Raw genomic sequence first — 56,524 nt, forward strand, 5'->3', positions numbered from 1 at the left:
TCCAATGCCCACTGCGCATACTTCGTGTGCGTGGTGATCACGGAGGCTCCAGTGCGCGAATACTCGGGGAACGTAGCATCAAAAACTTGCTTGATAAGCTCCGCGTGACGTTGAGTCCGAGCGAAGATGATGGTCTTTCCCAATTGGTCACCGCCCACGCGGATCCCGTTCTCCACCACGGTTTTCAACACCTTGCGGATGGTGTCCTTGTTGAACAGGTAGCGGTTAATCTCCGCCGAAGAAACCTGACCCGGCGGATCTAAGCGCCCGCCGTCCTCATCGGTACCCCAGTCGGACGTGTCCCATGCCAGCTGTTCTTCCGGGGAAAGTTCGTCATAGGCCATGCCGCGCCGCAGGAAGAGCGAGTCCTGCCGAGCCGTCTTGAAGGGCACGAGGTTGCCGTCTGCTACGGCCTCATCAAGTCCGTACTCAAAGGACGGAGTCTTATCCTCCATCTCAAAGAGTGCATAGGTGTCATGGTCAATCTCGCTCTTCGGCGTCGCCGTCAGCCCGACCACGTAAGCGTCGAAGTACTGCAAAATACGCTTGAAGCGGTTGTACACGGAGCGGTGAGCCTCGTCGACGATGATGAGGTCGAAGGCGAAAGGCCCGAACTTTGCTGGCTTGTCACCGTCGTCCCCGATGAGATTCATCATCGTGTTGTAGGTGGTGACATACACGTCACCCACCTGCTCAGGATTCTTGATGAGGTTCACGGGTGTGGACTCCGCGTACATGCTCACAAAAGCCTTGTGCGCCTGGTTGACCAGGGCAGTGCGGTCCGCCAGAAACAGCACCTTGCCCACCCAGCCGGCCTGGCGCAGCAGCTTAGCGGTGGCCACGGCCACACGGGTCTTACCAGTTCCTGTCGCCATGACCAGCAATGCTTGGCGACGCCTCCGCGCCTCCAACGTCTCCGTCACCGCGCGAATGGCCTCAAGCTGGTATGTGCGGGCACCGCCGCCAGCAATGTCGGTGTCTACCGGCGTTTCGCTCAACAGGGCGCGCATGGTGCGCCGACCAATCATGCGGCGCAATTGCTGCGCAGTGGGGAAGCCCTCTACCTCACGGGCGGGGTAGCCCGCACCAGAACCAGGAAGGTTGGCCGCATCATCGATGAGGTCGATGTGATAGCCGTTGGTACACACCATGACGGGTCGTGTTCCATACTCGCGCTCAATGCAGTCCGCGTACAGCTTCACTTGCTGGGCACCCACGGTCATGGATTCCATGGACTTCTTCGCCTCGATGACGGCCAGCGGTGTGCGGTCATCATCCCACAGGACGTAGTCCGCATAACCAACGCCAGACGTATTAGGCATGCCGTGCAGCTCAAGCTCCCGAGTGACGGAGTCACCACTAAAACCGGCCACGACCAGCATCGGGTCGATGAGCTGTCGGCGAGTCTCGGCTTCACCAATCGCCAGTGGCGCGTCAGGCTGTGCTCCCGCCCCGGCGCGCTCGGCTGCGGCTGCTTCCTGCTCGGCTAGCTTCGCCTCGAGGGCCTTAATCTTGGCAGCAAGCTTCTCTTCCACCTGCTGTGCAGCCGCACGCTCTGCTTCCGCTTGCTCCTGCGCGTCGGCCAGATCCGCCTTCGCGCGAACCTCCGCGCTCCGCCGCTTAAGCTCGAACTGGGCTGCCTCACGAAGACGCTTCTCCTCCGCTTCACGGGCGGCTTCCTTGGCCTCATCGAGCAGCAGCCGGCTTTTCTTTAGCTCCTCATCCTGCTGCGCCAGCTTCTTGAGGTAGGCGGCGGTCTGCGCTTGGGAGCGCCCAGCAACGTGGATTCCTGAGGCATCAGCTGCGCTCTGGCCCAGCAGGCGAGTATCAAAAGCTGCTTTTGGGCCCGGCGCGTTCTCCGGCTTAGCCGAGTGGTACCGCACTGCCCACACCATGAGGTCATACAAGTGCGCTACAACTGCCCGCGCCTTCTGCGGGGTGGCCGGCGCTTGTTTGCCCTCCATGTCGTCGGCGTGTGCGGCGTCATTGCCGCTCTTACGCAAGATGGTCATCTTGCGCAGCATGGTCTCGTTCTTCACGCACTGAAGGAAACCACGGTCCCTGGTCATATCCGCCAAGCTGAGGTAGCCAGTATCGCCCAAGCTACGGAATGCCCAGATGTGGTTCACCACCCGCTCCAGCACCTTGCGCGCATAGAAGCAGGAAATCACCGGATCCGCGTCCACGAAGCGCTCTACCTTCAGACACTCCTCATACGCCGTGGGCCAGACGTAGCGCACAAAGCCGAAATTGCTGCGGATTGGCCCACCCGGCACAGCGTTGCGCCCGGCAGTCGGGGGAGTAGGGGGAGTAGGGGTCACCATAGAGTTCTCCAGGGACATGATTTCACATCGGATACGTCTTGATTCCAGTAATTCTAAGTTACGACTCCTGGCCTAGCTACCGCCATCACTCCGGTCCCTGGACAAACGCTCCGATTCCCCCTTGTTCTTTCCTCACACGCCACTAAGATCAGCACTATCCCGTTGTTCTACAGCTGGCTTTTCTAGGGGTCACCAATCAATAAATAAGGACACACATCACCCGCCCAATGGACATTCAGGCAAGGCGGTTAAAGCGATGGCCAGTATTTCTTTGAATGAATTCACTCAGTGTTCTGAGCATATAGTGCGCACAGCAGCTTCTGCCGGAAAGACTGTGACCATCACCGACCACAATCAACCCATTGCTCAGGTTGTTCCCATTTCATCCATAGATATTCCCGTGCAACAACTAGTGACCGCCGGAATCCTACTTTGCTGGCCAGGTATATTAGCCGGACACGTTTATTAAACCTAAACGTTGACCTTAACGCCGCGTCATGGTTCATACTTATGGACATGACAGTTTCAATGATCAACAGCGCCACGGGAATGCGCACAATGTTGGATAGCCCTCCAGGACAGTGGCAGGAGGCCGCTCGTAAATTATGGGAGCCTATGGCTGGTATGTATTTCTTCATTCCAGGTGATCTCGATATGGCTGCCGTGCACAGTCAGAACTTCGGATTCGATCCGGATTCCTCACGTCAGCAAGTAGCTGATGCGCTCTGCAAATTGGAAGAGGCCAACGCTTGGGATCGAGTTGAGCAAGCTCTCACTAAAGGGGTTCAACACTTAGCGATTGCCAATCCAGGACTCATGATTCCTGACCTCACTGTGCTTCTAGTGTTAGGTGACCCTTCTAACGAGCACTTCATGGACGAAATTCGAGGCCTGTCGGCCTTCGGTGGGATCAGTGGCTACATTGCCATCACCATCTGGCCGACCGAAGAGGTTCTCCATCGGCTAGAGGCAATTGCCCTGCACGAGTTGCACCACAACGTCCGCTATTCGCCTGACGGCATCGTATGGAACCCGCAAACGGTGACCGTCAGTGAGCACATCGTGGCCGAGGGACTAGCCGACCTGTTTGCTGCCCAGTTCTACGGCCAGCGTGGATATACGCACTTCGTCACCGACCAAACCAGATCGAGAGAAGATGTACTAAAACGGGTCGTCGAGGGCTTGAATGTGACAGGCATGCAGGACTTCGCCGCATGGGTGCTTGGAGATTCGAGCGCCCGCCTAATGGGATCGAAACCGGTCGGGCTACCCACCGGAGCTGGTTACGCCGCAGGTGCTCGTATCGCCCAAGCCTACATGGATAAGACAGGTCGGACGGCCGCCGAATGCGTCACCACACCTGCCGCTGAGATCTTAAACGTTGCCTTGCCACAATTAGGCCTGACGCGACACGATAGCTGACAAGAGACACCTGATGAAGAAATGAATCATTCACGAACTTGCAAACAGGTTCGCGATCAACCACACTGGCCCTGTGGACAACCCGCACAGGGCCAGTGTGGCTATCCACAGAAAACCAGGCTGGCCGCAGTGTTCGATAGCGTTTAGGCCACAGCCCAGAGTCCTACTCACTGCCAGCCACCACAGCTCCACAGCCAAACAAAACGGACCCTATGCTGCCTAGAAGAGATGTTGTCTCCCTGTTGGATAGAGAAGACCGTTTGTGATGTTCTAAATCCGAAACTTCGGTGCTAGCGAAATTGATCTTCCCCGAGGGAGAAAAGCTCCAAAGCTGCCGCCCAGTCTGAGGGTTTTACTGTCCTTCCTTCCGGGCACCTTTAAGGGCTTGCACAAGGTCTTCTACATCAACCGTATCCACGTCATAAGCACCAGCCGCTTGGGCTTCAGACGCCAGCTCTCGCAGCGCTTTACGACGTTCAGTCCGCTGCCCGTCCCGGTACTGCAGTAAATCGACGAGTCGAACTCTCCTATGCTTTCCTCCTGAGGTTCGTTCGAACGTTATCGACCCGTCCTCGAGCTTTTTCACCAGCGTTGGCCTACTAATACCAAGGAAATCTGCTGCTTCCTGCGTTGTGAGCAACTGGTCCACAGGTGCAACAGTAATGGCCTTTCCCTGCCGCATCTCACGAACAACATCTGACAACACCCTAAGCACCTCGCCGGGCAGATTTACCGCTTGCCCGTCAAAGCTCACGAGCGCAGCAGGCCCCTCCAACCGCTCCAAGAACCTACTCACATCGAGCATTGCCTCTGGGTCTTGCGAGGGGAGAATTGTGTAAGGGCGATTCCGTTCTTCATTCACGCTGCCATTCTAAAACAATTCGAAATATTCGAAAGGTCAGCATGGGGCCAATGAACCTAACTACTCAAAGTAATCCTCATCCACCTCAACCAGCGCTACAGTCCGCTTAACCTGCACGCCCACGCCGTAGCGGATCATCAGTTCCGCCAGCCTGTCCCCGTCGATCAATACAACGCGTGAGGCCACCGCATCCGCGTACTCCTGAGCTCTATCGGAGAATTTCGCCGTGGTTAGGAACACCCCACGGTCCGCCTGTGCGCCCTGCAGCGCGCCCACGAACGCCTGAATATCCGGACGGCCAATACTCTTGTCCAGTCCATACCGCTTGGCTTGCACGTAAATACGGGATAGACCCAGCGCATCCTGGTCAATGATCCCGTCAATTCCACCGTCATTGGATAGCTGCGTGCGTGTGGCCTTACCTTGTGTTCCGCCATATCCCATGGCCATGAGCAGGTCCAGCACTGCCTGCTCAAAGAACGCCGGCTCATTCTCATGCAGCCGAGTAAGCAGCTCACCAGCCACAAACTCATTGTTGCGCGATACACCGGTTTCCACCTGCTCTACTGGGTCGAGCTCGCTCTCGGATTCTGGAAGACCGCTGTGCTTATCGACGCCCACCTCGTCCCCAGCCTTACTTCCCCGATTCCGGCCCCGCCAAGTTAATGCCGCTTCCGTCCCCGCAATCTCTCCCAACAGCTGCTTTTCCGTCATCCCTTCCGGGTAGCGTGCCAACAGGTCACGGCCAAAGTCTGTAATTTGAAAGCGCGCCCGCGCAGGCGAGGTTATGGCATTCGCCTTCTTGAGGAATGTCAACGCCCACCCAATTCGGTTTTCAAAACGCGACTGCCCCGATGCAATGGTCTCAAGCCGTTCTTCGTCAGTAATGCCCGCATACGACGCAGTTATCTCGATGATCTCCCTACGTCGGAGCTCATCTCCATTTGCGTTAAGAGCCTCCAACACCGATACCAAGTAGGCTTCCCATCTTTCGACAGCCATTAGAGCTCTCCTTGGAATGCGCGGACGGATAGGGATACTTGTAGTTCTTGCAGAAGTTCTCTCTGGCGTTTCATCTGAGATTCAACGTCTTCGATTCGCGAAGTTGATGATGCGAACTCTTGTTGCTCGTCCAATGATGCTTTAGGAATTGGCAACCTCTTCAACTCATTGGCGTTGATATTCGCCATTCCCACAATTGCTTTTGCGGTGTTTCGCAGAATCTTCTTGCCAAGCACCGAGTTTAGGAAACCCGATACGTACTCAGGAACAGCCTTATCGTTTACTCGACATCTGATCAGATAGCCCGCAAAAGTGTGTTCGCCCTCCAAAGCTGGGACGACCGCGGTTTTTCCCACCAAATCCTTGCTATTCGTCCTATTGAAAAGCAAATCTCCGGCCTTCAAAGAATACTTCTCTCGCTCCTTGGCCCCCAGCTCGACATATTTTAGATCCGAAAGATCGATTTCGCCGTTGTAGGAAACATTCCCCATTCTCAGTATCGGAATGCCGAAGTTCTCGTTAGCCTTGTCGCTCGTTCCGTACTGAGTGGATTCAAGATACTCACCAACTGTTATCGATTCGCGCTGACCTTCTAGAAAGGAGGCCGTAAACAATTCCTGTTTGAGTTGAAGTAAGCCTGCCAAGGACTGATCAACCCTAACCTGTGCGCTATGCACCTCATCCAAAACCGCCGCGATGCAGCGCTGCGATTCGAGGGGAGGGAGGGGGATTCGGATGTCCGCAGCCCTTGATTTGGAGAGCTCCTTGAATGTCGCACCTGTCCCAAGCGATTGAAGGACATCTTTCTGCGAAAGCAAATGATAGGCAAGGTAACGTGCGTCTACTTCAGGCGAGGGAATGAAGCTCTTGCAGCCCTGATTCGTAGCCAGCGGCACTTGTGCGATTGCGACATACCCAATTGGCGCACGGCTCGAAAGCACAACACTTCCTGCTGGAAGAAGCACGGCAGAGCTGTTATCAACACCTCTTTGAGTAATCGCTCGTGCTCCAGCAGCTACTTCGAGCCCCTTTAGCTTGCTCAGATCGGCCGGAGTTACCCATGGGATCTCGCCGTCCCAATACTCCGCAACGCTCGTCTTCGGTGTACCACCAGAAACAACCTCACACACATCCCCCAACCGCACCATCGGCCAGTCATGCTTCGCAGTGCTCGCCATGTTATTTCCCCTCGCTAAGCATGGACTTGAGGTTGCCAAGGCCTTGGGTGATGTCGCGGTCGAGTTCTTCGATTTCGGCGATGATGTCCATGGGGTCGCGGGTTTCTTCTACTTCGAGGACTATCTCCTTGTAGCGGTTCATGGAAAGGTCATAGTCGGCTTGGGCAATTTCGTCTTTCGGCACCGTGAAGGAGTAGTCGGTACGGGCGCGCTCACGCTCGTCGGTGGTGCGGGCGTGCCAGCGGGCAACAACGTCCGGAAGGTTGTTGAGCTTGAGTTGTTCGTCGGTGAGGGTGACGGGCGTGGGGTCGTCGGCAAGCGCGGGATCGCTCAGGTCCTGGATGTGTGAGGCGGGGGAGGGGCCGAGCAAGGGACGCTCGAGAAGCGGAGTGCGCTTGTCATCCAGGGAGTAGCCATCCGCAGTGACGTCATAGAACCACACCTCATCGGTGCCGCCGGAGTCCGTGCGGGTAAAGCACAACACTGCGGTGGATACGCCCGAGTAGGGCTTGAATGCGCCGGAGGGCAGTTTGATGACAGCGTCCAGGCGCTGATCCTCAACCAAGGTTTTGCGAAGAGCCTTGTGTGCCTTGGTGGAGCCGAAGAGGACGCCTTCCGGGACAATCACCGCGGCCCGGCCGCCCGGCTTGAGTAGCTGCAGGAAGCGGTGGACAAAAAGAATCTCCGTCTTCTTGGCCGTCGTCACCGACTTGAGCTTGGGATCGACGGCATCCTTATCCAGGCTGCCCGCAAAAGGCGGGTTGGCCAGGACAAGGTCGAAGGCCTCATCGAACGTTGTGGGCAGCTGTTGCAGCGAATCACGGTAAGAAATGTTGGGTTCTTCAAAGCCGTGCATGAACACGTTCATCGCCGCGATGCGCACCATGGTTTTGTCAAAGTCGAAGCCCGTCAGGCCCTCATTGGTAAACGTTGTGCGCGTGTCCTTGTTAAACAGGTCTGCGCGGTGATGGTGGGCAATCCAATCATTGGCAGCCACCAGGAACCCGGCAGTGCCACACGCTGGGTCGATGATGCGCTGCTGTGGTGTGGGCTCCATGAGCGCGACGAGGAGCTCGATAATGTGGCTGGTCGTGCGGAACTGGCCGTTCGTACCCGAGGTGGACAGCTTGTCCAGCATGTACTCGTACAAGTCGCCCTTCATGTCCTTGTTGGAAAAGCGCAGCTGGTCAATGAGCTCCATGACGCGTGAGAGCGTGGCTTCAGATTCGATATCGAAGGAGGCGTTGGCCATGTGCTCCTGGAAGCCCTTGCCACCCATCGCTTTGATGAAGGGGAAGACCTTGTTGATGATGGTGGCCTTGCGGCGGGCGATATCGCGGTCCTCGATGAGGTTGCGCCACCGCAAGTCCTGCTGGCTGGCATCAAAGATGTCTTCCGTTGCAGAGGGATCACCCAAAGCGCGGCGCTTATCAATCTGGACCTGGCGATCATCCAGGTCCTTAATGAAGAGCAGATAGGTGAACTGCTCAATGACGGAGACTGGGTTGGAAATGCCGCCGGACCAGAAGGTGTCCCAGATGCGGTCGACGTTGTTTTTGAGGGCGCCGGTAATCATGTAGTTCAGCGTATCTGCTGAGGCGGACATCCTGGCGATGAGGTCGTGGTGACGGTGACACTGGCGACGCTGGCAAGCGCATTGCTCTCTGAATTCATAAGAATGATATTGCGCTCAAGCTTTTGATTGATACGGGGGAGGGGTATAGCCTAAAAGAGCCCCCAATCGGATTTATTTGAAAGCACTATGAAACGCCTCATCTCTCTCACTGCCGCCTGTGCCGCAGCTATCTCTCTGTCCGCCTGTTCCACCGAGAGCCCCGTCGCGAGCGAAGCCTCCTCCGACAGTGAGGTTCAGCAGGTCTCAGCCGACGACATCCTGGCCAAGTTCAACCTCTCCGGCAAGGACGGCACCCAGATCATCGAGGAACTCGAGCAAACCCCCAAGGACCAGCGCGACAAGGATCTACACGCGTCCATTCTCCCGGACGAGCTGATCCTCACCGCCGGCGAGCAGCAGGCTTCCCTGCCACTTCCGGAGGACAAGTTCTACGTCTCCATCGCGCCGTACCTGACCCAAACCCACGACTGCTTCAACCACTCCCTGACCACCTGCACCGGCGAGCTCAGCCAGGAGGACATCCACGTCACCATCACTGATGACTCCGGTGAGGAGCTGGTTAACGAGGACACCACCACGCACGACAACGGCTTCATCGGCTACTGGCTGCCGGCGGATAAGCACGGCACCATCACCGTTACGAAGGACGGCAAGTCCGGCGAGGTCCCCCTAGACACCACCGACGAGGGCGCTACCTGCGTCACCACGCTGCAGATGGCGTAGCGCCGTTGGGCACTGCTTGGCGACGCCTCCCCGGCCAATACCCCAAGCATTATCGTTATGTTTCCCGGATGTAACTTTGACGTCGCCTCGCGTACATCCACCCTCAGTACTTTCTCCAGAGGATTCAGAAGGAACCCGCAGGCTCTAAGAACCGCAATAACTACACCGAGATCGCTGAAGAGATGGTCGGCTCGGACCTCTCCGTCATCATGGGTGCCGGCCACCCGGAGTTCGACAACAACGCTCAGAAGGCTGATCAGCCGGACTACCACTACATCTCCGAAGAGTCCTTCACCTCCCTGCGTGATGGCTCCGCCGGCTGGGAGTTCGCCGAGAACACCGCCGACTTTGAGAAGTGGGCCGAAGGCAACGTTGAGGCTGACAAGAAGTACTTCGGCCTCGCACCGGTTGCTTCCACCCTGCAGCAGGGCCGTGACGGTAACCCGGACGCTGCCGAGCCGGGTACTGACCCGAAGAACGACGTCGTTGACCTGCCGACCATGACCAAGGGCGCCCTGAACGTCCTGGGCCAGAACGACAAGGGCTTCTCCGTCATGATCGAGGGCGGCGCCATCGACTGGTCCGGCCACGCCAACCAGACCGGCCGTGACATCGAGGAGACCCAGGACTTCAACAAGTCCGTCCAGGCCGCCATCGACTGGGTTGAAAAGAACTCCAGCTGGGACGAGACCCTGCTTATCGTCACCGCTGACCACGAGACCGGCTACCTCTCCGGCCAGGAGGAGACCGAGTCCTGGAACCCGCAGACCGGTGAGGAAGGCAAGGCCCCGCAGCACCAGTGGTACTCCGGCGAGCACACCAACCAGGTTGTTCCGTTCTTCTTCAAGGGCGCTGGCTCTGAGGACATCAAGGCCAAGGCCACCGGCACCGACCCGGTTCGCGGCAAGTACATCGACAACACCGACGTTGCCAACCTGATCATCCAGGACTGGTGGTTCGGCTCTGACGACGGTAATGGCGACGCAGACAACGGCGGCGCTAAGGACGACGACGGCTCCAGCAAGACTGCTTCCTCTGTCGGCTCTGGCCTCCTGGGCGCAGGCCTCGCTACCGCAGTTCTGGCAGCAATCGCCGCCTTCCTGCAGAACATGGGCATCGTGAAGGTCGACTTCTCCGCACTCCGCAAGCTGATCGGCTAATACACCTCGCCTTCTTTAAATCCTCCGCTGTGTGCGGGGGATTTTTGCGTCTTCGTCGTTGTTGTCGACGTCGTTGTTTTCGACGGTGGGTTAGAAGGGGATGTCGTCGCTGGTGTCGGTGCCGGCTTCCCCGTCGGCTTCCTTTTCGGTGTTGGCTTGTTCTTCGGCTTGTCGTTCGGCGTGGTAGTCATCGAGTTGCTGTTTGAGGTACTGGGCTTGCTCGCGGGCAAATTTACGGTAGGCGTCTATGTGCTGGCCTACTGTTTGCACCCACCTTTTCATCCCGTCAGACAGCGGGCCTTCCGGACAGGTGGTAGCCCACGTACTGTCATCGAAAAGCCAGACAATATCCCCGGTATCCGGGTCCATGACATAGCCCAGCCGCCCGTCGGTCTTCATGTTGTGGTGGTGCTGACACAAGCACGCCATATTCGACGGATGCGTCTTTCCACCCTCGGCATAGTTATGCCGATGATCCAACTGCGAATACATCGCCGGCCTGTCACACCCACTCAACCGGCAGGTCTCATCACGACCCTCAACAACGCTACGAATCATTCCCGATGGTTGGTAAGAATCAGATTCTTTCACCGGTGTAGTTAAGTCCCGTTTCTTGGTGTGTGGGATAGGCGCACTGCGCCACCCATAGCCGTTGATGTAGGTCGGGGCATTGTCCACATCACAAGCCTGGTAGGTGTGCAGCACAATGGTTGCTGGTGGTTCGATAGCCCCGGTAAGAAGCTTCTTTATCGCATCCGTCAGCGAAAGATCTTGCTTTGTAGCGGTTTCCCGGATGAAGGCATCGATAGCAATGCCGGTTGCTTCATCCACGCCGAGCTCTAGCCAGGCTTTCGTGCCGTTGGAAGAGAAGGTGTAGGTGTCTTTAGGCCTGGTATCGCGAAAAGCAATGCTCGGGTCCAGGGTTTTGGCCAGATCGCGCACCCGGCGGCGGATTTTGGCGGTGGTGGGAAAAACCTGATTCGGCTGGGTAGGGGTGAAGTAGGACACCAGGGTGGCATCGATGAGCGCGAGCGTTGCGTCATCGAGCCCGGCAAGGGCAGACAGGGGTTTGTCGATGGCGATAAGCCCCTGGATGTCCAGCAGGCAGTGGGTGTCTTGGAGGGCTTTAAGCCCGGGCAGGGTATCGAGGCGGAAAAGGGCGCGCAGGCCGGCGGTGATCAGTCCTTCGCCGAGGCCCCAGGTGTTGACTAGGGATAAGGCGGTGGTGTCGATGTCGGCGTCTAGGTGTGGTTGGGCTGCGCGCCAGCAGGCAAAGTCCGCGCGGCGGACGTTGTGGCGGGCTTTAGCTAGTGGGTTAGTGGGGTTGGCGTGGGCGAAGAAGGCGGTTGGTGGTGTGGTGGTTGTGGTTGTCATTGTGCCCCCGAGGCAACTATAGAATAGGTGTTCTACCCACAACTATACCGACACTCCACCTATATGGCTATGGCCAGCGGGATTATTCTTTTCCGGTTGCCTATTCGGGGGTATTGAGGATTAGTTTAGGGTTTGTGTTCGAGCCGAATCGAACAGGCACTTTCATCCACACCCCACCCAACCACCACGGGGGTAACGCGCGGCTCAGCACGTGCAGCACATGGCCTCACAGCCTCCTACCAGGCACATGGCACGAGACCCCTGCGGTGTCCTAAGATGAAGCAAATGAGTGCGGAGATTTATTCACTTCCTACGACGCCCCTGGTGACCACCGATCTTGTCGAGCAAGGCCCGCGACTTTCCCTGCGCCGCGGCAGCAACATCCTCATGCTCCAGCTGCCTGCCACCGACCCTGAAGCTGACGTAGAAGATCCGCGTTGGGTGGTCGAATCTCACTTCATCGATCGCCCCCATACGCTGCGTGAATTCTCCACGGAGGAGCCGATCAACGTCGGCATTCCCGGCCCCTTCACCCGCATCGAGGTCACTCTGCGCGATGGCGATGAGGACCTCATCGAAACCATCACCTTCACCGGTATCACTGATGACGCACCGTTCATCGTCTATGACCGCACCACGCTTATCGCGCCGCAGGGCACCCTGGAGGAGGCCACCCCGCTCGGCATCTGGGCCGGCTGGGAAGTGGGCCCGCTGCTAGATCAGGTGAGGGTACCGCAGAGGGAACCGGTAGACGTCGCCAAGCACGGCGATTTCGAGTGGGACTTTGACGTAGCCACCCTGCCCAACGCCCGGGGCCTCGATAACGAGCCGGTATTCACTAAATCCCCGCGCGTGCACCTCATCGCGGAAGGGGAGTGGCGCATCGATCTCACCTACGCTCCCCTCGGCGGCGAGCAAGAGGAGATTTCGGAGCAGACGTTCGAGGCGGGCACCGCCGAGCCCTTCCCCAGCGACCTCTACGAAGACCCCTGGGTGGGGCGGTACAAGGTGACGCTGTGGCATAACGCAGAGCTTGCCGACGTCCGCTTTATCTCCCTCGCCGAGGGCCTTCACATGCGCTCGACGAACGAAGGCCCGCGCGGCATCGATTTCCGCATCATCGACGCCCTCGGCGCGCATTCGGCGTTTAGCTACACCCTGGCCTCGCCGCCCAAGAAGCCCATCGCGCTGGAGAAGGGGCTGCGCACGTTCGAGGACACCGAGGTATCCCGCCGTGAGGTCGTGGCCAGCGACGCCGGCTACGAGCTCGAATTCGACGTGTGGCCGGAGGCCCTGTTCAGCCGCGTAAAGCGCATTGGTCTCGAACCCACGGAGCACTCCAATAAGCCGGTCATCCTCGCAGGCCAGCTCGACCAGGATGACATGTTCACCGTCCATTCGCCGCGCCCGCTGCCGCTAGCGAAGTTTGTGACCATCGACGGCCGCCAGAAGATCAAGGAGCTGGCCCGCACGTCCAAGACCACGCAGGCCGTCACCAGCCTGTCCGTGCCGAATGCCGCGCTGGCCAATGCCGTGCGCAAGCAGCCGTCGGCCGAGCTCTTCCTCATGTGGTCCACCCTGTCGTACGAGGACTACCTGGAGTCCCTGCCGGACAAGGAGCGCGCGGCGCACGAGGCCCGCAGCCTGGACCGCCGCGTGGTGGAGTACGAAGCCTCCGCGTCTACGAGCCTGATTTACGCCGCGCTGGCCACCGTGCGCAAGTCCCCGCTCGTGGGCAGAGGGCTTCTCACGGAGAACGAGATTTCCGTGGAGCAGAACGTAGATCCCCAGGTAGATTTGCTGGGGTGGACCTGGCCATTGGCCAACCCCACCGTAGAGCCCACCCAGCTTGAGCCTACGGAGGCCGGTTTCGCGCTGCCTGCGGAGGTCGCCGCGCAGGGGCCGATGCTTGTCGACGTCCGCGAGCTCACCACCTCCGCTAACCTCGCCGCGCCGAAGCGCCCGTCGAGTGCCTCCATCGTGGTCTCGCCGGAGGGCGCCGAGCCGGCTTTGGCCTCGAGCGAGTGGACCCCGGAGGAGCTCTGGAAGGCCTTCCGCGCGCTCCACGTGCTGTCACAGCGCAGCCCGAACCCGAAGCTGCAGGCCATGTTCGACAGCATCATCGACGGCCTGCGCGCCGACCCGTCCGCGGCCATCCACGCCCTGGCGCACACCGGGGTCAGCGTGAACCAGCAGGCCCGCTCCCTCGCGCGCACGCGCCTCTTCCACGCCCCGTTGGACCCGGTGGAGGCGGGCAGCGACAACTACCTGGATCTGCTCCTCAACCCCTCGGCCAGCGACAATGCGGAGCTCGCCGCCGTTCGCGAGTCCGGCGCCGACGGCCTCACCCGTCCCATGCTTCTCGCGGCTGCGACCGTCCATAGCCCGACCCCCAGCGTCGACGACGTGATGGGGGAGGCCGCGCGCGTGGCGGCACTGCGCGAATGCTTTGCCAACAACGGCGCCCTGGACGCCCTGGGCACCATTGAGCAGCTGCGCAAGGATGCCACGGCGCTTGCCTCGGTGGTCCAGAATGCCGGCGTGGATATGTCCATCAGCCACACCCTGGTGGCGCTTGGCGCATTCGGCAGCGGAAATACCGCCGACGAGCTCAACGCCGCGGCCTGGATGCCCTATATCTCCTACGCTTTCGCGCTGGCCGCCCGCGGCGCCGCCAACGACGTCATCATGGAGAGCCCGCTGCTCAAGGAGGACATGCCCATGCTTGCCGACGTCCTCCCGCTCGCCCCCCGCCTCTTCTTCTACGACCTCGTGACCGCCGAAGCGCTCTTCCGCGATCACGATATGTAAGCCCGTGAGGTGTGCCACAATAGGTGAGCATGAAGGTTATCTCCACGAACGTCGCTGTCCGCCGCCCCGAGCCGCACGGGCAGCACGAGTACACGGGCATCGATAAGCAGCCACGCCCCTTCCTGGATCTGGAAATACCCGGGCCCAACTATGGTGACGGCTCTGGCGTGGTGGGGGATTCCATCGGTGACCACGCCCACCACGGCGGCGCCGAGAAGGCCGTGTATGCCGTGGCCCGTGAGGAGCTCGATTACTGGGAGGGCACGCTCAACCGTGTGCTGCGTGATGGCTACTTCGGGGAGAACCTCACCACCGAAGGGATTTCCTGGCCGAATATGCTGATCAACCAGCAGATTCAGGTGGGGGAGTGCGTGCTTGAAGTGTCTATCCCGCGCACGCCCTGTGCCACCTTCTCCGGCCGGATGGACGAGCCCGGTTGGCTCAAGTCCTTCACGGAGCGCGGCGATTGCGGTTCCTACCTGCGCATCATCGAGCCTGGCCGCATCACTCCTGGCGATGAAATCACGCTCATCGGCCGCCCCGACCATGACATCACCATGGGCATGGCCTTTGCCGCCAAGATGGGGGACAAGGAGCTAGCCCGGCGCGTCGTCGACGCCGGCTGCCTTGCCGCAGTCCACCACGAGCAGCTGGTTAAGCGCCTGCAGCCCCGCGGTTAGCTAGCCATTCATAGGTTGTCGCTTGTGAACCGCGCGTGCCATCCATACGCACGAATCGTGCCTTCACCAGTGACTTCAGCGCATATCGGACCTGCGCTCGAGTAAGGTTTGTGGCTGTTTCTATTTCGCCGATAGACAGCGGTTGTGCCGCCGTACGCAGCGCCTCCGCTACGCGCGGGGCGTTAACACCCAGGCGTTCCAAGGTCACTGGTGCATCCACTCGTCGTTCCGGGCCGGTGCCTGATTCCTCCTTGCGTAGTGGCTCCCAGATACGGGCCTCTCCACGAGTGTCCGGCCGCCACATCTTCACCGTAAATTGCACGCCAGAATCTATCAGGTCAGGCTCCGGTAGTCCTTGCTCTCGCGCGGCATCCAGCATGAGCTGCACGCCGCCGCCTTCGCCCTCAATAACAAAAGAGCCATCGTCTGCTTTGAGATATCGGCACAGTCTATAGAGCCGCTGGTTAATCTCCTGGCGCGCCAGATCTCTCGACTTGATCTGTTCAACCGTCAGATCCCGTAGGCCTCCTGGACTGGAGATAACCATCTTGTCCGGTAATAGGCGGACATCAATCGATTTACCCGCACCCAACGTATTTGGCCCAAGATCACGGTGCACCAATGCATTAGCCACGGCCTCTCGAATGGCCGGAAGGGGAAGTTCAGGAACTTCCACCATTGATCCGTCCTCTCGATATCGCCGTACGGCGGCTAAACGTTGCCTTACCCATCCCATTACCGAGTTCAACAGCACCGGAACGGGCCCCTCAAAGGTCTCCAACCCCAACACTCGCCCGTGCTTCGAACCATTTGGTAGCCTTTGCGCCACCGTTACTGCTAAGGAGGGAAAATGCCCTTGGGGATAGAAACCCAGCGCATACAGGCCAGCAAGCGTCAGCTCTCCAGTCGCGGTCGTCACCGCTAGCGCCCGTAAGACGTCCTCATCTTGAGTAAGTCCCGATAGTCGCCGATTCTTTTTCCGCGCCTGAACCAAGAAATCTTGCACCACGTCGCTATCTAGGTCTGCAAGGCTCGTGCCTTCCACAATCGTCGTGTCATAGGACACTGCCTCTTCGGCATGCAGCTTTGCCACGTCCATCATGCGCAGCTCCGAGGCACTCATACGGTAGTCCCCATCAGCCATTCGAAGATACGCTTCTCCCCTGTAGATAGCAGGCTTATCAATAATCGGAAGACCCGTAACCTCCGCAATCACGACATGCGTGCCATCTATTGCCACACTGTCGGTATGCACTGTGACTGGAGGGGTGATGGCATGACGCGCCTGCGAGGCCAGAGCAGCCTCCATCTCAGAAGGATTCTCAATGCCAGTGACAATGAATCCTTCCTTCTCATTGACACCGAGAATGATAAGGCCGCCACTCGGCATGTTTGCGAACGCGCATAATGTCTGCGGTAGAGAGTCCGGAATGCCCCCTTGAGCGGTTTTGACCTCGACTGTTGTTGAATCACCGCCGCGCAACTCAAGCTCAGCCAATAGCTCTCTCAGCTGATTCTCGGACCAATTGTTCACGATGAATACCCGCCCTCAATGTTAACAATGACGGCTCAATGCTAACTTCATTCCTCTTCAATGACAAGAGTTCTCATTGATCTTCCCATTGAGGTGTCATTGACATTCTCATTGAGGCCAAATTATGGCCCTGAAACCCCGTATGTTTAAGCTTTATCTAGCGCATAAACCGCAATGAGTGGTTGGATAAGAGTTATCCAACCACTCATTTGCTGTTTGACGAATGGATAGCCTCTACAAGCCTCACTACGTTACCGAGAGCTGGATCCCCGAATCAGGCTCCGGCATTCCCCGGCGTGATAAGGCCGGAGGCCCTTTTTAGGTCTATGTCCCTGACCATCTTGTAAGTAAGGCATGGAGTTTTCCCCAGAGCTCACCAGCCGGGCAGCACGTATCGAGCGAGAGATCTTGGATCTCAACCGTCATGCTGCTTCTGGCCAGTTGGAGTCTGTGGCCTGCTTACTCATGCGTTCTGAGGCGATTTCTTCCTCACGCATTGAAGGTATTGCGCCCAACGTCGACAAGGTTGTCCTCGCGGAACTCGCCCAAAAGGAGGAAGTCCGCGGCTTTAAGGAAAGCGCGGAAGAGGTTGCGCGTAACCTCACCGTTCTGTGTTCCATTGAGAAGAGCTTTGCCACCGAACCAACATCTCCATCGGCCTTCTTGAAAAGCTCCAAAGAGAGTTGATGGGGGAGAAGGGCTCTATCCCCACTGGTCTTCGCACTATTCAAAACTGGATTGGTGGAAGTAACCACACACCCATTGGGGCCGAGTTCATCCCAGCGCCCCCACGTCTAGTCCATGACCTCGTGGACGACTTGTGTCTTTATCTCGATGGCGCTTCGCACGGTACTCTCATCCAGGCCGCGATTGCTCACGCTCAATTCGAAACGATTCACCCATTTGCAGATGGCAACGGCCGTGTGGGCCGTGCTCTCATTCATGGGATTCTTCTGCGTCGCGGACTTACTGAATACACCATTCTGCCGGTATGCCTCGTCCTCGGTACGTGGTCCAAATCGAAAGCTACCTGCCTTTTCGCACCATCAAGCGTGGGAAAATCCTCACCATGAAGCGCACGTATAAGTGGGAGCATGTCGAGATTCCCCTCATCCGGAACTAGGCCGCAGTTCATTTTTTAAGAGCCGGTTTGACCGCTTCCGGAGTGCAATACGGCGATGGATACGAGGCCACGTGGGAGCTGCGCGCCGCGGAGAACTGGGTGACTGAACGTGTGTCGGTGAACGTTGAAGGCGACGGATGGGGGCGAAGCCTCGAGCTGTTTAGGTCCGAGCAAGGCGTGTGGTCGGTGGAAACCAATGAAGAGGGCGCCCAGCTTGAAGATCTGCCCTCCCCCGGTATCGTCCAGTCAGCCGACCTGAAAGCCGCACTCGATTGCGATCTCGGTCTGTGCCCTCTCACCAACACAATGCCTATTCGTCGCTTGACGCTGCTTGAGACTCAGGTTCCGAAAACGCAGCTGATCATGGCTTGGATTGATATACCGTCCCTCCAGGTGATCGCATCAGACCAGTACTACAGCTCCGTCGATGCTGAAACTGTCCGATACGAAAGCGGAACACGGGGAGTCGACGTCGAGTTGGAGGTCGACGGTGGCGGCGTGGTCGTACACTACCCTGATCTCGCACGGCGGGTCTGATCCGGAAACAACTCTATCTAAGCTGGGCGGTATAAACGACCTGACCATCGCGCCTGGCCCAGGGATCCCCGGGGGTCTGGTCATCGTCGCCGCCGACCTGACGGAGCAGTTCGCGAAGTCGTCGGGACCAGGTGGCCAAGGCGTCAATACTACGGACAGCAAAGTGCAGCTTTCCGTCGATATCGCTACGTGCTCATCGCTTTCCGACGCCCAACGCCGCCGCGCCCTCCACAACCTCGAACACCGCCTGGACGGCACAGTGCTCACCGTGAGCGCGTCGACGCAGCGCTCGCAGGTCCGTAACCGCGCCGAGGCGCGAGAGCGCATGGCCGCCCTCTTGCGTGAGGCGCTCGCTCCGCCCCCTCCCCCGCGGCGAAAAACGAAGCCGACGCGCGGCTCGGTGCGGCGCCGTCTCGAAGCTAAAAAGCGGCGCTCGGAACTCAAGTCCACGCGACGGCGGCCCCAAATTCCCTAGTTCGAACCATCCGCATACATATCCTCACGCTGACGGCCCTGGTTCGGGTAACCGCTACGCCGAGACAGCGTGAACCGGTTGAATCCGCTCGATTTCCGAGAGGATCTTGTCTTCCGCCACGTCCAAGTCATATTGAGCCTGTAACCCGAGCCAGAACTGGGGGCTCATCTCGAAAAACTTCGCTAGACGAAGGGCCGTGTCAGCGGTTACAGCGCGCTTACCGTGAACATTCTCGTTGATCCGGCGGGGTGGAACGCCGATGGAGACGGCGAGCTTTTGCTGGGTGATCCCCATTCCTTTGAGGAAGTCCTCCATGAGGATCTCACCGGGGTGAACCGGAGGGAGCTTGTCAGTGGTAGTCAGCGATCTCAACCTCCTCTGACCCCGCGACGGACCATCGAAAACAGATCCGCCACTGGTCGTTGATTCGAATGCTGAACTGACCCCGCCGATCACCTTTCAACGCCTCGAGCCGGTTTCCCGGGGAATCCGCTCTCGATTCCACAGACGCTCAGTGTCCTTGTCAGCGAACGACTGGATCTGCTTCACCCTATCCCCCATAACGCGAAGCGTCAATAACGCTACACGTTAAATTTGAACTCCACAGTATGTAGTTGCAAAGTTACTTTCTCGTTAGCCTACAACAATCAGAAAACTGTAATTACGTCAGCACACAGAGAACATATGGGCGCATGGAAACACGTAAAGGTTTTGCGGGATGGCGTGGACGTCAACGTGAAGATTCTGGAGAACCTCGCCGCCCACGTCGCTCCCGCGTTGGGTGGCAGCCGAACCACAACGGATCAGTCATTTGCTATCCCATCGACTAATTCCTGCAGGTCGCAGGACCTACGCGTAACCGTCAGTTCAGTGCATTTTGAATAGTTCAGCACACGTTGTATTGTTCAGCACATGCTGACTATTGCTTCGCGCCTCGACGTCATGAACCGGCTCGGCCGGGCCATGGCTGATCCGACGCGTTCCCGAATCCTGATGACCCTACTCGACGGTCCGGGCTACCCGGCCGAGATTTCGCAAAGCTTGGATCTGACCCGCTCGAACGTCTCGAACCACCTGTCCTGCCTACGCGATTGCGGCATCGTCGTCGCTGAGCCGGAGGGCCGCAAGACCCGCTACGAAATTGCCGATCCGCACCTCGCGGCGGCGCTCGAAGCGCTGGTCAACGCGACGCTGGCCGTCGACGAGAATGCCCCCTGCATCGACACTGAGTGCTCGGTGCCCGGCTGCGGCGAGAAAGGAACGGACGCATGAGTTCAGCATGTGGATGCGAACACGAACCCGCCACGGAGATCGAAGAGCTCGATCGGCCATGGTGGAAGGACCCCGAGCTACTGCTACCGATCTTCTCCGGCGTAGCCCTCATTACAGGACTGGCGCTGGACTGGTCCGACTTGGAGACGCCCGCAACGGTACTGTATTGGCTTGGCCTGCTGTTGGGCGCTTACACGTTCGCACCTGGAGCGATCCGGAACCTTGTCACGAAGCGCAAGCTCGGCATTGGCTTGCTTATGACGATCAGCGCGGTCGGCGCGGTGATCCTTGGTTTCGTCGGAGAGGCCGCGGCGCTGGCGTTCCTGTACTCGATCGCCGAGGCGCTTGAAGATAAGGCGATGGACCGGGCCCAAGGCGGACTGCGGGCACTGTTGAAGCTGGTACCGCAAACCGCGACCGTGCTGCGCGACGGTACGACGGCCGAGGTCGCTGCGAAGGACCTTGAGGTTGGCGAGCTAATGGTCGTACGCCCCGGGGAGCGGATCGCCACGGACGGCATCATTCGGTCCGGACGCTCCAGCCTTGACACCTCAGCGATCACCGGAGAATCCATTCCGGAGGAGGTTGCGCCCGGCGACGAGGTACCCGCGGGAGCGATCAACTCCGCCGGTGTGCTTGAGGTCGAGACGACCGCAGCTGGAACGGACAACTCGCTGACCACACTCGTCGACCTCGTCGAGCAGGCGCAGGCGGAGAAGGGTGACCGCGCCCGGATCGCCGACCGGATTGCCCGACCCCTCGTGCCCGGGGTGATGATCCTGGCGGTGCTGGTCGGCGTGATCGGCTCGCTGTTGGGCGACCCCGAGACGTGGATCACCCGTGCGCTGGTGGTCCTGGTCGCAGCGTCGCCGTGCGCGCTGGCAATCTCCGTGCCGCTGACGGTCGTGGCCGCGATCGGCGCGGCCAGCCAGTTCGGAGTAGTCATCAAGTCCGGCGCGGCGTTCGAGCGACTCGGCGGCATCCGTCACCTGGCGGTAGACAAGACCGGAACCCTTACCCGCAACCAGCCCGAGGTTACCGGAGTGGTCCCGGCAGACGGATTCGATCGGGCGCAGGTGCTTTCCTTCGCGGCGGCGGTTGAGCAGCAATCGACGCACCCCCTCGCCGCGGCGATCGTGTCAGCGGAGCCCGAAGCGCCCACCGCCTTGGATATCAGCGAGGAAGCCGGTCATGGCATCGGCGGCACCGTCGAAGGCCGACGGGTGCTGGTGGGCAGCCCCCGATGGATCGACGCCGGGCCACTGAAGGCGGACGTTGAGCGCATGGAGTCCGAAGGCCAGACCTGCGTCCTAGTCACCGTCGATGACGCTCTCGCCGGGGCGATCGGGGTGCGCGACGAGTTGCGGCCCGAGGTGCCCGATGCCGTGCAGTCCCTGCACGACAACGACGTGGAAGTGAGCATGCTCACCGGCGATAACACTCGCACCGCCCGGGCGCTGGCTGGAATCGCCGGAATCGACGACGTGCGCGCCGAGCTGCGACCGGAGGACAAGGCAAGCATCGTCGCCGAACTCTCCTCCAAGACGCCGACGGCGATGATCGGCGACGGCATCAACGACGCGCCGGCACTGGCGGGCGCAACGGTGGGCATTGCGATGGGAGCAACCGGCTCTGACGCCGCGATCGAGTCCGCTGACGTCGCCTTCACTGGCCACGACCTCCGGCTGATCCCGCAGGCGCTGCAGCACGCCCGCCGAGGCAGCAGGATCATCAACCAAAACATCGTGCTGTCTCTGGCCATCATCATCGTGTTGATGCCACTGGCGATCAGCGGTGTACTGGGCCTGGCCGCCGTCGTCTTGGTACACGAAGTAGCCGAAGTCATCGTGATCTTGAACGGCCTGCGGGCTGCACGAGCGAAACGCTGAGGCTGTGACCGGCAAGTCTTATAAGGGTTAAACCACGCGCCGAGCGCACACACACGTTGGACCAGGCGAGTCATTCGAGTTCACCACCTGGTCCTTCTCGATGCGTGCAGGCACGGGAACTGTGGGTGAACCTAAGATTTCAACGGGCACAGCCTTAAAGTTTGCGGATACGCTCTGCATCCGCCACGAGGTTCTGCGTGAGCTTCTCCGCTTCAAGGCCGCTCAAGTCACAGCTGTCGAAGCGGGCCAGCCAATCAGCGCGAATGGCGGGGGAGTCGAACCAGGTTGCGCGCTCAGCCTCAATATCCTCGATGCCGCTCAAAGTGCGGCCATCGCGGCTGCGGATCTCGAGGTCGTCGACAAGCGGGGCAATCGCTTGAAGCCCTGGGACGATGGCTTTAAAGCCCGACGTGTGGGAAACTTCATTTGTCCAGCGCGGATAGCGACTCACGCGCTGCGCCTCCAGGTAGCGCTGGACGACACCGAGCCTGGAGACCTCCTGCGCCACCGCCAAGCCCACGACCCTCACGCGGAAACCCGCGGAGCGAAACTTGGCTATCTCACCCGCGATGAATTCCGGGTTGGACAGCGTGTTCTCAATGATGAGGGAGTGCCCGTGCTGCCGACCATACTCAATGAGCGAAGACATCCAAAAGGGGACCGGTCCATTGGTGAGCACGTCCATGCGCAGGGGGTCGCGGTCCATGATCTCATCGAGGGCGGGGTGCAGCTTCCGAACCTCATCGGAATCAAGGACCGCGTGACCATTCTTTACAGATTCAATAGCCGTTGATTTGCCTGACGCTGGCTGCCCCGCCACATAAATGACCTCTGGAACAGCCGGACCATGAGCATTCGACCGACCAAAATAGCTAGTTTGCAGAGTCTTTAGCCGTTGCTCCATGACCTGCGGATCAACGGGGAAGTCAGCGGCGGAAAGCATAGGCTATGCCGCTTTGTGCTCGGAGGAGAGGGCTTCAAGCCGCTGCGCAAAGAGAGCCGCAGCGGCGCGGACGGCTTCAATGTCGGTTGAATCAACACCACTGACTATGTCCTCTACCAGCCAATTCTGACGAATCCACCATTGTGATTCAACATCGTTGCCTGCTTCAGCGGCCCGAGTGAGGTAGGCAGCTTTCAGCGAGGACGCAACCTCCTTCATGGCGTCGAAGGCTGCGTACTCGATCTCCGGGACTTTGGCGGTGCTCATGGCGCTAAGAATAGCAGCGCCATGGCGGTTTTAGCCGTTGATGATCTGCGGGTAAGCCAAGCCCTTGAGGCCCTCGGTACCGAACTCCACGCCGTAGCCGGAGGACTTGATGCCGCCGAAAGGCACGCGCGGATCCACAGCACCGTGGGCGTTGATCCAGGTAGTACCGGCCTCCAAACGGGAGGCCACCTCAAGGGCACGCTCACGGTTGGACGACCACACGGAAGAACCCAGTCCCACGTCGAGCTTGTTGGCCTGCTCGATGGCCCACTCCAGGTCCGTGTACTTGATAATCGGCAGCGCGGGGCCGAACTGCTCCTCGACGGCCAGCGGGTTATCCGGGTCAATATCCGCCACCAGAGTGGTGGGGTAGAAGTAGCCCGGCGCGTCGTAGTCTGGGTCGCCGCCCAGCAGTACGCGGGCGCCGGAATCCTTGGCAGCCTTGACAAGCTTGTCCACGATGTCGAACTGCTGCTTGTTCTGCAGCGGGCCGAGCACGTTTTCTTCTTCCAAGCCCACGCCCATCGGGGAGGCCTTGGCCACCTCGACGAGGGCCTCGCAGACAGCGTCGTACAGCGACTCCGGCACGTACACGCGCTTCATCGCAGCACAGGTCTGGCCGGTGTTGATGAAGGCACCCCAGAAGAGATCACCGGCGATTTCCTTCGGGTCGGCATCATCCAGCACGATGCCGGCGTCGTTGCCGCCGAGCTCCAGGGTGAGGCGGGTGAGGTTATCGGCGCTGGCCTCCACGATCTTCTTACCGGTGGCGGTGGAACCGGTGAACATGATCTTCTCGATGCCCTCATGCGTAGTCAGCGCGGCACCGACCTCGCCATCACCGCTGACAACCTGGAGGACACCCTCCGGCAGCACGGAGTTGACTACCTTGAGCAGACCCAGCACGGACAGCGGGGTGTACTCGGAAGGCTTGACGACGACCGCGTTGCCCATACGCAGCGCCGGCGCAATCTGCCAGATGGTGATCATCATCGGCCAGTTCCACGGACCAATCGCACCGACAACGCCGAGCGGGCGGTAGTTGACGGTGGCGGTGATGTCATCATCGACGGCAGTGTAGTTCGGGTGCTCGAAGGATGCCGTGGCGTTGAGCCACCCGGAGCATGCGCCCACCTCGAAGCGGGCGTTCGGCCCGTTGAGCGGCTTGCCCTGTTCGCGGGAAAGCAGCTCCACGAGTGCCTCTGCATTGGCGTCGATGGCGGCTGCAGCCTTGGTGAGTAGCTCGCAACGCTCTGCGTCGCTCAGCTTGGCAAAGTCCTTCTGTGCTGCACGTGCCTTCTCAACTGCAGCGTTAAGGTCCTCCACGGTGTTTTGCGGAGCGCGGCCTACGACCTCACCGGTCGCAGGGTTGAGAATCTCACGTCCGTTTTCATCCGTGATGGCATTGAGTAGATCAGCGTAGCTGGCGAACTGAGTCATCGGGTTCTCCTAGACAGTCTAGTGGAGTCGTTTTGGACATGTTACCCAAGACACAGTCACTGTGGTTCCAGTCAGTGTGGCTCCAACGACAAAGCCAGCGGTCACCACTTCATCGAGATGGTGCCCGCCGGCTTCACAGGGAGACTTAGGTATTTGCGTACGGATCACGCATAGCGATGTACTGCAGCGACGTGTATTCTGCAATACCCTCGGCGCCGCCCTCGCGGCCCATGCCGGACTGCTTGACGCCGCCGAACGGGGCAGCGGCGTTAGAGATAACACCGGCGTTGAAGCCCATGAGGCCGAATTCAAGGCCATCACCCAAGCGCCACATACGGTCGGAGTCCTCGGTGAAGACGTAGGAGGCTAGGCCGTACTCCGTGTCATTAGCAATGTCGATAGCTTCCTTTTCGTCAGAGAAGGTCAGAATTGGAGCAATCGGGCCGAAGATCTCTTCCTGCGCCACGCGAGCATCACGGGAAACATTCGTCAGAACGGTCGGGGAATAGAAGTAGCCCTTTCCCTCGCCTGGCTTGCCTCCGACGATGGCCTTGGCGCCCTTCTCTACGGCGTCGTCAACCAGCGCGGTGATGTTGTCGAGCGCCTTCTGCTCGACCAGCGGACCACAGGTAACGCCCTCATCGAGGCCATTGCCCACCTTGAGCTCACCAATGCGCTTGGCAAACTTCTCTGCGAACTCTTCGGCCACAGACTCGTGGACGATGAAACGGTTTGCTGCAGTGCAGGCCTCACCGATGTTGCGCATCTTGGCGCCCATAGCGCCTTCCACGGCCTGGTCAATGTCAGCGTCCTCAAAGACAATGAACGGAGCGTTGCCGCCCAGCTCCATCGAGGTGCGCAGGACGTTGTCTGCAGCGGCCTTAAGTAGGGTCTTGCCCACCGGGGTAGAGCCGGTGAAGGAGATCTTGCGGAGACGGGAATCGGCCATAATTGGCTCGGAGATAGCGGAAGCGGACTTACCGGAGACCACGTTAACCACACCAGCCGGAACGCCGGCATCAATCATGGTCTGTGCGAAGTACTGGGTGGTCAGCGGCGTGAGCTTGGCAGGCTTCACCACCATAGTGCAGCCAGCGGCGATGGCCGGCGCGATCTTGCGAGTAGCCATGGCCAGTGGGAAGTTCCACGGAGTGATGAGAAGGCACGGGCCCACCGGCTTGCGGCGGGTTATCATGCGCAGGGTGCCCTCCGGCGCGGGCAGGGTGCGGCCGTAGTCGCGGACAGCCTCCTCACTGAACCAGCGCAGGTACTCAGAGCCATAGGTAACTTCACCATAAGACTCAGCCAATGGCTTGCCCATTTCCAAGGTCATGAGAGTGGCAAACTCGTCCTTACGTTCCTGAACCAGTTCAAATGCGCGGCGCAGCAACTCAGACCGCTCGCGAGTAGAGGTGCGCGCCCACTCATCCTGGACTGCACATGCAGCATCCATAGCCTTCTTGGCATCTTCAGACGTTGCAGAAGCGAGGGTCGCGATGACCTCTCCAGTGGCTGGATTCTCCACATCAAAGGTGGAGCCATCAGAGGCATCGACCCATTCACCGTTAATCAGCAGTCCAGTCGGAACCTTGGCCAGCAATTCATCAACTTTGACATTTGTGTTATCACTCATGAGTCTTTTCTACCCTCCTCGAGTGAATTTGTCTGCCAGTTGAGTGACTACTCCCCAAGCAGTGCGAATCGACCATTTAAACTGCACGAACAGTGGAACTTTCCACATTCGCGCTACACCCTAAAGGGCTACCCCCGCGGGGATAATTCGGAGAACTCGCCAATTCACAGTGTGTGTTTCTACACCACGTTTCACGTGAAACTTTTTCGGCCCCCTAACACGGTTCGCTTTAGACTGATCACATGACCAGCCCACGCACCGCCTTTATCCTCGAATCCTGTGCCATCGTCACCGGCGACGCCGTCGGTACCGTCCTTTAGAACCACCCCATAGGCGTCGACAAGCAAGGCTCCATTGTTTATGTCGGGCCTGCCGACGAAGCCCCGCATCTCCCCGGTGCGCGCCGCATCAACCTCGACGGCAAGTTCGTCCTGCCCGGCCTTATCAACGCGCATGCCCACCTGTTCTCCGACGGAAAGCCACTTCACCCAGCGCTGACCTCCGACCGCGGCGGGGCCATTGCAGCCAAAGTCTTCAACACTCTGTTCGGTCGCGCTCTCATGCGCAAGCGCACCAAGGCCAACATTCTCACCCAGCTCAACTCCGGTGTCACCGGGCTGCGCAGTCTCGGGGATCCCGGTTACGAGGTCGCGGAAGCCCGCGAGGCTATTGAGGCAGCGGAGTACGTTGGTCCCCGGATCCTGGCTTCCGGCCCGCTCCTCGCGGCAATCGGCGGACACGGTGTACCGCAGATTGCGTTGGTCAATGATTCCCCGTGGGAAGGACGCCGTAATGTTCGCCAGAGCCTCCGCAACGGCGCAAACTGCATCAAGATTGCCGCGACGGGCGGCGTGACCGACGCGCGTTCACTAGGGGAGGCGGGACGCCCACAGCTTACTGAGGAAGAGATGGCAGCTATCTGCGACGAGGCACACGAAGCCGGAGTCATCGTCGCCGCGCATGCGCAAGGCGAAATTGGAGTGACGGAGGCGCAAAAGGCGGGTGTCGACACCATCGAGCACGGCTGCCCGCTCACCCCAGAGATGGTGGAGCTCTTCAAGAACAACCCGCGCTCCCTTCGCAGATACTCCGCGCTCGTGCCCACCCTTATCCCCGCACTGCCGCTGTCAACGCTAGACACGGAAGTAACCAAGGTCAATGATGTGGTGAAGCCGAACGGCATTGCCATTTTTGAGAACATGCTGGATGGCCTTCGCACGGCCGTGGCCGAGGGTGTAGTCATCGGCACGGGTACCGATTCCGCCTGCACGTACGTGACGCACTACAGCTTCTGGCGCGAGTTGGACTATCTCGTGCGCTTTGCCCCGCTCAGGCGCTCCACGCGGCAACACAGACTAATGCCGAAATCCTCGGCTGGGGAGAAGTCACCGGAAGGGTAGAGGAAGGTTTCGCAGCCGACCTCGTCGTCGTGGACGACAACCCCCTCGAGTCCTTCCGCAACCTCAGCGCTCCCCGTATGGTCATCGCGCGAGATCGCCTCATCGAGGACCCAGCCTTCGAGACGCTCGATGAACTCAATGCCATCCTCGACGGGATTCGATCCCTCTGTGTTTCACGTGAAACACAGGCTTACTGTGGGGGTTCTAGCGGAGGTTGCGCCCTTGATCCTGGCGATCTCCGCCATGGGGTTGTGAAATACGCATCCGACTTTCTTTCCGCAGCAACGCCCTGGGAAGGATGCCGGACCAGTTGGTTGCAGGGCCGCCGAGCAGCGGCTGTAGGAACTTGCTCGGCATTCGGGGGCACCCGTGAATCTATTTACCTGTATGGCAGAAGGTATTGCGGTAACGTCAGTGACGTGAAGAACACATTTAACCTTTGGTGGTGGCGCGCGTAACCCGCGGGCCTCGTTGTTCTCCCATCTCAGGCCCGCAGCTGCGGGCTTTTCGGCGTTTTAGGTTTCTTCCACGAAGCTCGCGGCAGCACACACATCATTAATGAAAGACACAGTATGCCGTTTACAGCCCAACGCGAGGTCGCGTACACACCAGACGCCGCCGCGCTCTTTTATGCCCTCGCCACACCGCAGGATTCGATGCTCTTAGAGTCCGCGGACATCGAGACCAAGAAGAACCTCACCTGCATCGCCATCACCAAGGCAGCGCTCAAGGTGGTCTGCCGCGGTCAAGAGGTCACGGCGACCGCGCTGACGCAATCTGGCCGAATTCTCATCGATGACCTCCGACAGGACTTCCACTCCCGAATCATTCACAGCACGGAGTACAGCATCACCTTGAGATTTGAGCTCTCCTCCGAGCACGATGAGCGCGCCCGTCTGCGTTCCACGTCCACCGCGGACGTCCTGCGCACGCTGCAGTTCAGCTGCCTCTACTCCGGGGAGATGTTGCCCTTCCTAGGCGGCGGCTTCGCCTTCGATTATCTGGAGACTTTCGAGCAGCTCCCGCCGGTCCCGGATGGGCCGAATGAGTATCCGGATTATGAGTTTTTCGTGGCCGAGCACGTCCTCACCGTGGACCACCTGACGGAGACGGCAAAGATTGAGGGGTGGGGTGTCGACAAGCACGTGCTCGAGGAAGAACTCGACCGCGCCGCACATACCGACCCCGTCACCCCGGCACCCCCGGCACCGCTAGCAACCGTCACCGCCCGGGCCAGCATCGACGACGCTGCTTTCCGACACCACGTGGAACGCCTCCAAGGCAACGTCACCGCCGGCGACATCTACCAGGTCGTTCCTTCCCGCGCCTTTACCATCGACTGCCCGGACGCCTTCGCCGCCTACCGCACCCTGCGGAAGACCAACCCCTCGCCGTACATGTTCTACATCCGCGGCGAGGAGCACGAGCTGTTCGGCGCATCACCGGAGTCTAACCTCAAGTACACCGCTGCGGACCGGCAGGTGCAGATCTATCCCGTTGCCGGCACCCGGCCCCGCGGCGCCACCCACGAGCTAGACATCCGCAACGAGCTGGAGATGCGCACTGATGCCAAGGAGCTAGCGGAGCACATCATGCTGGTGGACTTGGCGCGCAATGACCTTGCCCGCGTCGCGGTGCCGGGCACCCGCCAGGTGGCGGACCTGCTCCATGTGGACCGCTACTCCCGGGTCATGCACTTGGTCTCCCGCGTCATCGCTACGTTGCACGAAGACTTCGACGCCCTCGATGCCTACCGCGCCTGCATGAACATGGGAACCCTCACCGGAGCACCTAAGCTGCGCGCCCTAGAGCTTATCCGGGAGACCGAGAAGACCCGCCGCGGATCCTTCGGCGGCGCAATCGGCTACGTGCGCGGTGATGGCTCGATGGACACGTGCATTGTCATTCGCTCAGCCTACGTCCGCGCAGGCAAGGCCGTGGTCCAGGCCGGGGCCGGGGTGGTGCGGGATTCCGTTCCGCAATCCGAGGCCGACGAAACCGTCCACAAGGCTTTCGCGGTGCTCAGCGCCATCGCGCAGGCCCACTCCGCCCACTTGGAGGTCATCCGATGAACCCGCACATTGTCCTCATTGATAACCGCGATTCCTTCGTCTACAACCTCGTCGACGCCCTAGCTGGGTATCGCACCACCGTCTTTCGCAACACCGTTTCCGTGGAGGAGGTGCTCGCCGCGCAGCCCACTCTCATCGTCTTATCACCAGGCCCGGGCCATCCGCGGGATGCCGGCACCATGATGCAGCTTATCGACGTCACCCTGGGCCGCACCCCTATCCTCGGGATCTGCCTGGGGTTTCAGGCGTTACTCGAGCACTTCGGCGCGACCGTCGCGCCGTGTGGCCCCGTCCATGGGGCCTCAGTGCCCATGACGCTGACTGACGACGGCTCACGCCACCCCATCTTCCGCGGACTCACCACAGACTCCGAGCCCGATAAGCCGGACTATGTCGGCCGCTTCGTTCCAGTCGCGCGCTACCACTCGTTGGGATCCACCGCGGTTCCCGGGGCGATGCGCAGCTTGGCCACCACCGAGACCGAGGCGGGCCCCGTCATCATGGCGGCCGAAACCCGGGACGGCACGGCGCTCGGCCTCCAATTTCACCCCGAGTCCGTGCTCACTCCCAGCGGACCCCTCATCGTAGCCCGTTGTATCCACCAACTTTCTGTCCAGCCCACCTTTAAGGATTCCTACTAATGACGCCTCAGATTCACGCCCGCGATCCGCTGGCCACTCTCCAGGCCTACCTCGACATCACCGAACCAACCCTCGAACAAGCCGTTGAGGTCTTCACGCCGCTGACGGTGGGGGAGTACGACGATATCCACGTCGCGGCCCTGCTGACCCACATCCGCACCCGCGGCGAGACCTTTGCCGATGTCGCCGGGGCCGCCCGAGCCTTCATCGCCGCCAGGCCTTTCCCCGTCACCGGGGCGGGAATAATGGACACCGCGGGGACAGGCGGCGATGGCGCCAATACGATCAACATCACCACCGGGGCGTCGCTTGTCGCCGCAGCCGGGGGAGTGAGGATGGTCAAGCACGGCAACCGCTCCGTGTCCTCCAAGTCCGGGTCCGCCGACGTCCTCGAAGCGCTCGGCATCCCCCTCGACCTCGACCCAGACCGCGCCGTGCGTCAGCTCGAGGCCGCGAACTTCACCTTCCTCTTTGCCCCCGCCTACAATCCGGCCGTCGCCCACGTGCAACCGGTGCGCAAGGGGCTCGGCGTCTCTACTCTCTTCAACACACTGGGTCCGCTGCTCAGCCCCGGGCACCCAGAGTTTCAAATGATGGGCATTGCAAACCCCGCCCAGGGCGAGCTTATCGCCGAGGTGTTCCGGGATCTCGGGCGCTCCCGCGCGCTGGTCGTTCACGGAGCGGGCACCGACGAGATTGCGGTTCACGGCTCGACGCAGGTAGGGGAGCTGCGTGAGGGTTCTGTCCGCAGCTACGAGCTCACCCCGGAGAAGCTTGGCGTACGCCACCACGACCTCTCCGCTTTGGCCGGTGGCGACGGCGCGGCCAACGCGCGCTCTCTCCGCGCCGTCTTCTCCGGCAACGGAGCCCCGGCGCACTACGACGCCATCGCCGCGAATGTCGGCGCCATGTTCTACCTCTACGGCACCGCCGAGTCCATCGCCGGGGGCGTCGTCCATGCCAAGGAACTCATCGACTCGGGCGAGGTCGGCGCGTGGTTGAAGAAGCACGAGGAGGCGAACTATGGCACTGCCGACCGTGCTTGAGGGGATCGTCACCCAGCGCCGCACCCACCTCCCGGCCATCCGCCAGCGCCTCGCGGGCGTGGACTTTGACGCGATCCCACGTTCCGAGCGCTCCTTCTTCGACGCGCTGCGTGGCACCAACCGCTTCATTATGGAGTGCAAGTCGGCCTCGCCGTCGCTGGGCCTGATTCGGGAGCACTACGAGCCCGGCGCCATTGCGCGGGTCTATTCGCGCTACGCCTCAGCCATCTCCGTGCTCTGTGAGCCCGAGCGCTTCGGCGGCGACTACGACCACCTGCAGACCGTGGCCCTGTCCACCCACCTGCCGGTACTGTGCAAGGACTTCATCATCGATCCCATCCAGGTCTACGCCGCACGCTACTTTGGGGCGGACGCGATTCTCCTCATGATGTCCATCGTGGACGACGACACCTACGGGGAGCTCAAGGCGCTTGCCGACGCCTTGGAACTCGACGTCCTCACCGAGGCGATCACCGAGGAGGAGGTGGCGCGGGCCGCGGCCTTCGGCGTGGATGTCATCGGGATCAACAACCGCAATTTGCACGATCTCACCATCGATCTAGAGCGCACTGCGCGCCTTGGCAGCCACGTTCCCGCCGGCAAGGTCGTCGTCTCCGAGTCCGGGATCCGCGACAATCAGACCGTCCGCCGTCTCGGCGCACACGCCAACGCGTTCCTCGTCGGCTCGCAACTTACGGGAACGCCGGACATTGACCGGGCCGCCCGCGAGCTCGTCTTCGGGTCCAACAAGGTCTGCGGGCTCACCTCCTGGTCGGTCGCGCAGGCGGCGCGCGCCGCGGGTGCCGTCTACGGCGGGCTGATTTTTGAGGGGGGCTCGCCGCGCAATGTTTCACGTGAAACAGCACAGGACATCATCGCACACGAGCCGGATCTCAGCTATGTCGCCGTGTCTCGGCGCACGCACGGCTGGGAAGAACTCGCCCTCGACGGCATCGACGCCTTCCAGATTCACGCGCCTTACCAAGGCGGCGTCGAGGAGGAATTACGTCTCATCGACTCCGTCCGCGCGGCGGCGGGGGAGAGGCAGGTGTGGCGCGCCATTGACATGGCGGCGCCGCACGGGCCGGACGTGGCGGCCGCGCTTGTCGACACCGCCGATATCCTCATCCTCGATTCGGGGCAGGGCGGCACGGGGACGAGCTTCGACTGGTCGGCCATTCCGGAGTCGGTGAAGTCGAAGGCGCTCCTCGCCGGCGGGCTCAACGCCGACAACATCCCCAACGCCCTCAGGACCGGCACGGCGGGCCTCGACATGAACTCGGGACTCGAAAGGGGAGGCCGCAAGGACCCCGCGGTTATTGCTCAGGCCTTCTCTCTTATTCGTCACTTTACGTATTAACCCCTAACCCAAAGGACCACCATGACACAGCACCAAGACCGACGGGAAACGCTTCTTCCCGCCTACTTCGGCGAGTTCGGCGGACAGTTTGTCCCCGAGTCACTCATCCCAGCCCTCGATCAGCTCGAGCAGGCCTTCGTCGATGCCCAGGATGATCCCGCCTTCCGCGAGGAGTTGGCCGGATATCTCAAGGACTATCTCGGACGGCCCACACCTCTTACCGAGGCGACCAAGCTGGGCGGTAAAGCCCGGATCTTCCTCAAGCGCGAGGACCTCGTCCACGGCGGAGCACACAAGACCAATCAGGTGATTGGCCAGGCGCTCCTGGCCAAGCGGATGGGCAAGACGCGCATCATCGCCGAGACCGGCGCCGGCCAACACGGCACGGCCACCGCGCTCGCGTGCGCCCTGCTCGATCTGGACTGCGTCATCTACATGGGCGCGAAGGACGTGGACCGGCAACAACCCAACGTGTACCGCATGGAGCTCATGGGGGCAACGGTTGTTCCCGTCGATTCCGGTTCGGGCACCCTCAAGGACGCCGTCAACGAAGCCCTCCGTGACTGGACCGCGACCTTCCACGAATCGCACTATCTTCTCGGCACCGCGGCCGGCCCGCACCCCTTCCCGACGCTTGTCCGCGAGTTCCACAAGGTGATTTCTGAAGAAGCCAAGGCCCAGATGCTGGAGCGCACTGGCGGCCTTCCGGACCTCGTCGTGGCGTGCGTCGGGGGTGGCTCAAACGCCATCGGCATGTTCGCCGACTTCCTCGACGACGAGTCCGTGGAACTCGTCGGCGCCGAACCCGGGGGAGAGGGCCTCAGCTCTGGGCGCCACGGGGCCACGATCAACAATGGCACCATCGGCATCCTGCATGGCGCTCGGTCCTACCTCATGCGCAACTCCGACGGCCAGGTGGAAGAATCCTATTCCATCTCCGCCGGTCTTGACTACCCGGGCGTCGGCCCCCAGCACGCCCACCTATCACAGACGGGCCGCGCCACCTACGTCGGCATTACGGATGCGGAGGCACTCGAGGCCTTCCAGCTACTGAGCAAGAAGGAGGGCATCATCCCCGCCCTGGAGTCCTCGCACGCGCTGGCCTACGCCCTCAAGCGTAAGGAGGAGGACATCACCATACTCGTCTCGCTTTCCGGCCGGGGCGATAAGGACATCGACCACGTTCGCAGGACACTGAGCGAGCACCCAGAATACCGCCTCAAGGAGGAGCAGTAATGAGCCGCTATGACCAACTCTTCGCCCGACTCGGAGAGCGCCACGAAGGGGCCTTCGTACCCTTCATCATGCTCAGTGACCCCGACCCGGAGACCGCGCTGCGCATCGTACGAGCGGCCGTGGCGGGCGGCGCGGACGCAGTGGAGCTTGGCGTCCCATTCTCGGACCCTGTAGCCGATGGCCCCACCATTCAGGCCTCCCACATCCGCGCCTTGGCGAATGGCGCCACGGTCGACGCAGCGCTGGATCAGGTCCGGCAGATCCGGCACGAGTTTTCCGAGCTTCCGATCGGAATGCTCATCTACGGCAACGTGGCGTTTACCCGAGGGCTCGAGAACTTCTACACCCAGTTCCATGATGCTGGCGCAGACAGCATTCTGCTTCCCGACGTCCCCGTGCGGGAGTCCGCGCCGTTTACGTCCGCCGCAGCTGCCGCGGGCATCGAGCCCATCTATATCGCTCCCGCCCGCGCCTCGGAGGCGACGCTGAGGGGAGTGGCCGAGCACTCGAAGGGTTACATCTACGCCATTTCGCGTGACGGGGTAACGGGCACCGAGAAGGAGTCGGAGACTCAGGGGCTCGGCGGCGTCGTAAACAACGTCAAGCGCTTCGGCGGTGCCCCCGTCCTCCTCGGCTTCGGAATCTCCACTCCCGAACACGTCGCGCAGGCCATCGCCGCCGGGGCCGCCGGAGCGATCACCGGCTCTGCGCTAACAAAGATCATCGACGCCCACCTCGACGAGGAGGGCCGACCAGAGGACACGCTTATCCAGGCGGTGTCAGACTATGTGTCGTCGATGAAGGCGGCTACGCTGCCCGGCTAGACACTCGCCTAAGTTTCACGTGAAACTCTCGCGCTGAGGCTGACGGGGACCACGGCGGCGTCAGCAAGCGCGATGCCCATACAAAAAGCCCCTTCCCACAGTAGGGAAGGGGCTCGAGTTTCACGTGAAACTTAAGCAGTGCGGGCCTCATCGGCCGCTGCTTCTGCGTCGGCGTCGGACTCTAGGCCGTCAATCTTGTTGCGAGCAAATTTGTCAACAATCATGGCGATGGCTCCGTCGCCGGTGACGTTGGCCGCCGTACCCACCGAGTCGATGGCGATGTAGGCGGCAATCATGAGCGCGACCATGGATTCGTCGAATCCCATGTTTGCCTGCAGCAGACCCACCGCAACCATAACGGCGCCGCCGGGGACGCCGGGCGCGGCGATCATCATGATGCCGAGCAGGAAGACGAAGCCCATTGCCTTGCCGAGGTCGGCCTCCATGCCGTCCGCCATGTAGACGATGGCGAAGGCGTAGAGCACCAGCTTCATCATCGAGCCGGACAGGTGAATCGTCGCGCACAGCGGGATGACGAATCCGGCCACCGGCTTGGAAATGCCGTTCTTAAGCGCGGCGTCGAGGGACACCGGGATGGTGGCCGCGGAGGAGGACGTACCGAGCGCAGTGAAGTAGGCGGGTGCCATGGTCTTCAATGCCTTGAACGGGTTCTTCCCGGTCATCGCGCCGGCGATGATGTACTGGAAGACTAGGTACACAATCGTCATCACCACGGCGAGGATGAGCACCTTGGCAAACGCAACGATGACCGTACCAATGTTGCCGTTCATGCCCAGGGAGAGGAAAATTCCGAAGATGTAGAACGGAAGCAGGGGAATCACAAAGCCCCAGATCACCTTGATGACGACGTTCTCCAGCTCCTTGGACACGGCATAGAGTGTGTCCGACTTGACCGTCGTCATGGCCACGCCGATGCAGAAGGAAAGCAGCAGAGCGGTCATCACCTCGAAGGGCGGGGCCATCTCCACAGTGAAGTAGGGCTCTACCGCGCCCGCGTCAATATCCGCCACCTCGGTGTTGAGCGTCTGGCCTTTGAGGATGATCGGATACAGTGCCTGACTCAGGCCATAAGCAACGACGCCCGAGACAATGGTGGAGCCGTACGAGATTCCCGCAGTGATCCCCAGCCACTTACCGGCACCGCGGCCCAGGCCCGCGATGGCAGGAGCCACGAGGGAGAAGATCAGAACCGGGATGAAGAAGCCAAGGAAGTTCGAGAAGAGGCCGTTAAAGGTAGCGAAGGTTCGGCCCAACCATTCGGGTGCAAATTGGCTAACGATGATGCCCAAGACGATCGCCAAGATGATCTTGAACAACAGAGAGTTGAGAACACTCTTAAATGTCATATGTGAGTCTTTTCTAGTGTGGAACCATGGTCATAGCCGCCGCGGCTGGTAGATAAGGGAGAAAATATCTACTATCGGACACGAAATGTATATTACAGCAGCAACCTCATAATCTAAATTGCTTTTCCCTGCGGGGAGGCGACGGGATAGACTATGCATCATGCTCGCAGTTGGAATCGTCTTCTTCGTCCTCGCCGCCGTCCTCCTTATCGTCGGGGGATTGGCCACGCTCCGCAAGCTTCCCGGCAACAGCGTCGTCGGCTTGCGCCTGGCGGAGATCCGTAAGTCGAAGGACGCGTGGGATAACGCGCACGCCATCGCCGGACCGTTCTGGATGCTGGGTGGCGTCTCGCTTATCTTCGGCGGCGCCGTCGCGCTCACCGCCTCTGGCTGGATGTGGCTCATCCCCGTTTTCACGTTCATCATCGCGCTCTTGGCGCTCTCCATCGGATCGAACATGGGCGCCCGCGCCGCATACCTGTGGGACCAGGCCCACAAGGAAGAGGAGGGCTGCGGCGATTCCTGCAATTGCGGCGATTCCGCACCGACCGTCGATGTAGCAGCGCTTCGCACCGCCGCCCAGCACGCAGATCAAAACAACGCGTAGCACCCCGAATTTATCGGCACTGTTACGAAACACCCTCAGCTTACCGTGGATGGAACTTATCGTCACTCCGTAATTTCCACCTATCGTTGGTGAGGCCCACATTGGGGTAGAGCCGCCAGTTTTCTTAAGGCCAACTGGCAACATGACGCCAAGACGATGGCAACGCGGTCCGGTCGCGTGACAATGCTAGGGAAGGGGGAGGACGATAGTCCTCATGAAGTTTCCACAGCAAGCACTTCCCATCGTCGCCGCGGCCGCGCTGAGCCTCACGGTGCTCGGTGCCGGTGCCACCTTCGCGCGCACTGTCGAGACCCGTGTCGCGGACCGGGCAGAGGCGGGGACCATTTACAGCGACCTCGGAACCGCGTACGGGTCCTACGACTACAGCGGCAGGAGTGCCTCAGATCTCCCAGTGTGGAACGGGGACCACGCCTAGACCACGCCTAGAAACGCGCTAGGGTAGAGGGCATGACTCAGTGTTCACGTCGCATGTTCCTCCTCGGTTCCGCCACCACCTTCGCGGGTGCCTACCTCGCCGCGTGCGGTAAGGAGCCGTCGGCTGAAGTGGCCGCGACAGAAATCCCTGTCGGCTCTGCCATCATTGTGGATAAGGTTATCTTCGCCCAGCCCACTGAGGGCGAGTTCAAGGCCTACTCGCAAACCTGCCCGCACCAGGGCAGCCTGATTACCAAGATCGACGGCATGACCGCAACGTGCACGACGCACTTCTCCAGCTTCGACCTCGCCAGCGGAGAGGTCACCGGCGGCCCGAGTTCCAAGCCGCTCACTGAGTACGGCGTCGAGAAGAACGGCGATACCGTCAAGAACGTTTCCGCGTAACGTTTCACGTGAAACATGGGCGCACTGACTAGCTACAATCAACTCTATGATTGAGCGCCTGAAGAATCTAGACCCCCTCATCGTCCTCATTCTTTGCGCCGTAGGCGTGGCCATCATCGCGCCGGCCCGTGGGGGCTTTGCGGACACCTTCGATGTTCTCACCAACATCGGCATCGCGCTCCTCTTCTTCCTCTACGGCGCACGCCTGTCAACGCGCGAGGCCATCAATGGCATTAAGCACTGGAAGCTACACCTGACGATCTTGGCGTTCACGTTCGCGGTGTACCCGCTCATTGGCCTAGCCCTGCGCCCGCTAACGCTCTTCATCCCGCACGACCTCTACCTGGGCATCCTCTACCTCACACTGGTGCCGTCGACTGTGCAGTCCTCGGTCGCCTTTACGTCGGTAGCCAAAGGAAACGTGGCCGGCGCCATCGTGTCCGCCTCCGCGTCGAACCTGGCGGGAGTCGTCCTGACCCCACTCCTCGTCATAGCACTAATGGGCGCCGGCGACGGCATTCACATCGACAGCTCCGTCTTCCTCGAAATCTCCGTACTCCTCCTGCTGCCCTTCGCCCTGGGTCAGCTCACTCGCCGATGGGTAGGAAAGATTGCGGCCAGCAAGGCCACCAAGATTGTGGACCGCGGATCCATCGTCATGGTGGTCTATGCCGCCTTTTCCAAGGGCATAGTGGACGGCATTTGGTCACAGATCAGCGTCTGGCAGATCCTCTTCCACATCGCCTTCGCTGCGGCACTGGTCTTCTTCATGCTCTGGCTCACCCGATTGGTAGGTCGGACCCTTGGGTTCAGTAGGGAAGACACCATCGCCATCGAGTTCTGCGGGTCCAAGAAGTCTTTGGCCACTGGGCTCCCCATGGCATCCGTAATCTTTGCTTCCGGCGCGACATCCCTGGGTCTGCTCATCCTGCCGCTCATGATTTACCACCAGGTGCAGCTAATGATCTGCGCGTCTGTGGCCGCACGCTACGCACGGGTAGAGTAGGGCGCTATGACTACGCTCTATGTCCGAACTACGATGTCCATTCCGGAGGTCGGCACCGCCATTCACGTTGCCGAGATGAAGGAGCTCAGCGACGACTCTTGCATGATGGTCCGCATGATCGCGCTGGCGCCCAATGAGGAGATTGTGGGGGCGGCGACGCCGCAGACCTCGGTAGGCAACGCGGACATCCCACAGCAGGTGGTTCCGCACCCGCGGACCTACGACAAGTTCCCAGACATTGACGCGGAGCTTATCGACGCCCCAGTTTTCCACTCCTTGTGGACCAAGACCCAGGCTCTCTACGGCGACCTCTAAGCAACGAGGTTGACCAGCGCCATGTACAACAGCGTTCCCCCGAAGATGGATAGCCCGGAGTTGCGGCGCCACAGGTGCAGCCCGGCCGTCACGGCAGCGGCCGCGATGGGGGCGAGCACGTTTCCGGTGTCCCGCATCTGCCCGAACACGGTGTAGACCACGAGCACGGTCATAACCCCGGCCGGCATGGCTCTTCCTTTCGCAGCACCAGCGCGCCGTCCAGGCGCGGGGAGAGGAAGCGGAGAAGCAGCAGGAGGAAGTAGGCGGTCAACGCCACCATGAGAAGCTGCCCCGGGGCGAGGACGGCGGCGAGAATTCCCAGGGCGCAGGCACTTAGCGGGAGGGAGTAATCCTTGTTGTTCTGGAAGGAGTCGATGGCCAGAACCACGAAGAGTGCCACGAGGGCAAATTCCAGGCCTTCGATAGAGGAGGGGATACCTTGCCCGGCCAGCGCCCCGATAATTCCGGCGCCGACCCACAGCACCTGGCAGAAGGCCTCCACCGTGAAGACGAAGACGCCGGATGGGCGGGAGCCGCGAGGCAGGGAAGAGAGGATGGCGCTGACAATCTCCTCCTGCATGGCTGACATGCTATCCCACGCGGGATGAATGGCCCCTAGTTATCTTCATCCACGTAGCGCGGGAAGGTGGAAAACAGCGGCAGCGGCATGGGCTGGCGCTTCATCACGTCCGCCCAGACGTCGGCGCTGCCCGCGGCGAGGACGTCCTGAGGCAGGGCTGGCGCAACGTACCACTCGCCGCGCTCGATCTGCTCTTCCAGCTCGCCGGGCTCCCAGATGAAGCAGCCGGCAAAAAGCCGCATGCTCTCCACGAGGGGGCGCAGCTCCTCGGGGCCGACGCGCAGATCGACGTACGCGAGCCGCGGCGCAAGCCGAGTCAGCGCTGGTTCCTTATCAATGTCTACGCCCTGGCGCGTCATGGCCACGCCGGCGACGTTCCTATCGTTCTGAGGGCCGCCCACATAGAGCGCCTGGGGCTTGGCCGCCAGGGGCAGCCACTCCGGCATGACGTTAAAGAGAGCGACTTCGGAACGCTTGGTCAGATCGACGCCAAACGTACGCCCGGCGTCCTGCTCACCGATGAGGATGACGGAGCGGTTAAAGTGCGGCATGAGGGTGTCTGGCGCGGCGACAAGAAGCTGGCCAGGCACGGGATCGTTGCGCTCGAGGGCGTTGAAAAGTCTGTCTGCGTACATCCCTATCTAGAATTCCACCACTCGCGCAGCTTCGCAATAGCAACCTCGCGCTCCAGCGGGCCTTCCTCGAGGCGCAGCTCCTTGAGGTACGACCACGCCTGGCCCACCTCCGGGCCGGGCTTGAGATCCAGGATCTCCATGATCTCGTTGCCGTCGAGGTCTGGGCGCACGCGGGCGAGATCCTCCTTGGCCGCGATCTCCGCGATGCGTTCCTCTAGTTGATCGTAGGTGCGCTGGAGGCGGCGGGCCTTGCGTTCATTGCGGGTGGTGCAGTCCGCGCGCACGAGCTTGTGCAAGCGGGGAAGGAGATCGCCGGCGTCCGTGACGTAGCGGCGCACGGCCGAGTCGGTCCACTGTCCATCGCCGAAGCCGTGGAAGCGCATGTGGAGGTACACCAGCTGGCCGATGTCCTCCGTGGTGGCCTTAGGAAACTTGAGCTTGCGCAGGCGCTTGCGGGTAAGTTTGGCGCCGACCACCTCGTGGTGGTGGAAGCTCACCTTGCCGTCGGTGGTGTCGCGAGTATCGGGCTTGCCAATATCGTGCAGCAGTGCGGCCCACCGGAGGATGAGGTCGGGGCCGTCTTCCTCCTGGTCCATAGCTTGGCGCAGAACGGTGAGGGAATGCGCGTACACATCCTTGTGCTGCGCGTGCTCGTCGGGAGCCATGCGCAGGGCCGGAATCTCCGGGAAAATATAGTCCGCAATGCCGGTCTCGACGAGCAGGTCAATGCCCTTCCACGGCGCGGTGCCACAGATCAGCTTGTTGAGCTCCACCTGCACGCGCTCTACGGTGATGCGCTGGATTTCAGCAGCCATGTCGGTCATGGCATCGCGCACGCGCCCCGCCACGTCGAACTCCAGCTGCGCTGCGAAGCGGGCGGCGCGCAGCATGCGGAGCGGATCATCGTGGAAGGAGATCTCGGGAGCGTCGGGCGTATCCAGCACGCGGTCCGCCAGGTCCTGCAGTCCGCCCATCGGATCGTGGAATTCACGGGTGCCGTCCGGGCGCAGCTCGATGGCCATGGCGTTGACCTTGAAATCGCGGCGCACGAGATCGCCCTCGAGAGTGTCGCCGTACACGACCTCGGGGTTGCGGGAATCGCCGTCGTAGCTATCGGAGCGGAACGTGGTGATCTCGATCTGCTGGCCCTTATAGGCCGCCGAAACCGTGCCGAAGTCGATGCCGGTATCCCACACGGTTTCGGCCCAGTCCTCGAGGATGGAGTAGACCACCTCCGGCCGGGCGGGCGTGGTGAAGTCCAGATCGTTGCCCAGGCGGCCCAAAAGAGCGTCGCGGACGGAGCCGCCGACGAGATACAGCGGGGCGTCGTGAAGCGCGAAGCGTTCCACCAATCCACTGAGGAGGCCACTGAGCTGGCTGACGGTGGCGTCCGCGCGGGCAAGAACGCCGATTAGCTGAGTGTCCTGAAAATTCACGGATCGAAGTCTACTACGATTAGCAGGGATGACTAAGAACACGCCAGGCTCGAAGCGCCGCCGCCGGCGGGGGTCGGGTAACCGCAGCCGCCGCACGGGGCGCCCGCAGCGCACGTCCACAAACCGCATGACCACGCGGGACGAAACCTCCGCGGGTGGTCTCGTCGTGTCCGGGCTGGCGGAGGCTGTCGATGAGGACGGCAACGTGGACCTATCCCAGATCTATGTGGCGCTCATCGGCAGGCTAGACCGTCGCGGGCGGCTGCTGTGGTCCATGCCCAAGGGCCACGTGGAAAACGGCGAGGCCAAGGAGCTCACCGCCGAGCGCGAGGTGTGGGAGGAGACCGGCATCTACGGTAAGGTCTTCGCGGACTTAGGCATGATTGACTATTGGTTCGTCTCCGATGGCGTACGCATCCACAAGACCGTGCACCACCACCTGCTGCGCTTTGAAGACGGCATCATGAATGATGAGGATCCGGAGGTCACCGAGGTCTCCTGGATTCCGGTCTCCGAGCTCATTGAGCACTTGGCCTATGCGGATGAGCGCAAGCTGGCCCGCATCGCCCACGACCTCCTCCCTGATCTCGCGCGAAAGGAAGCGGCCGCAGGAAAGGCGACCCCGCGGTGAGGTTGCGCGGGCTCTGCGCCGCGGCAACTCTGGCCCTGTTCTGCGTCGCACCGGCGGCCCCATCTCCCCAGGCCCGGGCGCAGGATGCCCCCGACCCAGCCCTGGAGAATGCGCAATACTGGCTGGGCGCGCGCGGCCCCGACGAGCTGGAGCTGAGCTTGGTCCGCGCCTCCGAGGCGCACGTGGGCCAGTCCGTCGCCGTCACGCTGCGGCTGGAGAATACGAGCGAAAGCGCGGTGGACAACCTGCAGGTCACCGCTCGCCGCGGCGATGCCGTGGACACGACCACCCAGGCGCGCCAGCAGCTGGCGGCGGGGGCGTATCAGTACTACGGCCCGTCGGTTAGCGCAGGCTCCCTCGAGCCGGGGGAGTCCCGGGAGGTCACCCTGGAGGTGCCCACGGCACTGGGGGATGAGTCCACCTTGGCGATCACGGATCCCGGCGCCTACCCGCTGCTGTTTACGCTCACCGGCACCCGCGACGGGGAGGCCGCGAGCTTTGCGGAGGAGCGGGTGCTTATCGACGTCCTCGGGGACCCCGCACAGCACGAGCCTGCGGCCGACTCCGACTCCGAGGCCGAGGAGCGCCACCAATTTTCCCTGATCTATCCCGTCACCGCGCAGCTGGACGTGGTGCCGGGCGATACCGGGGGCCAGGATCTCATCCTGGAGAGCGAAAACCTGGCGGGGCAGTTCGCTCCCGGCGGGCGCCTGGACCAGCTGGTGGAGACCTACCTCTCGCACGACCTGCACGGCTCGGGCTGCATGGCGGTGGACCCGGCGCTCCTCGACGTGGCCGACCGCATGGCCGCCGGCTACACGGTCAACCCCTCCCGGCCGTCCATTGCGCAGCGCCCAAAGCGCCTGCGTGATTCCTGGTTTTCCGCCTCCGAGCAGGACCGCGGCGATCCCGGCACGGGTTCGGCCGATGCCGCCGCGTGGCTAGACAAGATGCGCACGGTGGACTGCACCATGCTCCTGCCGTGGGCGAACGCAAACACCGACGCCGTGGCCGAGGCGAACAACGCGTGGCTTACCCACGAAGCTCTAGAGCGCGGCGCGGACACCGTCTCCCGCATCCTGGGCACCACCGTGAATTCGGAGCTCACCGCGCCCGCCTCCGGCACCACCGCCCACGAGTTCTCCGTGCCGCTGGTGGTGGCGGATAACTCGACGTGGGTGGGCAACGCCACGACGTTCGACGCCTCCCTGGGAGCCCTGTTGGCGGAGTCCGGCAGCATGCCGCAGACCGTGGGCTATTCGAACCCGGAGCTGCGCTATGACTTTGCTGAGGACTCGGAGCAGGCACGTGCGCTGACCGCGGGGGCGTCGATTAGCGTGGCCGCCGCCCAAGAGGACCAGAAGGACATGGTGGCCAAGCTGCCGAACTATCTGGACCCCGCGGCCGCGCGCAGCGTCATGGAAACCACGCAGCGCCTGCTCGACGCCGGGCAGCTGGACCCCCGCCCGGTCACGGCACTGCCCATCAAGTCCGCCCAGGAAGGACCAGACGGCGAGCCCGGCAGCCCGTACCCGGACCCGGCCGCCTTCCGCGAGGCGGAGATTGCCCAGGTGGCGCAGCAGGCGCGCTACACGGACGAACTCATGTCCATCATGGTCAACGAGCCGTCCATCGCGCTCACGCGCTACGGTTTCACGCTGCCGCTGCGGCGCGACCTCCTCATTGCGCTGAGCGATACCACGCGTACCAGCTTGCGCGGCAACGCCCAGGCGGCACGCGCGAGCCGGGAGCGCCTGCAGAAGAACTCGGACGCGCTGCGGGACTTGCGGTCCTCGGTGTCCCTCATCCCGCCCGGCAACGTGTACACGCGCGTTTCGGAGTCATCCCCGCTGCTCATCGTGGCGGAGAATGGGCTGCCGCTGCCTGTCGACGCTCACCTGGCCTACGACGCGCCGGACGGTGCGACGCTGAGCACGCAGGATTCGGTTCACATTCCGGCCAAGGGATCCATTACTGTATCCATGACCGCAGACCTACCCAGCGACATGGACCGGACCTCGCTCCGGCTGTGGCTGGCCACGCCGACCGAGTCAGACGGGCCCGCTGGCCACCTGATTTCGGAACCCATCGATATCACGGTGCAAACGCGAGCCGGTATCGTTAGCGTCTATGGCGTCGGCATCGTCGCCGCACTCGCCCTAGCCCTGGCCGCACTGTTCCGGCTGGGTAGGCGCAAGAAAAAGAAGTCTCACGGATAGTTTTCTCAATGACACATAATGCAACACCCGGTGTCCGCCGACGGATCGTCACGCCCTCGCCGCCCGCGCCGGTGCCAGAGAAGCGCGCGCCGAGCGGCGTCGTGGCTGTCGACGACGAGCAGGAGGACCGCTCGGGACTGAAGGGTTCATCCGCCTCTGGGGAGTCTTCCGGCAACGATGCCTCGAACAACTCCAGCAACTCCGATGGGGACGTCGTCCGCGCCACCGGCTCGATGGCCGTGGCGACGATGATTTCCCGTATTACGGGTTTTATCCGCAACGTGCTCATCGGCTCCACTCTGGGCCCCGCTATTTCTTCTGCCTTCGGCACGGCGAACCAGCTGCCGAACCTCATCACGGAGATCGTGCTGGGCGCGGTTCTGACCTCACTGGTGGTGCCCGTGCTGGTGCGCGCAGAAAAGGAAGACGCTGACCGTGGCGAGGACTTTGTCCGGCGCCTTTTCACGCTGGCCTTCTCACTGTTGGCCACGATTACGGTGCTGTCGTGTATCTTTGCACCGCAGATCACGCGCATAATGCTGCCGGAGGACGGCGAAGTCAACGCCATCCAGGCCACTTCTTTTGCCTACTTGCTGCTGCCGCAGATCTTCTTTTACGGACTCTTCGCGCTCTTCCAAGCGGTGCTTAATACCAAGAACATCTTTGGTCCGGGCGCGTGGGCACCGGTGGTCAATAACATCATCTCGATTACGGTGCTCGTGGCCTACCAGCTGCTGCCGGGCAGCTTGCATCCCGATGCGCCTTCGCCGATCACGGATAGGCACGTGCTGCTCCTAGCCCTAGGCACCACGGCGGGCGTGGTGGTGCAATGCCTCATCCTCTTCCCTTATCTCAAGAAGGCGGGCATAAACCTCAAGCCGCTGTGGGGCCTGGATGACCGCCTCAAGCAGTTCGGCGGGATGGCCATGGCCATCGTGGCCTATGTGGCGGTTTCCCAGCTGGGTTACGTCGTCACCTCCCGCGTGGCGGCCCATGCGGACAAAGACGCGCCGTTTATCTACCAGCAGGCATGGCTTCTCCTGCAGGTGCCGTATGGCGTCATCGGCGTTACCCTGCTGACGGCAATTATGCCGCGCCTGTCCCGCAACGCCGCGGACGGTGACGTCAAGGCCGTGGTCCGGGATCTCACGCTGGGCACGAAGCTGATGTTCATCGCTCTGATCCCCATCGTCATCTTCATGACGGGATTCGGCATCCCAATCGCCCGCGGCCTCTTCCAATACGGTGCCTTCAACGCCAAGGCGGCCGAGGTACTCGGCCTCACGCTGAGCTTCTCTGCCTTTACCCTCATCCCATACGCCCTCGTGCTGCTGCACCTGCGCGTGTTCTACGCTCGTGAGGAGGCGTGGACACCCACCTTCATCATCGCCGGCATCACGCTGACCAAAGTGGTGCTCTCCCTGTTGGCCCCACACGTGGCGGATTCCCCCGACCGCGTCGTCGTCCTTCTGGGCACTGCCAATGGCTTCGGCTTCGTGGCCGGCGCGGTGATCGGCGGCTTCCTGCTCAAGCGCAAGCTGGGCAGCCTGGGCGGCCGCGCAGTTATCGCGACGACTATCTGGTCAGTGCTGGCCTCCCTCGTGGGCCTCGTGGTGGCCTTCGCCATCAATTACGTCATCAACCTCGTGCTCCCGGAGCAGGTGCCGCCGTTCGTGTACCTGCTGAAGCTTGCCGTGGCGGGCCTCATCTTCGTGGCTGTCACCGGCCTGGTGCTCTCGCGCTCGAAGCTCCCGGAGGTCATCAACCTGGGCCGCCAGCTGCAGCGCATCCCGGGCATGTCCCGCATCATCAAGATCGAGCATGCAGAGGCCATCGAGGTCGAGGCCCCAGAGCAGCTGGAGATCCAGCCGATCTTCAGCGTGGATGCCTTCAACTCCTCCCCGGTGCCACCGCCGATGTCCGCCGGTATCGTCCGCGGGCCGCGCCTGGTGCCGGGTGCCCCGGTCTCCGACGGCCGCTTCCGCCTACTCAAGGACTACGGTTCCGCCCCGGGTACCCGCTTCTGGAAGGCCCGCGAGCAAGCCACCGGCCGCGCGGTGTCCCTGACCTTCGTCGATACCACCGGCGAGGCCCCCATGGCCCCGGCCACCCCGGCCGTGGCCGCCCGCCGCTCTGCGGACGTCTCCCGCGCCACCCGCAAGCTTGCGGAGCTGGAGCTAGATGCCGTGGCGGAGAACGTGGACATCCTGTCCTACCGCCAGGGCTGCCTGGTGGTGGCGGACTGGGTGGAGGGCACCTCCCTCAAGACGGTGGCCGAGGACCAGGACCTCGACCCGCACGCCGTGGCCCACGCCATGGTTCCGCTGGTCCGCACGATGGCCGCCGCCCACGCGGCCGGCCTGGTCCTGGGCCTGGAGAACCGCAACCGTATCCGCATTTCCACCGACGGCGTGGCCACCCTGGCCTTCCCGGCCGTCCTGGCAAGCAATGACGCAGAAACGGACCGCTCAGCGCTGGGCTCCGCAATCTCGCTGCTGGTGGAGTCCGCCAGCCCGTGCCCGGAGGTGCTGCAAGAGATTGCCGCTGATGCCGAGTCCGGCGAGGATGCCAACCTGGAGGACATCGCGCACCGCCTGGCCACCTACGCCGGAGACGGCGAGGAGGGCGAAGAGACCCTGCAGATCCCGGTGGAGGAGAGCCCGCGCAAGGAGGATCCTTCCCCAGCCCCGGGCTTCGGCGGCCGCGGCTACTCCGGCTCCGGCGCCGTAATCCTGGGCGTACTGGCCACCCTCTTCGTCGTGGCCATGGCCGCGCTGAGCGTGTGGATTCTTTCCCAGGTGGCCGATGAGGAGACCTCCCCGGTGGTGTCGAAGCCCGATTCTGCAGCGGAGACCACGTTCCCGGACGTGCCGCCGGTCCTGTTCAAGGACGTGCACCTCACCTCGGTGCCGGAGGGCAAGGCGGTGCCCACGCTGAAGAACAAGCCATGGAGCACCAAGCAGGACGACACCGGGTTGCTGCTGAGCATCGACGAGTCCACGCAGCTGCACGTCCTGCCGCTGACGCAGAAGAATTCCACGGGCGCGAAGTACGTGGTCTACGGCGTGCACTCCGCGGACTTCGACGCGGATAAGCCGAAGGTGGATAAGCTCACCAAGCTCGCGGACGGCACGCTGAAGACGGCGCGCCAGGACATTGAGCTCAAGGAGAAGCCGGAGGCCTTCGACGCCGCGCTCATCATGTTCACGGACATGCCCAAGTCCGGTTCCGTTACCCTCAGGGACGCCACGCTGGTAGGCATCCCCACCAACTAGCGCTTCAACTTCCGCCCCGGTCTGGTGCATTTCCCCAGACCTCGAACCCGAAACTCCCTGCTCGCGGGATCCGGCGCATTCCGCGCTTGACGACGCCCACCTGCAGGTATGGGGTTTGAGGTCTGGGGATTTGACTTTTGACAAAGATAAACCCTTGACAGATCTGGGAAGGGGCGTACAATTATTGTTGTCACGTCAACATTAGAATGAAATGAGGAACCCATGACTATCACTGCAGGAACCTACGCACTGGACCCAGCACACACCACCGTTGGCTTCGTTGCCCGCCACGCCATGGTTACCAAGGTGCGCGGAAACTTCGCCGAGTTCGAGGGCACCCTGACCGTAGCGGAGAACATTAACGAGTCCGCCGCAAACGCCACCGTGAAGACGGCGTCCGTCGATACCAACAACGCCGAGCGCGATGAACACGTTAAGAACGAGGACTTCTTCGACGTAGAGAAGTTCCCGGAGATGACCTTCACCGCGACCAAGTTCGACGTGAACGAAGCGGGCGAGGGCACGGTCACCGGTGACCTCACCATCAAGGGCACCACCAAGTCCGTTGACTTCAAGGTAGAAGAAGCCGGCGTAGCCGAGGATCCCTTTGGCAATACCCGCCTGGGCTTCGAGGCCAAGACCTCCATTAACCGCACCGACTTCGGCATCGACTTCAACGCTCCGCTGAAGACCGGCGGCGTGCTCGTCTCCGAGGAGATCAAGATCGAGCTTGAGGTCTCTGCCATCAAGCAGTAAGCCTTCACAGCTCGCAGCGCCCCTAGCATCCATGGGGATGCTGCGGGCTGCATTTTTGTCTGGACCGCCTGTGAGGTAACGCGCAGCGAGGCCTAGGATGTAATCCATGACTACCGCAAACCTCACCCATGCAGAAGCCACCGCCCGCAGCGCTGCGCTGCGCCTGAGCACCTACGAGCTATACCTCGACGTCACGAGCGCGCCCACCGACGCCGACTCTTACGAGGTCACCTCGTGTATTACGTTCACCACCACCGAGCCCGAGACCTTCGTGGATTACCTGGGCAAGGCCGTGCATGCGGTGCGCGTCAACGGCGAGGAGGTGGAGAACACCTTCGACGGCGGACGCGTGTACCTGCAGGACCTCCCGGTAGGGGAGGAGCTCACGGTCGAAATCACCGGCTCCTCTTATTACTCCCGCACCGGCCAGGGCCTGCACCGCATGCACGACCAGGCCGATGGCACCACCTACCTCTACTCGCACCTGGAACCATCTGATGCCCGCCGCATCTTCCCCTGCTTTGACCAGCCGGATCTCAAGGCGCGCTACACGGTGCACCTCGCCGGCCCGCAGGGCTGGCAGCTGCTCAGCAATCAGCCGGAGGTCGGCCGCGAGAAGGCAGATGGTGGGGAAGTAGCGCACTTCGCCGAGACCCCGTTGCTCTCGACGTACCTGACGGCGTTTGCGGCTGGGCCGTACGTCGCCAAGCACAGCACCTGGACCGCACCCGATGGGTCCCTCACTGTGGAACTGCGCGCCTTTGCCCGCGCCTCCATGGCGGAATACCTGGATGACGAAATCTTGCAGATCACCGCCCAGGGCATGGACTTCTTCCACAACAGCTTTGGCTACCCGTACCCGTGGGGCAAGTACGATTCCATCTTCGTGCCGGAGTACAACCTGGGCGCGATGGAAAACCCTGGTCTGGTGACGTTTACGGAGCACTACCTCTTCCGTTCCGCCGCCACCCGCGCACAGCATGCCGGGCGCACGAATACAATCCTGCACGAGATGTCCCACATGTGGTTTGGTGACCTGGTCACCCCGCAGTGGTGGGATGACCTGTGGCTCAAGGAGTCCTTCGCGGAGTTCATGGGCGCGGATTCCTCCGTGCATGCCACCGACTACACCGAGGCCTGGGTCAACTTCGCCGGCCAGCGCAAGAACTGGGCCTACCTGCAGGATCAGCTGCCCACCACGCACCCGATCAAGGCCGAGATTCCGGACGTGGATGCCGCGCGCCAGAACTTCGACGGCATTACGTATGCCAAAGGTGCGGCGGTGCTCAAGCAGCTGGTGCACTACGTGGGCCGCGAGAACTTCTACGCCGGGGCGCGCGACTACTTCCAGGAGCACGCGTTCGGCGCGGCCACTTTCGAGGATCTCCTCACGGCCCTGAAGAAGCACACCGACCGCGACCTGGATGCCTGGTCCACCGCCTGGCTGCGCACGTGGGGGCCGGACACGCTCACCCCGGAGCTGCACACGGATGGTGACAAGATCCACGAGCTCGCCATCACGGTCGACGCCGAGGACACCACGCGCCCGCACCGCCTCAACGTGGCGCTCTTCGATGACTCCCTGACCAAGTACGCCACTCTCGACGTCGACCTGGCCGGCGAGCGCACCATCCTCGACGAGGTCTCGGGGCTGCAGGCGCCGGCGTTGCTGCTGCTTAACGACGGCGACCACACCTACGCCAAGGTCCGCTTCGACGAGACCTCCCTGGAGACCATCCGCACCCGGCTTTCCGAGGTGCCCGATGAGCTCTCCCGCGCGGTCATCTGGACCTCCCTGTGGAACCTCACCCGCGACGGCGAGTGGCCGGTGCGCTCCTACCTGGACACCGTACTCAACCACGCCCCGGCGGAGTCCAACCCCACGCTTCTCACCACCGCTTTTGCCAACGCGCGCTATGCCATCGACCACTTCGTGGGAGAAGAAGCGCGCGAGGAGATTCGCGCCGAGTACGCCGAGCGCCTGTGGGAGGTGCTGCAGGCCGCCCCAGCGGGCTCCGACGCGCAGCTCACCATCGCCCGTGCCACCATCCAGGCGCTGGCGGCGACCCCGGCGGAATCCGGCACGCAGCGCCTGCGCGCGCTTATCGACGGCTCCCTGGAAGGCCTCGCCCTCGACCCGGATATCCGCTGGTCCATCCTCCGCGCGCTGGCCGCCCGCGACGCCGTGAGTTCCGAGGAGCTGGAGGCGGAGAAGGAGCGCGACAACACCCTCACCGGTGCTGCCGCCTTCCTAGGTGCTTCCCACGCTTTCCCGTCGGCCGAGGTCAAGCGCGAAGTCTTCGACCTCGTGCGCACGCCGGGTAAGTACTCCAACGCCGAGGTAGATTCCCTGCTCGCCGCCTTCAACGCACCGCGCTCGGGACACCTCACCGAGGCTTTTGCTCAGGAGTACTTCGATTCTCTGACGAAGCTCTGGGAGGAGCACCCCATCGAGATTGCCAACCGCCTCGTGCGCGGGCTCTACCCGGACGTTGCGCTGGCTGACACCGCCACGAGCGCCTTTTTGCGCACCGAGCGTCCCCGTGCCCTGCGACGAGTGCTGCTGGAATGCCAGGATGCGTGGCGCCGTGCGGCCCGCGTCCGCGCCGCGTAGCGGGCGGCAGAATCTTCCCGTAGACTCGCAGACACATTAACGGGGGGACAAACACTAACCTTCAGCTTCGGCTGAAGACTGTGTTGACCCACTTCTCACTGCTCAAGTTTCCGGGGGGATTCTTCGTGTCAGCACAGCCGACCGATCGTGAACTCGTCGACGCCTTCATTGGCGGAGATACCAAGGCTTTTTCGGCAATCGTCGAAAAGCACCGCGCACGCCTGACCGCCATGGCGCGGCGCTATACGCGCAACGATGATGATGCGCAGGACATCGTGCAAGAGGCCCTACTCAAGGCCAGCTGCAACATGCAGTCCTACCGGCACGATGCCGCGCTGAGCACCTGGTTGCACCGCCTGGTGATGAACTCCGGCTACGACTTCCTCAACCACCGCTCCAACCGGGAGAACGCCTCCCTGGACTCCGACATCATTGAGGATGACCGCAACTACGCGCTGGCGCACAACCCCAGCGAGCATTTAGCGGAGCACATCACGGTGGCCCAGGCGATGCAGACCCTCCGGGAGGATCAGCGCCAGGCGCTGTACCTTACCGACGTCGCCGGTTATCCCATCGCCACGGTGGCCAAGGTACAGGGCGTGGCTCCCGGCACGGTGAAGTCTCGGCGTGCCCGGGCGCGTCAGGCGTTGCGTGCGGCGATAGACTAGGCCCGAGTAGAATCTCAGTGTCTTCCGGTCCTCCGGTCCTCCGCGCACGATGCGCGGACAGGAACCAGATTCTGTACAGGAATTGTCGTCTTAAGGGAGTTTTTAGTGACTATCCACGATGTCGCCATCGTCGGCTCCGGCCCCGCCGGCTACACCGCAGCCCTCTACGCAGCGCGCGCGGAGCTCAACCCCATCGTCTTCGAAGGCTTCGAATACGGCGGAGAGCTCATGAACACCACCGAGGTGGAGAATTATCCGGGTTTCCAGAAGGGCATCATGGGTCCGGAGCTCATGGAGGAGATGCGCGCCCAGGCCATCCGCTTCGGCGCCGACCTGCGCATGGAGGTTGTGGATTCCGTCGAACTCGAGGGCGAGATCAAGAAGCTGCACGTGGGCGATGAGGTATTTGAGGCCCGCACGGTCATCCTCGCCACCGGTGCCGCACCGCGCTACCTGGGCATTCCGGGCGAGTCCGAGCTGGCCGGCCGCGGCGTGTCCGCATGTGCCACCTGCGATGGCTTCTTCTTCAAGGGCCACAACATTGCCGTCGTCGGCGGCGGCGATTCCGCCATGGAGGAAGCCACCTTCCTCACCAAGTTCGCCGAGTCCGTCACCATCATCCACCGCTCCGAGAACTTCCGCGCCTCCAAGATCATGCTGGAGCGCGCCAAGGAGAACAAGCAGATCAAGTGGCTGACCAACACCACCGTGGAGCGCGTCCTGGAAAAGGACGGCAAGGTCGGCGGCCTCGAGGTCAAGAACGTACTCACCGGCGAGCTCAGCGAGCTCGACGTCACCGCCATGTTCGTGGCGATTGGCCACGACCCGCGCTCCGGCTTCCTCGAGGGCCAGGTGGCCACCAACGCCGCCGGCTACGTCGAGGTGGAGCAGCCCTCTACCAAGACCTCGCTGCCGGGTGTCTTTGCCTGCGGTGACCTGGTGGATGACCACTACCAGCAGGCCATCACCGCTGCCGGCTCCGGCTGCCGGGCGGCTATCGACGCGGAACATTTCCTCGCCGAGAACCGTTAATAGTCACATGAGCAACATTAAGAACGTTACGACTGATTCTTTCCGCACGGACGTCGTCAAAGGCCGGCAAGCCCGTCGTCGTGGACTTCTGGGCCGAATGGTGCGGTCCGTGCAAGAAGCTGTCCCCGATCCTCGAAGAGGTTGCCGATGAACTCGGTGACGACGTCTCCGTGGTCAAGGTCAACGTGGACGAAGAGCGCACCCTGGGTGCGATGTTCCAGATCATGTCCATCCCGTCCGTGCTGATCTTCAACAACGGCGAGAAGGTCGACGAGTTCGTGGGACTTCGTTCCAAGGCGGACATCGTGGCACAGGTGAAGAAACAGCTCTAACTGGTATCCTTTAACCCGTTGACGGCGCACCGCAGTGCGCCAACCTTGATCACGAAAGGGGTAGGTGTGAACCGCGTTTTACGTGTTGGTGACCAGAGCGTTCGCGTTGCCGAAGCACGCGCAACCCTAGCCCGCCTCGGCCTCATGACGGACTACCAGGGGACGTTGTCCGACTGGAAGAAGCAAAAGTACTCCGAAACCGACAAGCACTTCGACGCCGCCCTTTCCCAGGTTCTCAAGGCCTTCCAGCAATCGCGCGGCATCGTGCCGAGCGGTGACATCGATGACCTCACCCTCCGGGAGCTGCGCCAAGCCTCCTACACCCTGGGCGCCCGCGTTCTGGCCTATGAACCGGGCAACCTGCAGGTGGGCGATGACGTAGCGCAGCTGCAGGAGCAGCTGCAGGAGCTCGGCTTCTACCAGGAGCGGATCGACGGCCACTTTGGCCCGGATACCTACGCCGCGCTGGCGGAATACCAGCTCAACTGCGGGTTGCGCAGCGACGGCGTGTGCGGGCCCGAGACCATCAATTCCCTGAGCCTGCTCGGCCGCCGCATCACCGGCGGTTCCGCCCACAACATCCAGGAGCGCGAGCGCGTGCGCAACGCCGGCCCCAAGCTGGCCGGCAAGCGCGTGGTCATCGACCCCAGCCTGGGCGGCTTCACCAAGGGCCGCACGGTCAAGGGCCGCTACGGCGACATCACGGAGGAGGAAATCCTCTGGGATCTGGCTGAGCGCGTCGCCAGCCGCATGATCGCCGCCGGCATGGAGACCATCATCTCCCGCCCGCGGACCGACGATCCTTCTGTGCGCGATCGCGCGGGCCTTGCCAACGCCTTCGACGCCGACCTAGTCATCTCCTTGGCGTGCGACGAGTACCCCACGGAGAAGGCCAACGGCGTGGCCACCTTCTACTTCGGCTCGGAGTCCGGAAACTCCTCCCTCATCGGGGAGACGCTGTCCGGGTTCATCCAGCGGGAGATCGTCGCCCGCACCGAGCTGGGCAACTGCCGCAACCACGGCCGCACGTGGGCGCTTCTGCGCCTGACGCAGATGCCGGTGGTGCAGGTGGTGCTGGGCTACCTCACCAGCCCGAAGGACGTGGCTGTCCTCACCAACCCGGACCGCCGCGATGACATCGCCGAGGCCATCGTGGTCTCCGTTAAGCGCCTGTACCTCCTAGATGAGGACACCGCCGTCACCGGCACCTACCGCTTCGACGAGCTGCTGCGCGCGGAGCGTTCTTCTTAAGCGGGCCCGGGGCCGTGAAGAACGGTTCCCCTCACAAGATTCCAGTCATATGGTTTCCCTGACCCCAAACGAACCTTTTATCCCTTCCTAAAAGGTTTCTTCGCCCCCAAGGGAACCCTTTGACTAGTAGCTTCTGACTTGAACCCACGACCTAGGCTAGGGCGCGGGCGAGGAGGTCCTCCACTGCGGCTGTGGTGAGCAGATCGAAGGCAGGGGGTAGCTCTAAGCGCAGGCGGGGCGTAATGGGGTGGTCTCTCACGACCATGAAGCCGGCGGACTCCAACGTCTCCACGGGCAGCAGGCCAATGCGCCCGGGCTTGTCCCGCAGCAGATCCTCTGCCGTGCCGGCATCGCGGTAACCAAAGGCCTCGACCGCGCTGGCATCGCGGGAGGTGAGGTTCATTATTGTAGCGTCGAGAAGCACCGCTTCTAAGCCCCTCGCCGCACGGTGCGACTTCACGAACAAGGAGGACACCAGCACAGCGTCCTCGGAGACAGGGGAGGTGGGCAGCTTAGCGGCGCCGGGGGCAAGATCCGGTGGGCAGAAGAACACCGTGGCCTCGTCGCCCACGGTGAAACCGCACTCGCCATAGCGCAGCAGAGTAGCACTGATCCACGCCTCTTTCTCAAAACTGGGATCAGCGACCGTGGTCTTCATCTCCCAGAAGATGGATCGGGCCGCCAAGGGGTTGATGGATACGCCTTCCTTGACGGCCTGCACAAACATGGTGGGACGCTAGCTGTTCTCAGTGCCCTCAATGAGCGCCATGATGCGCTCGAAGTCTTCCTGATCGCCGAATTCGACGACCATCTTGCCCTTGCGCTTGCCCATGGTGACGGTGACCTTGGTGTCGAAGCGGTCCGCGAGTCGCTCCGCAGAGTCGGTGAAGAACTGCGGCTGCGGGGCGGCCGGCTTCTTCGTGGGCTCTGCCGGCTTGCCGTCGCGCTTGTACAGGGTGACGGCTTCCTCCGTGGCGCGCACGGAAAGCCCCTCAGCCACGACACGGTTAGCAATGAGCTCCATGGCTTCTGCATCCGGCAGGCCCAACAGCGCGCGAGCATGTCCGCCGGACAGGGTTCCGGCGGCCACGCGCTTCTGCACATCTACCGGCAGCTTGAGCAGGCGGATCATGTTGGTGACCTGCGGGCGGGAGCGGCCGATGCGATCAGCCAGCTCGTTCTGGGTCACGCCGAACTCCTCCAGCAGCTGCTGGTAGGCATGGGCCTCTTCCAGCGGGTTGAGCTGGACGCGGTGGATGTTCTCCAGGAGGGCGTCCCGCAGGAGATCATCGTCCTTGGTATCGCGCACGATGGCCGGGATGGTGGCGAGGCCCGCCTTGGAGGAGGCGCGCCAGCGGCGCTCACCCATGATGAGCTCGAAGCCGCCTTCCTCGGAGGGACGCACCACGACCGGCTGCAGCAGGCCGAACTCCTTGATGGAGTGAACCAGCTCTGCCAACTCGTCCTCATCGAAGACGGTACGCGGCTGCTTCGGGTTGGGAAGGATGTCCCCCACAGAAATCTCGCGGTATGTCGCGCCGATCACCGAGGGCTTGGCCTGGCGCTTCTGCGATCCGGAAGACTGCTGGATGGTCGGCGCCCCCTGCACCTTCTTCGCACCCGCCTCCTTCGGTGCGCCCGTAGAGGCGCCGAGGATGATATCCGCGGCGGAATCTCCCAGACGCGGCTTGCGGGAGGGAGCACCGGGGCCGGACGGGATGAGTGCGGCCAGGCCCTTGCCCAGACCGCCCTGACGCTGTTCCGGCTTCTGCTCTGCCTTCTTGTCTGCCATCAGTGTGTCCTATCCTTCCAGTTCCGCGAAAATCTCCGGGCTCACGCCGATAGCTCCGGTGGTGGGGTGCGGCGTGTAGTCCCCGCGCTTATCCAGCTCGCGCGCGGCGGCCGCGTAGGCGCGGGCGCCTGTCGACGACGGGTCATAAGCGATAACCGTCTTACCATAGCCCGGCGCCTCCGAAACGCGCACAGAGCGCGGGATAACGTTGCCCAAGACGACGGCTCCGAACTGCTCCCGGACCTCATTAGCCACCTGCTCCGCCAGCTTCGTGCGGGCATCGAACATGGTGAGCAGCACGCCG

At 61.8% G+C, this 56,524-nt stretch carries 51 protein-coding genes and 3 pseudogenes (2 of these 54 running past the window's edge); 32 read left to right on the plus strand and 22 right to left on the minus strand.

The genetic code is table 11. The features are described 5' to 3' along the window. Nucleotides 1–2,342, minus strand: the 5' portion of a protein-coding gene (locus ACLI1P_RS12770; protein ID WP_411709066.1) for a DEAD/DEAH box helicase family protein. The gene continues 1,399 nt to the left of window position 1, outside the view; 2,342 of the gene's 3,741 nt are visible here — the first part of the coding sequence; its start codon is at nucleotides 2,340–2,342; its stop codon lies off the left edge, out of view. 498 nt (nucleotides 2,343–2,840) lie between these two features. Between ACLI1P_RS12770 and ACLI1P_RS12775 the strand changes: the two genes are divergently transcribed. Continuing rightward, nucleotides 2,841–3,746 carry a DUF2268 domain-containing protein gene (locus ACLI1P_RS12775; RefSeq protein ID WP_411709067.1) on the plus strand — a complete coding sequence of 302 codons (906 nt, stop codon included), beginning with the start codon at nucleotides 2,841–2,843 and terminating at the stop codon, nucleotides 3,744–3,746. A gap of 352 nt (nucleotides 3,747–4,098) precedes the next feature. Here ACLI1P_RS12775 and ACLI1P_RS12780 read toward each other — a convergent pair whose 3' ends face one another. From ACLI1P_RS12780 to ACLI1P_RS12795, 4 genes are read right to left on the minus strand one after another with little or no spacing between them, the layout of a single operon-like run. Then, complete coding sequence (locus ACLI1P_RS12780) at nucleotides 4,099–4,608, minus strand: excisionase family DNA-binding protein (protein WP_411709068.1); 510 nt, start codon at nucleotides 4,606–4,608, stop codon at nucleotides 4,099–4,101. Between the two features lie 60 nt (nucleotides 4,609–4,668). Continuing rightward, nucleotides 4,669–5,610 (minus strand): restriction endonuclease, encoded by a 942-nt coding sequence (locus tag ACLI1P_RS12785; protein ID WP_411709069.1) that lies wholly within the window; start codon nucleotides 5,608–5,610, stop codon nucleotides 4,669–4,671. Continuing rightward, entirely contained in the window at nucleotides 5,610–6,788 is a 1,179-nt protein-coding gene (locus tag ACLI1P_RS12790; RefSeq protein WP_411709070.1) for a restriction endonuclease subunit S, read from the minus strand. The genes ACLI1P_RS12785 and ACLI1P_RS12790 overlap by 1 nt, the downstream gene beginning before the upstream one ends. Before the next feature lies 1 nt (nucleotide 6,789). Further along, nucleotides 6,790–8,364, minus strand: coding sequence for an N-6 DNA methylase (locus tag ACLI1P_RS12795; RefSeq protein ID WP_411709728.1), 1,575 nt, complete (start codon nucleotides 8,362–8,364; stop codon nucleotides 6,790–6,792). A gap of 186 nt (nucleotides 8,365–8,550) precedes the next feature. Here ACLI1P_RS12795 and ACLI1P_RS12800 point away from each other — a divergent pair, with 186 nt between their 5' ends. Together ACLI1P_RS12800 and ACLI1P_RS12805 are read left to right on the plus strand one after the other, a co-directional pair. Continuing rightward, the gene (locus ACLI1P_RS12800; RefSeq protein ID WP_296135168.1) at nucleotides 8,551–9,147 is read left to right on the plus strand and encodes a CueP family metal-binding protein; all 597 of its coding nucleotides are present in this window, start codon (nucleotides 8,551–8,553) and stop codon (nucleotides 9,145–9,147) included. A 122-nt stretch (nucleotides 9,148–9,269) separates the two neighbouring features. Continuing rightward, nucleotides 9,270–10,307 carry an alkaline phosphatase gene (locus ACLI1P_RS12805; RefSeq protein WP_296135169.1) on the plus strand — a complete coding sequence of 346 codons (1,038 nt, stop codon included), beginning with the start codon at nucleotides 9,270–9,272 and terminating at the stop codon, nucleotides 10,305–10,307. Nucleotides 10,308–10,397: 90 nt separating this feature from the next. On the opposite strand, the gene ACLI1P_RS12810 is transcribed toward ACLI1P_RS12805, so the two are convergent. Continuing rightward, a complete protein-coding gene (locus ACLI1P_RS12810; protein WP_411709071.1) occupies nucleotides 10,398–11,681 on the minus strand; it encodes an HNH endonuclease signature motif containing protein in 1,284 nt (427 codons plus the stop codon). 285 nt (nucleotides 11,682–11,966) lie between these two features. On the opposite strand from ACLI1P_RS12810, the gene ACLI1P_RS12815 reads away from it, so the two are divergent. Both ACLI1P_RS12815 and ACLI1P_RS12820 read left to right on the plus strand, forming a co-directional pair. After that, entirely contained in the window at nucleotides 11,967–14,492 is a 2,526-nt protein-coding gene (locus ACLI1P_RS12815; protein WP_296134829.1) for a hypothetical protein, read from the plus strand. Nucleotides 14,493–14,521: 29 nt separating this feature from the next. After that, nucleotides 14,522–15,172: an MOSC domain-containing protein gene (locus ACLI1P_RS12820; protein WP_306508342.1), complete on the plus strand. Its 651-nt coding sequence runs from the start codon at nucleotides 14,522–14,524 to the stop codon at nucleotides 15,170–15,172. On the opposite strand, the gene ACLI1P_RS12825 is transcribed toward ACLI1P_RS12820, so the two are convergent. Beyond that, entirely contained in the window at nucleotides 15,147–16,706 is a 1,560-nt protein-coding gene (locus ACLI1P_RS12825; RefSeq protein WP_296134832.1) for an ATP-binding protein, read from the minus strand. The two genes, ACLI1P_RS12820 and ACLI1P_RS12825, sit on opposite strands and share 26 nt — an antisense overlap. Before the next feature lie 354 nt (nucleotides 16,707–17,060). On the opposite strand from ACLI1P_RS12825, the gene ACLI1P_RS12830 reads away from it, so the two are divergent. From ACLI1P_RS12830 to arfB, 4 genes are all read left to right on the plus strand, one after another. After that, nucleotides 17,061–17,393, plus strand: a complete 333-nt coding sequence (locus tag ACLI1P_RS12830; RefSeq protein WP_296134833.1) for a Fic/DOC family N-terminal domain-containing protein — start codon at nucleotides 17,061–17,063, stop codon at nucleotides 17,391–17,393. Next, nucleotides 17,393–17,779 carry a Fic family protein gene (locus ACLI1P_RS12835; RefSeq protein ID WP_411709072.1) on the plus strand — a complete coding sequence of 129 codons (387 nt, stop codon included), beginning with the start codon at nucleotides 17,393–17,395 and terminating at the stop codon, nucleotides 17,777–17,779. Before ACLI1P_RS12830 ends, ACLI1P_RS12835 begins: the two co-directional genes overlap by 1 nt. Before the next feature lie 77 nt (nucleotides 17,780–17,856). Further along, a complete protein-coding gene (locus ACLI1P_RS12840) occupies nucleotides 17,857–18,366 on the plus strand; it encodes a putative glycolipid-binding domain-containing protein (protein WP_296134837.1) in 510 nt (169 codons plus the stop codon). A gap of 31 nt (nucleotides 18,367–18,397) precedes the next feature. Beyond that, nucleotides 18,398–18,841: an alternative ribosome rescue aminoacyl-tRNA hydrolase ArfB gene (arfB, locus tag ACLI1P_RS12845; RefSeq protein ID WP_411709729.1), complete on the plus strand. Its 444-nt coding sequence runs from the start codon at nucleotides 18,398–18,400 to the stop codon at nucleotides 18,839–18,841. 54 nt (nucleotides 18,842–18,895) lie between these two features. Here arfB and ACLI1P_RS12850 read toward each other — a convergent pair whose 3' ends face one another. Together ACLI1P_RS12850 and ACLI1P_RS12855 are read right to left on the minus strand one after the other, a co-directional pair. After that, nucleotides 18,896–19,204, minus strand: a complete 309-nt coding sequence (locus ACLI1P_RS12850) for a HigA family addiction module antitoxin (RefSeq protein WP_306508343.1) — start codon at nucleotides 19,202–19,204, stop codon at nucleotides 18,896–18,898. Beyond that, a pseudogene (locus ACLI1P_RS12855) lies at nucleotides 19,191–19,402 on the minus strand (type II toxin-antitoxin system RelE/ParE family toxin). Before ACLI1P_RS12855 ends, ACLI1P_RS12850 begins: the two are co-directional and overlap by 14 nt. A gap of 351 nt (nucleotides 19,403–19,753) precedes the next feature. Here ACLI1P_RS12855 and cmtR point away from each other — a divergent pair. Together cmtR and ACLI1P_RS12865 are read left to right on the plus strand one after the other, a co-directional pair. Then, nucleotides 19,754–20,113 carry a Cd(II)/Pb(II)-sensing metalloregulatory transcriptional regulator CmtR gene (cmtR, locus tag ACLI1P_RS12860; protein WP_005530797.1) on the plus strand — a complete coding sequence of 120 codons (360 nt, stop codon included), beginning with the start codon at nucleotides 19,754–19,756 and terminating at the stop codon, nucleotides 20,111–20,113. Further along, nucleotides 20,110–22,002: a heavy metal translocating P-type ATPase gene (locus ACLI1P_RS12865; RefSeq protein ID WP_411709073.1), complete on the plus strand. Its 1,893-nt coding sequence runs from the start codon at nucleotides 20,110–20,112 to the stop codon at nucleotides 22,000–22,002. Before cmtR ends, ACLI1P_RS12865 begins: the two co-directional genes overlap by 4 nt. A 154-nt stretch (nucleotides 22,003–22,156) precedes the next feature. On the opposite strand, the gene ACLI1P_RS12870 is transcribed toward ACLI1P_RS12865, so the two are convergent. The 5 genes from ACLI1P_RS12870 to ACLI1P_RS12890 all read right to left on the minus strand — a co-directional run bounded on the left by ACLI1P_RS12870 (nucleotide 22,157) and on the right by ACLI1P_RS12890 (nucleotide 26,740). Then, nucleotides 22,157–22,945: a zeta toxin family protein gene (locus ACLI1P_RS12870; protein WP_408929800.1), complete on the minus strand. Its 789-nt coding sequence runs from the start codon at nucleotides 22,943–22,945 to the stop codon at nucleotides 22,157–22,159. A gap of 3 nt (nucleotides 22,946–22,948) precedes the next feature. Next, nucleotides 22,949–23,212 carry a hypothetical protein gene (locus ACLI1P_RS12875; RefSeq protein ID WP_411709074.1) on the minus strand — a complete coding sequence of 88 codons (264 nt, stop codon included), beginning with the start codon at nucleotides 23,210–23,212 and terminating at the stop codon, nucleotides 22,949–22,951. Between the two features lie 30 nt (nucleotides 23,213–23,242). After that, entirely contained in the window at nucleotides 23,243–24,652 is a 1,410-nt protein-coding gene (locus ACLI1P_RS12880; protein WP_411709075.1) for an aldehyde dehydrogenase family protein, read from the minus strand. A gap of 145 nt (nucleotides 24,653–24,797) precedes the next feature. Next, nucleotides 24,798–26,285 (minus strand): NAD-dependent succinate-semialdehyde dehydrogenase, encoded by a 1,488-nt coding sequence (locus ACLI1P_RS12885; protein WP_408932311.1) that lies wholly within the window; start codon nucleotides 26,283–26,285, stop codon nucleotides 24,798–24,800. 191 nt (nucleotides 26,286–26,476) lie between these two features. Next, nucleotides 26,477–26,740 (minus strand): hypothetical protein, encoded by a 264-nt coding sequence (locus ACLI1P_RS12890; RefSeq protein ID WP_296134029.1) that lies wholly within the window; start codon nucleotides 26,738–26,740, stop codon nucleotides 26,477–26,479. A 6-nt stretch (nucleotides 26,741–26,746) separates the two neighbouring features. Between ACLI1P_RS12890 and ACLI1P_RS12895 the strand changes: the two are divergent. The 7 genes and pseudogenes from ACLI1P_RS12895 to trpA all read left to right on the plus strand — a co-directional run bounded on the left by ACLI1P_RS12895 (nucleotide 26,747) and on the right by trpA (nucleotide 34,864). Continuing rightward, nucleotides 26,747–28,143 (plus strand): annotated as a pseudogene (locus ACLI1P_RS12895) (amidohydrolase family protein). Between the two features lie 114 nt (nucleotides 28,144–28,257). Further along, entirely contained in the window at nucleotides 28,258–29,757 is a 1,500-nt protein-coding gene (locus ACLI1P_RS12900; RefSeq protein WP_411709076.1) for an anthranilate synthase component 1, read from the plus strand. Next, a complete protein-coding gene (locus tag ACLI1P_RS12905; protein WP_296134022.1) occupies nucleotides 29,754–30,398 on the plus strand; it encodes an anthranilate synthase component II in 645 nt (214 codons plus the stop codon). The genes ACLI1P_RS12900 and ACLI1P_RS12905 overlap by 4 nt, the downstream gene beginning before the upstream one ends. Further along, nucleotides 30,398–31,444 carry an anthranilate phosphoribosyltransferase gene (trpD, locus tag ACLI1P_RS12910; RefSeq protein ID WP_411709077.1) on the plus strand — a complete coding sequence of 349 codons (1,047 nt, stop codon included), beginning with the start codon at nucleotides 30,398–30,400 and terminating at the stop codon, nucleotides 31,442–31,444. The genes ACLI1P_RS12905 and trpD overlap by 1 nt, the downstream gene beginning before the upstream one ends. Beyond that, nucleotides 31,422–32,804 (plus strand): bifunctional indole-3-glycerol-phosphate synthase TrpC/phosphoribosylanthranilate isomerase TrpF, encoded by a 1,383-nt coding sequence (trpCF, locus tag ACLI1P_RS12915; protein ID WP_411709078.1) that lies wholly within the window; start codon nucleotides 31,422–31,424, stop codon nucleotides 32,802–32,804. The genes trpD and trpCF overlap by 23 nt, the downstream gene beginning before the upstream one ends. A 21-nt stretch (nucleotides 32,805–32,825) precedes the next feature. After that, complete coding sequence (gene trpB / locus ACLI1P_RS12920; protein ID WP_411709079.1) at nucleotides 32,826–34,040, plus strand: tryptophan synthase subunit beta; 1,215 nt, start codon at nucleotides 32,826–32,828, stop codon at nucleotides 34,038–34,040. Next, nucleotides 34,040–34,864 (plus strand): tryptophan synthase subunit alpha, encoded by an 825-nt coding sequence (gene trpA, locus ACLI1P_RS12925; protein ID WP_411709080.1) that lies wholly within the window; start codon nucleotides 34,040–34,042, stop codon nucleotides 34,862–34,864. Before trpB ends, trpA begins: the two co-directional genes overlap by 1 nt. Nucleotides 34,865–34,995: 131 nt before the next feature. On the opposite strand, the gene ACLI1P_RS12930 is transcribed toward trpA, so the two are convergent. After that, nucleotides 34,996–36,231 carry a dicarboxylate/amino acid:cation symporter gene (locus tag ACLI1P_RS12930; RefSeq protein WP_408932304.1) on the minus strand — a complete coding sequence of 412 codons (1,236 nt, stop codon included), beginning with the start codon at nucleotides 36,229–36,231 and terminating at the stop codon, nucleotides 34,996–34,998. 160 nt (nucleotides 36,232–36,391) lie between these two features. On the opposite strand from ACLI1P_RS12930, the gene ACLI1P_RS12935 reads away from it, so the two are divergent. From ACLI1P_RS12935 to ACLI1P_RS12955, 5 genes are all read left to right on the plus strand, one after another. After that, entirely contained in the window at nucleotides 36,392–36,838 is a 447-nt protein-coding gene (locus ACLI1P_RS12935) for an SdpI family protein (RefSeq protein WP_411709081.1), read from the plus strand. 214 nt (nucleotides 36,839–37,052) lie between these two features. After that, complete coding sequence (locus ACLI1P_RS12940; RefSeq protein ID WP_306507486.1) at nucleotides 37,053–37,274, plus strand: hypothetical protein; 222 nt, start codon at nucleotides 37,053–37,055, stop codon at nucleotides 37,272–37,274. Between the two features lie 32 nt (nucleotides 37,275–37,306). After that, complete coding sequence (locus ACLI1P_RS12945; protein WP_296134009.1) at nucleotides 37,307–37,678, plus strand: Rieske (2Fe-2S) protein; 372 nt, start codon at nucleotides 37,307–37,309, stop codon at nucleotides 37,676–37,678. Between the two features lie 46 nt (nucleotides 37,679–37,724). Continuing rightward, complete coding sequence (locus ACLI1P_RS12950; RefSeq protein WP_411709082.1) at nucleotides 37,725–38,684, plus strand: bile acid:sodium symporter family protein; 960 nt, start codon at nucleotides 37,725–37,727, stop codon at nucleotides 38,682–38,684. Between the two features lie 6 nt (nucleotides 38,685–38,690). Further along, nucleotides 38,691–38,999: a hypothetical protein gene (locus ACLI1P_RS12955; RefSeq protein WP_411709083.1), complete on the plus strand. Its 309-nt coding sequence runs from the start codon at nucleotides 38,691–38,693 to the stop codon at nucleotides 38,997–38,999. Here ACLI1P_RS12955 and ACLI1P_RS12960 read toward each other — a convergent pair. The 4 genes from ACLI1P_RS12960 to ACLI1P_RS12975 are packed head-to-tail and all read right to left on the minus strand — an operon-like array spanning nucleotide 38,996 to nucleotide 41,650. Continuing rightward, nucleotides 38,996–39,187: an AzlD domain-containing protein gene (locus ACLI1P_RS12960; RefSeq protein WP_411709084.1), complete on the minus strand. Its 192-nt coding sequence runs from the start codon at nucleotides 39,185–39,187 to the stop codon at nucleotides 38,996–38,998. The genes ACLI1P_RS12955 and ACLI1P_RS12960 overlap by 4 nt on opposite strands. Then, on the minus strand, nucleotides 39,169–39,579 hold the full coding sequence (locus tag ACLI1P_RS12965) for a hypothetical protein (protein ID WP_411709085.1): 411 nt from the start codon (nucleotides 39,577–39,579) through the stop codon (nucleotides 39,169–39,171). Before ACLI1P_RS12965 ends, ACLI1P_RS12960 begins: the two co-directional genes overlap by 19 nt. Nucleotides 39,580–39,614: 35 nt before the next feature. After that, nucleotides 39,615–40,214 (minus strand): YqgE/AlgH family protein, encoded by a 600-nt coding sequence (locus tag ACLI1P_RS12970; RefSeq protein ID WP_411709086.1) that lies wholly within the window; start codon nucleotides 40,212–40,214, stop codon nucleotides 39,615–39,617. A 2-nt stretch (nucleotides 40,215–40,216) separates the two neighbouring features. Beyond that, on the minus strand, nucleotides 40,217–41,650 hold the full coding sequence (locus ACLI1P_RS12975) for a CCA tRNA nucleotidyltransferase (protein ID WP_411709087.1): 1,434 nt from the start codon (nucleotides 41,648–41,650) through the stop codon (nucleotides 40,217–40,219). Nucleotides 41,651–41,678: 28 nt separating this feature from the next. Here ACLI1P_RS12975 and ACLI1P_RS12980 point away from each other — a divergent pair, with 28 nt between their 5' ends. From ACLI1P_RS12980 to ACLI1P_RS13020, 9 genes and pseudogenes are all read left to right on the plus strand, one after another. Further along, the gene (locus tag ACLI1P_RS12980) at nucleotides 41,679–42,281 is read left to right on the plus strand and encodes an NUDIX hydrolase (protein WP_306507481.1); all 603 of its coding nucleotides are present in this window, start codon (nucleotides 41,679–41,681) and stop codon (nucleotides 42,279–42,281) included. After that, nucleotides 42,278–44,500, plus strand: a complete 2,223-nt coding sequence (locus ACLI1P_RS12985; RefSeq protein ID WP_411709088.1) for a hypothetical protein — start codon at nucleotides 42,278–42,280, stop codon at nucleotides 44,498–44,500. The genes ACLI1P_RS12980 and ACLI1P_RS12985 overlap by 4 nt, the downstream gene beginning before the upstream one ends. An 8-nt stretch (nucleotides 44,501–44,508) precedes the next feature. After that, entirely contained in the window at nucleotides 44,509–47,775 is a 3,267-nt protein-coding gene (gene murJ, locus ACLI1P_RS12990; RefSeq protein ID WP_411709089.1) for a murein biosynthesis integral membrane protein MurJ, read from the plus strand. A 222-nt stretch (nucleotides 47,776–47,997) separates the two neighbouring features. Further along, nucleotides 47,998–48,531, plus strand: coding sequence for a YceI family protein (locus ACLI1P_RS12995; protein WP_411709090.1), 534 nt, complete (start codon nucleotides 47,998–48,000; stop codon nucleotides 48,529–48,531). Between the two features lie 106 nt (nucleotides 48,532–48,637). Next, nucleotides 48,638–51,145: an aminopeptidase N gene (pepN, locus tag ACLI1P_RS13000; protein ID WP_411709091.1), complete on the plus strand. Its 2,508-nt coding sequence runs from the start codon at nucleotides 48,638–48,640 to the stop codon at nucleotides 51,143–51,145. Nucleotides 51,146–51,270: 125 nt separating this feature from the next. Then, on the plus strand, nucleotides 51,271–51,813 hold the full coding sequence (locus tag ACLI1P_RS13005) for a sigma-70 family RNA polymerase sigma factor (protein WP_408932294.1): 543 nt from the start codon (nucleotides 51,271–51,273) through the stop codon (nucleotides 51,811–51,813). 105 nt (nucleotides 51,814–51,918) lie between these two features. Then, a complete protein-coding gene (gene trxB, locus ACLI1P_RS13010; protein ID WP_411709092.1) occupies nucleotides 51,919–52,845 on the plus strand; it encodes a thioredoxin-disulfide reductase in 927 nt (308 codons plus the stop codon). A 7-nt stretch (nucleotides 52,846–52,852) separates the two neighbouring features. Then, nucleotides 52,853–53,177, plus strand: a pseudogene (gene trxA / locus ACLI1P_RS13015) (thioredoxin). Nucleotides 53,178–53,243: 66 nt separating this feature from the next. Next, nucleotides 53,244–54,428 (plus strand): N-acetylmuramoyl-L-alanine amidase, encoded by a 1,185-nt coding sequence (locus tag ACLI1P_RS13020; RefSeq protein ID WP_411709093.1) that lies wholly within the window; start codon nucleotides 53,244–53,246, stop codon nucleotides 54,426–54,428. 151 nt (nucleotides 54,429–54,579) lie between these two features. Here the strand turns inward: ACLI1P_RS13020 and ACLI1P_RS13025 are convergent, their stop codons facing one another. The 3 genes in view from ACLI1P_RS13025 to ACLI1P_RS13035 are tightly spaced (at most 9 nt apart) and all read right to left on the minus strand, a layout consistent with a single transcriptional unit that may run on beyond the window. Beyond that, nucleotides 54,580–55,155, minus strand: a complete 576-nt coding sequence (locus tag ACLI1P_RS13025; protein WP_296133872.1) for a hypothetical protein — start codon at nucleotides 55,153–55,155, stop codon at nucleotides 54,580–54,582. A 9-nt stretch (nucleotides 55,156–55,164) separates the two neighbouring features. Continuing rightward, the gene (locus ACLI1P_RS13030) at nucleotides 55,165–56,220 is read right to left on the minus strand and encodes a ParB/RepB/Spo0J family partition protein (RefSeq protein ID WP_408932289.1); all 1,056 of its coding nucleotides are present in this window, start codon (nucleotides 56,218–56,220) and stop codon (nucleotides 55,165–55,167) included. A gap of 9 nt (nucleotides 56,221–56,229) precedes the next feature. Further along, nucleotides 56,230–56,524, minus strand: partial view of a ParA family protein gene (locus ACLI1P_RS13035; protein ID WP_296133874.1) — the final stretch only. The gene runs 554 nt beyond the window's last position; only the last 295 of its 849 coding nucleotides appear in the window; the start codon falls outside the window, past its right edge; the stop codon is at nucleotides 56,230–56,232.

The sequence above is a fragment of the Corynebacterium tardum genome (genome assembly GCF_046717785.1).
In the GTDB taxonomy this organism is placed as follows: Bacteria; Actinomycetota; Actinomycetes; order Mycobacteriales; family Mycobacteriaceae; genus Corynebacterium.

Excerpts from the sequence above, each read along its gene's own strand:
- ACLI1P_RS12775 (WP_411709067.1), top strand. The coding sequence starts at position 2,841 with ATGACAGTTTCAATGATCAACAGCGCCACGGGAATGCGCACAATGTTG.
- ACLI1P_RS12785 (WP_411709069.1), bottom strand. The coding sequence starts at position 5,610 with ATGGCTGTCGAAAGATGGGAAGCCTACTTGGTATCGGTGTTGGAGGCT.
- ACLI1P_RS12790 (WP_411709070.1), bottom strand. The coding sequence starts at position 6,788 with ATGGCGAGCACTGCGAAGCATGACTGGCCGATGGTGCGGTTGGGGGAT.
- ACLI1P_RS12795 (WP_411709728.1), bottom strand. The coding sequence starts at position 8,364 with ATGATTACCGGCGCCCTCAAAAACAACGTCGACCGCATCTGGGACACC.
- ACLI1P_RS12800 (WP_296135168.1), top strand. The coding sequence starts at position 8,551 with ATGAAACGCCTCATCTCTCTCACTGCCGCCTGTGCCGCAGCTATCTCT.
- ACLI1P_RS12810 (WP_411709071.1), bottom strand. The coding sequence starts at position 11,681 with ATGACAACCACAACCACCACACCACCAACCGCCTTCTTCGCCCACGCC.
- ACLI1P_RS12815 (WP_296134829.1), top strand. The coding sequence starts at position 11,967 with ATGAGTGCGGAGATTTATTCACTTCCTACGACGCCCCTGGTGACCACC.
- ACLI1P_RS12820 (WP_306508342.1), top strand. The coding sequence starts at position 14,522 with ATGAAGGTTATCTCCACGAACGTCGCTGTCCGCCGCCCCGAGCCGCAC.
- ACLI1P_RS12830 (WP_296134833.1), top strand. The coding sequence starts at position 17,061 with ATGGAGTTTTCCCCAGAGCTCACCAGCCGGGCAGCACGTATCGAGCGA.
- ACLI1P_RS12835 (WP_411709072.1), top strand. The coding sequence starts at position 17,393 with ATGGGGGAGAAGGGCTCTATCCCCACTGGTCTTCGCACTATTCAAAAC.
- cmtR (WP_005530797.1), top strand. The coding sequence starts at position 19,754 with ATGCTGACTATTGCTTCGCGCCTCGACGTCATGAACCGGCTCGGCCGG.
- ACLI1P_RS12865 (WP_411709073.1), top strand. The coding sequence starts at position 20,110 with ATGAGTTCAGCATGTGGATGCGAACACGAACCCGCCACGGAGATCGAA.
- ACLI1P_RS12870 (WP_408929800.1), bottom strand. The coding sequence starts at position 22,945 with ATGCTTTCCGCCGCTGACTTCCCCGTTGATCCGCAGGTCATGGAGCAA.
- ACLI1P_RS12875 (WP_411709074.1), bottom strand. The coding sequence starts at position 23,212 with ATGAGCACCGCCAAAGTCCCGGAGATCGAGTACGCAGCCTTCGACGCC.
- ACLI1P_RS12880 (WP_411709075.1), bottom strand. The coding sequence starts at position 24,652 with ATGACTCAGTTCGCCAGCTACGCTGATCTACTCAATGCCATCACGGAT.
- ACLI1P_RS12885 (WP_408932311.1), bottom strand. The coding sequence starts at position 26,285 with ATGAGTGATAACACAAATGTCAAAGTTGATGAATTGCTGGCCAAGGTT.
- ACLI1P_RS12890 (WP_296134029.1), bottom strand. The coding sequence starts at position 26,740 with ATGCGCGTTGATAAGGCCGGGCAGGACGAACTTGCCGTCGAGGTTGAT.
- ACLI1P_RS12900 (WP_411709076.1), top strand. The coding sequence starts at position 28,258 with ATGCCGTTTACAGCCCAACGCGAGGTCGCGTACACACCAGACGCCGCC.
- ACLI1P_RS12905 (WP_296134022.1), top strand. The coding sequence starts at position 29,754 with ATGAACCCGCACATTGTCCTCATTGATAACCGCGATTCCTTCGTCTAC.
- trpD (WP_411709077.1), top strand. The coding sequence starts at position 30,398 with ATGACGCCTCAGATTCACGCCCGCGATCCGCTGGCCACTCTCCAGGCC.
- trpCF (WP_411709078.1), top strand. The coding sequence starts at position 31,422 with ATGGCACTGCCGACCGTGCTTGAGGGGATCGTCACCCAGCGCCGCACC.
- trpB (WP_411709079.1), top strand. The coding sequence starts at position 32,826 with ATGACACAGCACCAAGACCGACGGGAAACGCTTCTTCCCGCCTACTTC.
- trpA (WP_411709080.1), top strand. The coding sequence starts at position 34,040 with ATGAGCCGCTATGACCAACTCTTCGCCCGACTCGGAGAGCGCCACGAA.
- ACLI1P_RS12930 (WP_408932304.1), bottom strand. The coding sequence starts at position 36,231 with ATGACATTTAAGAGTGTTCTCAACTCTCTGTTGTTCAAGATCATCTTG.
- ACLI1P_RS12935 (WP_411709081.1), top strand. The coding sequence starts at position 36,392 with ATGCTCGCAGTTGGAATCGTCTTCTTCGTCCTCGCCGCCGTCCTCCTT.
- ACLI1P_RS12940 (WP_306507486.1), top strand. The coding sequence starts at position 37,053 with ATGAAGTTTCCACAGCAAGCACTTCCCATCGTCGCCGCGGCCGCGCTG.
- ACLI1P_RS12945 (WP_296134009.1), top strand. The coding sequence starts at position 37,307 with ATGACTCAGTGTTCACGTCGCATGTTCCTCCTCGGTTCCGCCACCACC.
- ACLI1P_RS12950 (WP_411709082.1), top strand. The coding sequence starts at position 37,725 with ATGATTGAGCGCCTGAAGAATCTAGACCCCCTCATCGTCCTCATTCTT.
- ACLI1P_RS12955 (WP_411709083.1), top strand. The coding sequence starts at position 38,691 with ATGACTACGCTCTATGTCCGAACTACGATGTCCATTCCGGAGGTCGGC.
- ACLI1P_RS12960 (WP_411709084.1), bottom strand. The coding sequence starts at position 39,187 with ATGCCGGCCGGGGTTATGACCGTGCTCGTGGTCTACACCGTGTTCGGG.
- ACLI1P_RS12965 (WP_411709085.1), bottom strand. The coding sequence starts at position 39,579 with ATGCAGGAGGAGATTGTCAGCGCCATCCTCTCTTCCCTGCCTCGCGGC.
- ACLI1P_RS12970 (WP_411709086.1), bottom strand. The coding sequence starts at position 40,214 with ATGTACGCAGACAGACTTTTCAACGCCCTCGAGCGCAACGATCCCGTG.
- ACLI1P_RS12980 (WP_306507481.1), top strand. The coding sequence starts at position 41,679 with ATGACTAAGAACACGCCAGGCTCGAAGCGCCGCCGCCGGCGGGGGTCG.
- murJ (WP_411709089.1), top strand. The coding sequence starts at position 44,509 with ATGACACATAATGCAACACCCGGTGTCCGCCGACGGATCGTCACGCCC.
- ACLI1P_RS12995 (WP_411709090.1), top strand. The coding sequence starts at position 47,998 with ATGACTATCACTGCAGGAACCTACGCACTGGACCCAGCACACACCACC.
- pepN (WP_411709091.1), top strand. The coding sequence starts at position 48,638 with ATGACTACCGCAAACCTCACCCATGCAGAAGCCACCGCCCGCAGCGCT.
- ACLI1P_RS13025 (WP_296133872.1), bottom strand. The coding sequence starts at position 55,155 with ATGTTTGTGCAGGCCGTCAAGGAAGGCGTATCCATCAACCCCTTGGCG.
- ACLI1P_RS13030 (WP_408932289.1), bottom strand. The coding sequence starts at position 56,220 with ATGGCAGACAAGAAGGCAGAGCAGAAGCCGGAACAGCGTCAGGGCGGT.